This window comes from Desulfofundulus thermocisternus DSM 10259 (assembly GCF_000686645.1).
In the GTDB taxonomy this organism is placed as follows: Bacteria; Bacillota; Desulfotomaculia; order Desulfotomaculales; family Desulfovirgulaceae; genus Desulfofundulus; species Desulfofundulus australicus.
Map to the genome: position 1 here is coordinate 243549 of NZ_JMLG01000001.1, position 57671 is coordinate 301219.

General features: G+C 54.4%; 57 protein-coding genes, 1 pseudogene and 1 riboswitch (2 of these 59 cut by a window edge). Of the genes and pseudogenes, 15 read left to right on the forward strand and 43 right to left on the reverse strand.

Annotation, left to right across the window (positions count from 1 at the left end):
- The 7 genes from dnaK to BR83_RS17055 all read right to left on the reverse strand — a co-directional run.
- Positions 1-1744, reverse strand: partial view of a molecular chaperone DnaK gene (gene dnaK, locus BR83_RS0101310; RefSeq protein ID WP_027355565.1) — the 5' portion only. 86 nt of this gene lie to the left of the window's left edge; only the first 1744 of its 1830 coding nucleotides appear in the window; its start codon is at positions 1742-1744; its stop codon lies beyond the left edge, outside the window.
- Between the two features lie 51 nt (positions 1745-1795).
- Positions 1796-2461 (reverse strand): nucleotide exchange factor GrpE, encoded by a 666-nt coding sequence (gene grpE / locus BR83_RS14685; protein ID WP_034634190.1) that lies wholly within the window; start codon positions 2459-2461, stop codon positions 1796-1798.
- Between the two features lie 20 nt (positions 2462-2481).
- Complete coding sequence (locus BR83_RS0101320; RefSeq protein WP_027355566.1) at positions 2482-4050, reverse strand: TCP-1/cpn60 chaperonin family protein; 1569 nt, start codon at positions 4048-4050, stop codon at positions 2482-2484.
- A gap of 14 nt (positions 4051-4064) precedes the next feature.
- Positions 4065-5111, reverse strand: coding sequence for a heat-inducible transcriptional repressor HrcA (gene hrcA, locus BR83_RS0101325; RefSeq protein WP_027355567.1), 1047 nt, complete (start codon positions 5109-5111; stop codon positions 4065-4067).
- 83 nt (positions 5112-5194) lie between these two features.
- Positions 5195-6337 carry a radical SAM family heme chaperone HemW gene (gene hemW / locus BR83_RS0101330; RefSeq protein ID WP_027355568.1) on the reverse strand — a complete coding sequence of 381 codons (1143 nt, stop codon included), beginning with the start codon at positions 6335-6337 and terminating at the stop codon, positions 5195-5197.
- A gap of 21 nt (positions 6338-6358) precedes the next feature.
- Positions 6359-8161 (reverse strand): translation elongation factor 4, encoded by a 1803-nt coding sequence (lepA, locus tag BR83_RS0101335; protein WP_027355569.1) that lies wholly within the window; start codon positions 8159-8161, stop codon positions 6359-6361.
- 82 nt (positions 8162-8243) lie between these two features.
- Entirely contained in the window at positions 8244-8447 is a 204-nt protein-coding gene (locus BR83_RS17055; protein ID WP_157832938.1) for a hypothetical protein, read from the reverse strand.
- Positions 8448-8690: 243 nt separating this feature from the next.
- Here BR83_RS17055 and BR83_RS0101350 point away from each other — a divergent pair, with 243 nt between their 5' ends.
- Positions 8691-9470: a tRNA (adenine-N1)-methyltransferase gene (locus tag BR83_RS0101350; protein ID WP_027355570.1), complete on the forward strand. Its 780-nt coding sequence runs from the start codon at positions 8691-8693 to the stop codon at positions 9468-9470.
- A gap of 9 nt (positions 9471-9479) precedes the next feature.
- On the opposite strand, the gene spoIIP is transcribed toward BR83_RS0101350, so the two are convergent.
- Positions 9480-10520 (reverse strand): stage II sporulation protein P, encoded by a 1041-nt coding sequence (spoIIP, locus tag BR83_RS16250; RefSeq protein ID WP_157832939.1) that lies wholly within the window; start codon positions 10518-10520, stop codon positions 9480-9482.
- A 95-nt stretch (positions 10521-10615) separates the two neighbouring features.
- Positions 10616-10957 (reverse strand): phage holin family protein, encoded by a 342-nt coding sequence (locus tag BR83_RS0101360; protein WP_027355571.1) that lies wholly within the window; start codon positions 10955-10957, stop codon positions 10616-10618.
- A gap of 121 nt (positions 10958-11078) precedes the next feature.
- On the opposite strand from BR83_RS0101360, the gene rpsT reads away from it, so the two are divergent.
- On the forward strand, positions 11079-11348 hold the full coding sequence (rpsT, locus tag BR83_RS0101365; RefSeq protein WP_027355572.1) for a 30S ribosomal protein S20: 270 nt from the start codon (positions 11079-11081) through the stop codon (positions 11346-11348).
- A 70-nt stretch (positions 11349-11418) separates the two neighbouring features.
- Here rpsT and holA read toward each other — a convergent pair whose 3' ends face one another.
- The 6 genes from holA to moaA are packed head-to-tail and all read right to left on the reverse strand — an operon-like array spanning position 11419 to position 15246.
- Complete coding sequence (gene holA / locus BR83_RS0101370; RefSeq protein WP_027355573.1) at positions 11419-12459, reverse strand: DNA polymerase III subunit delta; 1041 nt, start codon at positions 12457-12459, stop codon at positions 11419-11421.
- Between the two features lie 23 nt (positions 12460-12482).
- The gene (locus BR83_RS0101375) at positions 12483-12785 is read right to left on the reverse strand and encodes an MTH1187 family thiamine-binding protein (RefSeq protein ID WP_027355574.1); all 303 of its coding nucleotides are present in this window, start codon (positions 12783-12785) and stop codon (positions 12483-12485) included.
- Positions 12786-12805: 20 nt separating this feature from the next.
- Positions 12806-13300 (reverse strand): molybdopterin-guanine dinucleotide biosynthesis protein B, encoded by a 495-nt coding sequence (gene mobB / locus BR83_RS0101380; protein ID WP_027355575.1) that lies wholly within the window; start codon positions 13298-13300, stop codon positions 12806-12808.
- A gap of 5 nt (positions 13301-13305) precedes the next feature.
- Entirely contained in the window at positions 13306-13761 is a 456-nt protein-coding gene (locus BR83_RS0101385; RefSeq protein WP_027355576.1) for an MOSC domain-containing protein, read from the reverse strand.
- A complete protein-coding gene (moaC, locus tag BR83_RS0101390; protein WP_034634271.1) occupies positions 13752-14240 on the reverse strand; it encodes a cyclic pyranopterin monophosphate synthase MoaC in 489 nt (162 codons plus the stop codon). Before moaC ends, BR83_RS0101385 begins: the two co-directional genes overlap by 10 nt.
- Positions 14241-14265: 25 nt before the next feature.
- Positions 14266-15246, reverse strand: coding sequence for a GTP 3',8-cyclase MoaA (gene moaA, locus BR83_RS0101395; protein WP_027355578.1), 981 nt, complete (start codon positions 15244-15246; stop codon positions 14266-14268).
- 358 nt (positions 15247-15604) lie between these two features.
- Here moaA and BR83_RS0101400 point away from each other — a divergent pair, with 358 nt between their 5' ends.
- The 7 genes from BR83_RS0101400 (at position 15605) to BR83_RS0101430 (ending at position 22460) form a co-directional block, all read left to right on the forward strand.
- Positions 15605-15922, forward strand: a complete 318-nt coding sequence (locus BR83_RS0101400) for a (2Fe-2S)-binding protein (protein WP_027355579.1) — start codon at positions 15605-15607, stop codon at positions 15920-15922.
- On the forward strand, positions 15906-16997 hold the full coding sequence (locus BR83_RS0101405; RefSeq protein ID WP_034634194.1) for an NAD(P)/FAD-dependent oxidoreductase: 1092 nt from the start codon (positions 15906-15908) through the stop codon (positions 16995-16997). Before BR83_RS0101400 ends, BR83_RS0101405 begins: the two co-directional genes overlap by 17 nt.
- 18 nt (positions 16998-17015) lie before the next feature.
- Complete coding sequence (locus tag BR83_RS0101410; protein ID WP_027355581.1) at positions 17016-17501, forward strand: 4Fe-4S binding protein; 486 nt, start codon at positions 17016-17018, stop codon at positions 17499-17501.
- A 71-nt stretch (positions 17502-17572) separates the two neighbouring features.
- Positions 17573-17857 carry a (2Fe-2S)-binding protein gene (locus BR83_RS0101415; RefSeq protein ID WP_027355582.1) on the forward strand — a complete coding sequence of 95 codons (285 nt, stop codon included), beginning with the start codon at positions 17573-17575 and terminating at the stop codon, positions 17855-17857.
- The gene (locus BR83_RS0101420; RefSeq protein WP_027355583.1) at positions 17844-18986 is read left to right on the forward strand and encodes an NAD(P)/FAD-dependent oxidoreductase; all 1143 of its coding nucleotides are present in this window, start codon (positions 17844-17846) and stop codon (positions 18984-18986) included. Before BR83_RS0101415 ends, BR83_RS0101420 begins: the two co-directional genes overlap by 14 nt.
- Positions 18987-19053: 67 nt before the next feature.
- On the forward strand, positions 19054-20601 hold the full coding sequence (pruA, locus tag BR83_RS0101425) for an L-glutamate gamma-semialdehyde dehydrogenase (RefSeq protein WP_027355584.1): 1548 nt from the start codon (positions 19054-19056) through the stop codon (positions 20599-20601).
- Between the two features lie 38 nt (positions 20602-20639).
- On the forward strand, positions 20640-22460 hold the full coding sequence (locus BR83_RS0101430; RefSeq protein ID WP_027355585.1) for a sigma-54-dependent Fis family transcriptional regulator: 1821 nt from the start codon (positions 20640-20642) through the stop codon (positions 22458-22460).
- On the opposite strand, the gene BR83_RS0101435 is transcribed toward BR83_RS0101430, so the two are convergent.
- The 21 genes and pseudogenes from BR83_RS0101435 to BR83_RS14720 all read right to left on the reverse strand — a co-directional run bounded on the left by BR83_RS0101435 (position 22457) and on the right by BR83_RS14720 (position 44677).
- Positions 22457-24073, reverse strand: coding sequence for a sigma-54 interaction domain-containing protein (locus tag BR83_RS0101435; RefSeq protein ID WP_027355586.1), 1617 nt, complete (start codon positions 24071-24073; stop codon positions 22457-22459). The two genes, BR83_RS0101430 and BR83_RS0101435, sit on opposite strands and share 4 nt — an antisense overlap.
- Before the next feature lie 14 nt (positions 24074-24087).
- Positions 24088-24792: an ABC transporter ATP-binding protein gene (locus tag BR83_RS0101440; RefSeq protein WP_027355587.1), complete on the reverse strand. Its 705-nt coding sequence runs from the start codon at positions 24790-24792 to the stop codon at positions 24088-24090.
- A 2-nt stretch (positions 24793-24794) separates the two neighbouring features.
- The gene (locus tag BR83_RS0101445) at positions 24795-25559 is read right to left on the reverse strand and encodes an ABC transporter ATP-binding protein (protein ID WP_027355588.1); all 765 of its coding nucleotides are present in this window, start codon (positions 25557-25559) and stop codon (positions 24795-24797) included.
- Between the two features lie 46 nt (positions 25560-25605).
- A complete protein-coding gene (locus BR83_RS0101450) occupies positions 25606-26490 on the reverse strand; it encodes a branched-chain amino acid ABC transporter permease (RefSeq protein WP_027355589.1) in 885 nt (294 codons plus the stop codon).
- Between the two features lie 3 nt (positions 26491-26493).
- Positions 26494-27366 (reverse strand): branched-chain amino acid ABC transporter permease, encoded by an 873-nt coding sequence (locus BR83_RS0101455; RefSeq protein ID WP_027355590.1) that lies wholly within the window; start codon positions 27364-27366, stop codon positions 26494-26496.
- A gap of 74 nt (positions 27367-27440) precedes the next feature.
- Positions 27441-28643, reverse strand: a complete 1203-nt coding sequence (locus BR83_RS0101460; RefSeq protein ID WP_027355591.1) for an ABC transporter substrate-binding protein — start codon at positions 28641-28643, stop codon at positions 27441-27443.
- Between the two features lie 433 nt (positions 28644-29076).
- Positions 29077-29991 (reverse strand): NAD(P)/FAD-dependent oxidoreductase, encoded by a 915-nt coding sequence (locus tag BR83_RS0101470; RefSeq protein WP_027355592.1) that lies wholly within the window; start codon positions 29989-29991, stop codon positions 29077-29079.
- Positions 29992-30043: 52 nt separating this feature from the next.
- Positions 30044-30229 (reverse strand): hypothetical protein, encoded by a 186-nt coding sequence (locus tag BR83_RS0101475; RefSeq protein ID WP_027355593.1) that lies wholly within the window; start codon positions 30227-30229, stop codon positions 30044-30046.
- Positions 30230-30375: 146 nt separating this feature from the next.
- Positions 30376-31230, reverse strand: a complete 855-nt coding sequence (locus BR83_RS16255) for a carbon-nitrogen hydrolase family protein (RefSeq protein ID WP_051617718.1) — start codon at positions 31228-31230, stop codon at positions 30376-30378.
- A 95-nt stretch (positions 31231-31325) separates the two neighbouring features.
- Positions 31326-32303, reverse strand: a complete 978-nt coding sequence (locus BR83_RS0101485; RefSeq protein WP_027355594.1) for a GTPase — start codon at positions 32301-32303, stop codon at positions 31326-31328.
- Positions 32304-32428: 125 nt separating this feature from the next.
- Positions 32429-33076, reverse strand: coding sequence for a lactate utilization protein (locus BR83_RS0101490; protein ID WP_027355595.1), 648 nt, complete (start codon positions 33074-33076; stop codon positions 32429-32431).
- A gap of 96 nt (positions 33077-33172) precedes the next feature.
- A complete protein-coding gene (locus BR83_RS0101495; protein ID WP_027355596.1) occupies positions 33173-33568 on the reverse strand; it encodes a DUF1284 domain-containing protein in 396 nt (131 codons plus the stop codon).
- Between the two features lie 180 nt (positions 33569-33748).
- Positions 33749-34072: a hypothetical protein gene (locus tag BR83_RS0101500; protein WP_242655785.1), complete on the reverse strand. Its 324-nt coding sequence runs from the start codon at positions 34070-34072 to the stop codon at positions 33749-33751.
- 126 nt (positions 34073-34198) lie between these two features.
- A riboswitch (cyclic di-GMP riboswitch) is annotated at positions 34199-34297 on the reverse strand.
- A 174-nt stretch (positions 34298-34471) separates the two neighbouring features.
- Positions 34472-35440 carry an NAD(P)H-dependent flavin oxidoreductase gene (locus BR83_RS0101505; protein WP_027355598.1) on the reverse strand — a complete coding sequence of 323 codons (969 nt, stop codon included), beginning with the start codon at positions 35438-35440 and terminating at the stop codon, positions 34472-34474.
- Positions 35441-35445: 5 nt separating this feature from the next.
- Positions 35446-36180: an enoyl-CoA hydratase/isomerase family protein gene (locus BR83_RS14700; RefSeq protein WP_051617719.1), complete on the reverse strand. Its 735-nt coding sequence runs from the start codon at positions 36178-36180 to the stop codon at positions 35446-35448.
- Positions 36181-36430: 250 nt separating this feature from the next.
- Positions 36431-37873 (reverse strand): amino acid permease, encoded by a 1443-nt coding sequence (locus tag BR83_RS0101515; protein WP_027355599.1) that lies wholly within the window; start codon positions 37871-37873, stop codon positions 36431-36433.
- Between the two features lie 190 nt (positions 37874-38063).
- The gene (locus BR83_RS16260; protein WP_051617720.1) at positions 38064-39635 is read right to left on the reverse strand and encodes a methyl-accepting chemotaxis protein; all 1572 of its coding nucleotides are present in this window, start codon (positions 39633-39635) and stop codon (positions 38064-38066) included.
- A pseudogene (locus tag BR83_RS17480) lies at positions 39623-40753 on the reverse strand (diguanylate cyclase). Before BR83_RS17480 ends, BR83_RS16260 begins: the two are co-directional and overlap by 13 nt.
- Positions 40754-40767: 14 nt before the next feature.
- A complete protein-coding gene (locus BR83_RS14715; protein WP_034634198.1) occupies positions 40768-41706 on the reverse strand; it encodes a PAS domain-containing protein in 939 nt (312 codons plus the stop codon).
- Between the two features lie 315 nt (positions 41707-42021).
- On the reverse strand, positions 42022-42165 hold the full coding sequence (locus BR83_RS16555) for an MBL fold metallo-hydrolase (protein ID WP_242839599.1): 144 nt from the start codon (positions 42163-42165) through the stop codon (positions 42022-42024).
- Positions 42166-42235: 70 nt separating this feature from the next.
- Positions 42236-44677, reverse strand: coding sequence for a DNA internalization-related competence protein ComEC/Rec2 (locus BR83_RS14720; protein ID WP_034634201.1), 2442 nt, complete (start codon positions 44675-44677; stop codon positions 42236-42238).
- Positions 44678-44891: 214 nt separating this feature from the next.
- Between BR83_RS14720 and BR83_RS0101540 the strand changes: the two genes are divergently transcribed.
- Positions 44892-45134: an alpha/beta-type small acid-soluble spore protein gene (locus BR83_RS0101540; protein ID WP_027355600.1), complete on the forward strand. Its 243-nt coding sequence runs from the start codon at positions 44892-44894 to the stop codon at positions 45132-45134.
- 92 nt (positions 45135-45226) lie between these two features.
- Here the strand turns inward: BR83_RS0101540 and BR83_RS16270 are convergent, their stop codons facing one another.
- Both BR83_RS16270 and BR83_RS0101550 read right to left on the reverse strand, forming a co-directional pair.
- Positions 45227-45940: a lytic transglycosylase domain-containing protein gene (locus BR83_RS16270; RefSeq protein WP_051617722.1), complete on the reverse strand. Its 714-nt coding sequence runs from the start codon at positions 45938-45940 to the stop codon at positions 45227-45229.
- Between the two features lie 239 nt (positions 45941-46179).
- Positions 46180-46842, reverse strand: coding sequence for a helix-hairpin-helix domain-containing protein (locus tag BR83_RS0101550; RefSeq protein ID WP_027355601.1), 663 nt, complete (start codon positions 46840-46842; stop codon positions 46180-46182).
- A 259-nt stretch (positions 46843-47101) separates the two neighbouring features.
- On the opposite strand from BR83_RS0101550, the gene BR83_RS0101555 reads away from it, so the two are divergent.
- The 3 genes from BR83_RS0101555 to BR83_RS0101565 are packed head-to-tail and all read left to right on the forward strand — an operon-like array spanning position 47102 to position 49919.
- Complete coding sequence (locus tag BR83_RS0101555) at positions 47102-48154, forward strand: ABC transporter substrate-binding protein (protein WP_027355602.1); 1053 nt, start codon at positions 47102-47104, stop codon at positions 48152-48154.
- A 1-nt stretch (position 48155) separates the two neighbouring features.
- Positions 48156-49049, forward strand: coding sequence for a quaternary amine ABC transporter ATP-binding protein (locus BR83_RS14730; RefSeq protein ID WP_084327027.1), 894 nt, complete (start codon positions 48156-48158; stop codon positions 49047-49049).
- A gap of 15 nt (positions 49050-49064) precedes the next feature.
- Positions 49065-49919, forward strand: a complete 855-nt coding sequence (locus BR83_RS0101565) for an ABC transporter permease (protein ID WP_027355603.1) — start codon at positions 49065-49067, stop codon at positions 49917-49919.
- 30 nt (positions 49920-49949) lie between these two features.
- Here the strand turns inward: BR83_RS0101565 and BR83_RS0101570 are convergent, their stop codons facing one another.
- The gene (locus BR83_RS0101570; protein ID WP_027355604.1) at positions 49950-50615 is read right to left on the reverse strand and encodes a DUF421 domain-containing protein; all 666 of its coding nucleotides are present in this window, start codon (positions 50613-50615) and stop codon (positions 49950-49952) included.
- A gap of 63 nt (positions 50616-50678) precedes the next feature.
- Positions 50679-51179, reverse strand: coding sequence for a hypothetical protein (locus BR83_RS0101575; RefSeq protein ID WP_157832940.1), 501 nt, complete (start codon positions 51177-51179; stop codon positions 50679-50681).
- A 359-nt stretch (positions 51180-51538) separates the two neighbouring features.
- On the opposite strand from BR83_RS0101575, the gene BR83_RS0101580 reads away from it, so the two are divergent.
- The gene (locus BR83_RS0101580) at positions 51539-52411 is read left to right on the forward strand and encodes an HpcH/HpaI aldolase/citrate lyase family protein (protein ID WP_027355606.1); all 873 of its coding nucleotides are present in this window, start codon (positions 51539-51541) and stop codon (positions 52409-52411) included.
- Between the two features lie 39 nt (positions 52412-52450).
- On the forward strand, positions 52451-52615 hold the full coding sequence (locus BR83_RS17060; RefSeq protein WP_157832941.1) for a hypothetical protein: 165 nt from the start codon (positions 52451-52453) through the stop codon (positions 52613-52615).
- Here the strand turns inward: BR83_RS17060 and BR83_RS0101590 are convergent.
- The 3 genes from BR83_RS0101590 to BR83_RS0101600 form a co-directional block, all read right to left on the reverse strand.
- Positions 52612-54492, reverse strand: a complete 1881-nt coding sequence (locus BR83_RS0101590; RefSeq protein WP_027355607.1) for a methyl-accepting chemotaxis protein — start codon at positions 54490-54492, stop codon at positions 52612-52614. The genes BR83_RS17060 and BR83_RS0101590 overlap by 4 nt on opposite strands.
- An 82-nt stretch (positions 54493-54574) precedes the next feature.
- On the reverse strand, positions 54575-57373 hold the full coding sequence (locus BR83_RS0101595) for an NAD(P)-binding protein (RefSeq protein WP_027355608.1): 2799 nt from the start codon (positions 57371-57373) through the stop codon (positions 54575-54577).
- Positions 57374-57396: 23 nt separating this feature from the next.
- Positions 57397-57671, reverse strand: partial view of a 4Fe-4S dicluster domain-containing protein gene (locus BR83_RS0101600; RefSeq protein WP_027355609.1) — the 3' portion only. Its footprint extends 229 nt past the window's final position; the window shows 275 of its 504 coding nt (coding positions 230-504); the start codon falls outside the window, past its right edge; it ends in the stop codon at positions 57397-57399.

A 57671-nucleotide genomic window follows, 5' to 3' on the forward strand; every position in this document is an offset into this window, starting at 1 on the left:
GCGCCTGCTGGGCCTGCTGCTGGTAAAGCTGGGCCGAAAGTTCATACAGGGGTTTGGTCAATTCCTCGATGCGGGACTTGATCAGCTGCGTATCCTTGCCGCCCAGGGCTTCTCTAAGCCTTTCCACGGCTTTTTTGACTTCTTCCACCTTGGCTTTATCGGCTTTATCGCCCAGGTCTCTGATGGTTTTTTCAGCCTGGTAGATCATGCTATCGGCCTGGTTGCGCAGTTCGGCTTCTTCTTTCCGCTTGCGGTCTTCCTCGGCATATTTTTCTGCCTCTTTAACCATGCGCTGGATTTCTTCCTCCGAAAGCCGTGAAGTACCGCTGATGGTAATGCTCTGGGCTTTGCCAGTTGCCAGATCCTTGGCGGAAACATTTACAATACCGTTTACGTCTATATCAAATTTTACTTCAATCTGCGGTACTCCCCGGGGTGCCGGAGGTATTCCGGTAAGGGTAAACCGACCCAGGGTCTTGTTGTCAGCGGCCATGGGGCGTTCACCCTGGAGCACATGGATTTCCACCGTAGTCTGCCCGTCAGCAGCGGTGGTAAAAATCTGGCTTTTGGAAGTGGGAATAGTGGTATTCCGTTCAATGATCTTGGTAAACACACCCCCCAGGGTCTCAATACCCAGGGAAAGTGGTGTCACGTCCAGGAGCAAAACGTCTTTAACCTCGCCGGCCAGCACTGCTGCCTGGATGGCTGCCCCGATGGCCACGCACTCATCCGGGTTAATTCCTTTATATGGCTCTTTGCCCAGGAACTTGCGTATGGCCTCCTGAACAGCCGGAATACGGGTGGAACCCCCTACCAGAATTACCTTGTGGATATCCTTAGGTTCCAGCCCCGCATCGGCCAGGGCCTGCCGCGTTGGGCCCATGGTCATTTCCACCAGGTCGGCGGTTAACTCCTCAAATTTGGCCCGGGTGAGGGTTACATCCAGATGCTTGGGGCCGCTGGCATCGGCAGAAATAAAGGGGAGGTTGATGTTGGTCGTGGTAACACTGCTCAGCTCTATCTTGGCCTTTTCTGCAGCTTCCTTCAACCGCTGCATGGCCATGCGGTCATTGCGCAGGTCAATGCCTGTCTCTTTCTTAAACTGCTCTATGAGCCAGTCCATTATCCTCTGGTCGAAGTCATCACCGCCCAAGCGGTTGTTACCGCTGGTGGCCTTGACCTCAAAAACGCCGTCCCCCAGCTCCAGTATGGATACGTCGAAGGTACCTCCACCCAGGTCGAATACCAGGATGGTCTGATCCTCTTCCTTATCCAAACCGTAGGCCAGGGAAGCGGCGGTAGGTTCGTTGATTATGCGCAGGACTTCCAGGCCGGCAATTCTACCGGCATCCTTGGTAGCCTGCCGCTGGGAATCGGTAAAATAAGCAGGTACGGTGATAACTGCCTTTTCCACCTTTTCCCCCAGATAGGCCTCGGCATCGGCTTTTAATTTCTGTAAAATCATGGCCGAGATTTCCTCGGGAGTGTATTCCTTATCGTCAATTTTTACCCGGTAGTTGGTACCCATATGCCGCTTAATAGACCTGATAGTACGTTCCGGGTTGCTCACCGCCTGGCGCTTGGCCAGCTGGCCGACCAGGCGTTCACCCGTTTTGGTAAAGCCCACCACAGAGGGAGTTATGCGCTCCCCCTCCGCATTGGGAATAACTATTACCTCGCCACCTTCCATAACGGCCATACAGGAGTTGGTTGTTCCAAGGTCAATACCTATAACTTTCCCCATTTATCACGACCTCCTTAACAGATACTGCTGGTCTGTTTGTTCCCGTTATCCTCATTGGTTGTTTTCCTGTTTTGATACCGCGCGGGCTACCTTGACCAGGGCCGGCCGCAACAGCCGGTCCTTAAAATAATAGCCCCGGCGCAATTCCTCGATTACCGTATTGTCCGGGTAAGAATCGGTCTCTTCCTGCATGATTGCTTCATGCCTGGCAGGATCAAAGGGTTCATTTACAGCCGGAACCGGAGAAAGCCCCTCCCTAGTGAGTACATCCATGAGCTGGCGGTAAATCATCTCCACCCCCGCCACCACCTGGGCCGGATCATCCTCTTTAGCTGCCAGTGCCCGCTCAAAGTTATCCACGACGGGCAAAAGCTCGGCTACCAGGGACTGCGAGGCATACTTAAACCATTCCTCCCGCTCCCTGTTCATGCGGCGCCGGTAGTTTTCAAAGTCGGCCTGCATCCTTGCCAGCCTCTGAAAGTAATCCTGGGCCAGGGCTGTCTGCTCGGCCAGGCGCCGCTCCAGTTCCTGTACATCCACCTCTTCCTGCCCCTGTTCTCCCGCTGTCTCCTCCCCTTCTGTTTCCGGCAAATCAACCTGGCCAGGAGAAGAACCCTGAACCGCACTGCCGGGCTCATCGGCAGCACCGGGAGAACCGGCTTCATTATTATGTTCTGTATTTTCAGCCTCTCCCTGAGGGATTTTTTTCTCTTCCATCTCCGCACACCTCACAAGCCTTATATATCCGTCGCCTGCCTGAGACCTGCCTCTTTGTCCTCCCGCTTCTTGATAATGGTATCTATCCGCAAAATAGCTTCGGCAATTTCCCCCGCTGCTTTAAAGGCATAAGTCTTCACCAGGACGGGATCCACCACACCCAGTTCATACATATCCGCCACCTGGCCCGTATCGCAATCCACGGCCAGGGCCTCATTTCCCGTCTCTACCTGGGCAGCCATGACATCGCCAACCTTTTCCAGCGGGTTAAAGCCGGCATTGGCCACAATCTGGGCCAGCGGGCGTTTCAGAGCTTCTATGACGCAGTCCACTCCGTAGGCCGTCATGCCGCGCATGGAGGCCCGGGTTTTCTCCACCTCCCTGGCTACGGCCAGCTCAATGGCCCCACCGCCGGGAACAACTCCTCCCCTCACGGCAGCCTGGACGGCGGAGGCCGCATCCCTGGCAATGCGCTCCCTTTCCCCCACCACTTCCGCAGTGGCGGCACCTACCAGAACCGTAGCCATGGGCCTGCCGCCACCTTCCTGGATCCAGACCTGCTCCAGCTTTTCATCATGAAAAACCCGGCGGCAACGGCCGAGATAGTGTTTAATCTGCTCCAGATCCTTTTTCAGGCCGGTACGTTTGATCATCCGGGCCCCGGTGTGTTCAGCCACCCGGCGAAGTTCCTTGTTGGCCACCCTCTGCACAACCATAATCCCGGCATCGGTAAGCATTTCTTCAGCCAGATCATGAACGCCCCGGTCAACCAGCACCAGGCCCACCTTAAGGTCAATAATCTTTTGTATGTTATCCCGAAACTGGTTCTGCAATTCCATATACCTGGCAAAACCGGCTTCGGTAGCCAGAGCTTCCTCCTCGATCTCCTCCGGCTCCAGGGCATCATCGATAACCAGCACCTGCGCATCTGCGAGTTCGCGGGGCATCTGGCGGTTCATGGGTTCCTTATCCACAATTACGCCCATAAAAACCTGGTTATCTGCCCCTTCCTGAGCCATCACCGTATCCGCAAAGCGAAAAGAACGGTCCAGAAGCTTTTCCCGCCCGATCATCCTGGCCGCCTGTACCACCAGATCGGCAATATCCTCATGCCCTCTCCCGGCCACCAGGGCAACTTGATAAATTAAAGGATCGTTCAAATCTTCCACCGGCCGGGCCTTTTGCTTCATGATTTCCAGGCCGCGTTTAACTCCTGCCCGGATACCTTCAATAACCCGGGCCACAGGCACCCCCCGGGCCACCTGCTCCACCCCGGTGCCGACCATGGCCCCGGCCATGACGGTAGCGGTAGTGGTGCCATCACCAATTTCCTCCTGCTGGGCCCTGGCAACGTTGATCACCATCCGGGCCGCCGGATGGTTGGCCTCCATCATGGTAAGGATGGTAACACCGTCATTGGTGATGACTACTTCCCCAAATTTATCCACCAGCATGGTATCCAGGCCCTTTGGACCCAGGGTGCCCTCTACGGCGGAAGCAATGGCCCGAACGGCATTGGCATTGGTGACCAGGGCCGCCATTCGCTCATCCACTTCCGCACCCGTGCTGGCCTGCTGTTTGAGACTCAAAACCCTGTTCCTCCTTATTTATCCCAACCACCCAGGAGATTTTCCAGGGCGCGGGACAGGTTTTTGGTTAAATGCTCCACCACGGTGACCACCCTGGCATAATCCATGCGGGTTGGCCCGAGAACACCTATGGTCCCAACCGGCTTCCCTTTCAGGCGGTAGGTGGCCACCACCATACTGCAATTGCTCATCTGCCGGCAGCGAATTTCCCGCCCGATGCGCACGGTAACGCCTTCCCTGCCCACATCATCTGCCAGCAAATTGCACAGGAGGCTTTCCTGTTCCAGCAGGCTGAGCAGGGTTTTTACTTTCTCCACATTACGGAACTCGGGCTGGTTTAAGATATTGAGAATCCCACCGAGATATATTCTTTCCTCCGGCAGCCTGGTCAGACTATCCTGTAAAAGCTCCATGACCATTTCTATAATCTTCCTGTGCTTAATCAGCTCCAGGTAAATTTCTTTGACCAGAGTAAGCTTTATGCTATCCATGGTACGGCCCTGGAGTTTGGCATTGAGTACCGTGGAGATGGTCTCAAGGTCCTCGGCGGTTATCCCGCGGGGAATTTCCATAATCCGGTGGTGTACGATACCGCTATCCATGATCGCCACCAGCATGGCCTGTTCGGAACCCAGTTGAACCAGGCGGATATATTTAAATCTGCTGGTACCGATTTTGGGCGGCATTACCATGGCAGCATACTGGGTTAACTGGGATAGCAACTGACCTGTCCGCTGGATTACCTCTCCCACATCACGGACTTTTTGATGGTAGCTTTCCCGGATCAGTCCTTCTTCCTCGGGGGTTAGCTCCTGCCGTTTCATTAAATAATCCACGTAATACCTGTAGCCCAGCTCTGAAGGGATCCGGCCGGCAGAGGTATGGGGTTGTTCGATATAACCCATATCCTCAAGATCAGCCATCTCATTACGAATGGTAGCCGGGCTGATCCCCAAACGGTACTTCCGGGCAATTGTGCGTGAACCCACCGGTTCAGCGGTAGCAATGTAATCGGTGATAATGGCCAGAAGGATATCCTGCTTGCGGGCATCCATTCTCACCCTTAACACCCCCTTTGTTAGCACTCGATCGCATTGAGTGCTAAACCCTGTTAAGTTTAACATAGCACCCGGCTGAACATTTGTCAAGGCAGCACAAATTCCTGGAAAACCAGGTTGGCCAGGGGTAAGCCCCGCGGAGTTAACCTCAAATGCCCGGAACAAACTTCCAGGAGTCCCGCTTCCTTTAACTTCTGGATTTGATCCCCAAATACCTCTTCAATATTTTTCCCAAAACGGGCTCTAAATTTTTCCAGGTCCAGCCCCTCCCTGAGGCGAAGAGCTAAAAACACTGTTTCCGACATCATTAGGGGAAGGGATAATTTCTCGCGGCCGGCCACCGGCAATTTTCCTGAGGAAAGAGTCGCCCGGTATTCCTCCAGGGAAGAGGTATTGTAAAAGCGCTCCCCCCGCAGGCAGGAATGGGCTGCCGGGCCCAGGCCGAGATATGGTTCATACTGCCAGTAGGATAGATTATGCCGGCAACGGTAACCGGGACGGGCAAAATTGGAGATCTCATAATGCTCGTAACCCCGGGCCGTAAGAAAATTTATCACCTCCCGGTACATGGCCAGTTCCGTTTCCTCGTCACAGCAGGGGATACTGCCACTGGCCACCGCCCGGGCCAGGGGTGTTCCTTCTTCAAGCTGCAGCGCATAGGCCGAAATGTGCTCGGGCTCCAGGATAAGTATTTCTTCCAGGCACTTTCTCCAATCCGCCAGGCTCTGACCGGGAAGGGCAAAAATGAGATCCAGGTTGAGATTGCCAAAACCGGCCCGGCGGGCCAGCCTTACCGCCTCCACAGCCTGGGAAAAACTATGGACCCGCCCCAGCAACTTCAAAAGGTGTTCCGAACACGCCTGCACCCCGAGGGAAAGGCGGTTGACCCCGGCCGCATACAGGGCTTTTAATCCGGACAGGTCCACTGTTCCGGGGTTGGCTTCCACAGTTACCTCCACCCCGGAAGACCAGTGGAAATAACGGCGGCAGCCTTCCAGTATGGCCACCAGCTCCCCCTGCGGCAGGCAGGTGGGTGTACCGCCACCGATGAAAATGGTTTTGAGAACCCTCTCCTGCGGCGACAGGTGTTCATGATAAAGGGCCATTTCCCGTAAAAGAGCGACCCGGTACCGGCGGGCGGCTTCCGGGTCATAAACATAGGAAACAAAATCACAGTAATGGCATTTACGCAGGCAAAAGGGAACATGAATATACAGGCTGATGGCCACAGGCTCACTCCCCGGGTTACTTCATTTATCTTCTATGCTCAACACAGCCATAAAGGCCTCTTGAGGAATTTCCACGCTGCCTACCTGTTTCATTCGTTTTTTGCCTTCCTTTTGTTTTTCCAGGAGCTTGCGCTTACGGGTAACGTCACCGCCGTAACATTTAGCCAGCACATCCTTGCGCCTGGCCTTGATGGTCTCACGGGCAATTACACGGCTACCGATGGCTGCCTGAACGGGTACATCAAACAACTGCCGGGGAATCAAGCTGCGCAGCTTTTCAACCAGCTGCCGTCCACGGTGATAGGCCTTGTCCCGGTGAACAATACAGGTCAGCGCATCCACCGGCTCACCATTGATCAAGATATCCAGCTTTACCAGATCGCTTTCCCTGTAACCCGCCAGTTCATAATCCAGGGAAGCATAACCCCGGGTACGGGATTTCAGCTGGTCAAAAAAATCAAATATAATCTCGGCCAGGGGCAGGTCGTAGACGAGCATGACCCGGTTTTCCCCCAGGTACTCCATGGTTTTAAAAGTACCCCGGCGTTCCTGGGCCAGGTCCATTACCGGTCCCACATACTCTTTAGGCACCATGATGGTGGCAGTAACAAATGGTTCCTCCATCCGGGCCAACTTCCCCGCTGGCGGAATTCTGGTCGGGTTGTCGATGTAAAGCTCTTCCCCCGAAGTGGTAACAACTCTGTAGACCACGTTGGGTGCGGTGGTAATTAAATTCAGGCCGTATTCCCGCTCCAGCCGCTCCTGGATAATTTCCATGTGCAGCAATCCCAGGAAACCGCAGCGAAAACCAAAACCCAGGGCCTCGGAGGTTTCCGGCTCATAAACCAGGGAGGCATCGTTCAACTTCAACTTTTCCAGGGCGTCCCGCAGAGCACCGTAGTCCACCGCATCCACGGGATAAAGGCCGCAATAAACCATGGGCGTTACCTTACGGTAACCGGGCAAGGGCTTTTCCGCCGGACGGGCAGCATCGGTGATGGTGTCGCCCACCCGGGTATCCCTTACATTTTTTATGCCCGCGGCCACATATCCCACCTGACCTGCGTCCAGCCGTCCCGTGGGAGTCATGGCTGGCCTGAAGATGCCTACCTCGCTGACCTCAAATTCCTTTCCGGTGGACATCATCTTTATGTGCATACCCTCTTCCAGGCGACCATCTACCACACGCACATAGGCAATAACCCCCTTGTAGGGGTCATAATGGGAATCAAAAATAAGAGCTTTTAAAGGAGCAGCGGGATTACCCCTGGGAGGTGGGATACGCTGCACAATGGCCTCCAAAAGCTCCTTTACTCCGGTTCCAAACTTGGCTGAAACCAAAATGGCCCCGGAAGCATCCAGCCCGATCACATCTTCGATTTCCTGTTTCACTCGCTCGGGATCAGCCGCAGGCAGGTCAATTTTATTAATCACCGGGATAATTTCCAGATCGTTTTCGATGGCCAGGTACACGTTGGCCAGGGTTTGGGCCTCGATTCCCTGGGCCGCATCCACCACCAGCAGCGCTCCCTCGCAGGCCGCCAGGCTGCGGGAAACTTCATAACTAAAGTCCACATGCCCGGGAGTATCGATTAAGTTCAACTGGTATTCAATCCCGTCTTCGGCCCGGTAAGACAGCCGCACTGCCTGCAGCTTAATGGTAATGCCCCTCTCCCGCTCCAGATCCATCTGGTCCAGAACCTGGTCGGTCATCTCCCGCGGGCTGAGAGCTCCCGTGTATTCTAAAAGCCTGTCGGCCAGGGTGGACTTACCGTGATCAATGTGGGCAATGATGCAAAAATTACGGATGCGTTCTCTCCCCATGCCCGCAATCACCATCCTCAAATCTCTCAGAGACTTATTATAACATCAATCACCGGAGGTGAAAAGAATTCTTATTCCGGACTTACCACTTGAAGTCCGAAGAATACCGGGCAACCAGTTCTACCAGCTCCTGCAGGTGATCACCAAATGCCCTGGCCAGTTGCTCCAGCCGGAGGGGATCCGGGGGTAGAAGAAACTGGTTATACCCTGCCAGCACCACCTCCAGGCCGGAAACCACCAGACCCAGGAAAATTCCCAAAACAATAACCGTCCTCCACCAGCTCATACTCCTGATCTCACTCCCTGTGTTCCATTATTGAGCATTTAATTTACTTTTTATACAGGGAAGGTTGCCGGCCAACCAGGTTTGTGGGGAAAGCTGGCAGGGTTTTCTAAATCCGGCAGAACGGTCGGTAAGGAAGAAGACCTTTTCTGCAGGTATTATAATGGTAAAATATAATGTAAATGCTTAAAGAGGAAATACGGGCCTTTAAGCTAGAAAGAGATATCTGCTGGAAGGAGTGTTACCATGCCGCTTGCAGAAGGAGAACTGGTTGTCTTTGCCGACGAACGTTTTCAATTATTACAGCGCCTTACCCCGGGGAAACGCCTGAATACCTACTGGGGTTACATTGATCATGATGAAGTTCTGGGCCTGGAACCGGGCAGTATGGTCAGGACTTCCGGAGGGAAAAAACTCTACGTATTTTACCCAACTGTTTCCAATTACATACTAAAAATGCCGCGCAAGAGCGGCATCATATACCCCAAAGACCTGGGTATCATCATGGTCTGGACGGATATAGGGCCTGGAGATCGGGTGCTTCTGGGAGGGGTCGGAAGCGGAGCGCTGCTGATAGCAGTGTTAAGGCAGGTGGGAGCGACCGGCAAAGTGGTAGCTTATGATCTCCGCCAGGACATGCTTGACTGTGCCACGGAAAACATAAAAACATATTTCGGCACCGTACCCTCCCATCTCGAACTCAAGCTGGGGGATATTTACGAAGCTACCGGGGAAACGGGCTATGACCGGCTACTCCTGGACGTGCCGGAACCGTGGAAGGCAGTCAGGATTGCGGACAGCGCCCTGATTCCCGGCGGCATTTTGTGTTCCTACCTGCCTTCCATTGTTCAGGCCCGTACCCTTACCACCGTCCTGCAAAAATCAGGTTCTTTTGGTTTAATTGAGACCCTGGAAGTAATGCTCCGGCAATGGCACGTGGAAGGCCGTGCGGTCAGGCCCCAGCATCGCATGGTAGGCCACACCGGATTTCTCACCTTCGCACGCAAGCTGAGCGGCGGGGAGTAAGTAGCCCTATTACTGCTCACCCGGTTGAGCAGCCCCGTTTCTCGCCAGCTTTTGTACCTCTTCTCCCAAAACTTCGGCAAACAACCGGGCCGAGGCCACTGCCTCCGCAGTGGTGTTGTTGGTACTCCCAATTTCCACCAGCAGCGCCCGGGGATGAAGAAACTGGTTATATCGCCCCTCTTTAACCCGTACCCCCTGGCACAAGCCGGGGTATTTTTTATTCAGGGCTGCAGCCAGTTGCCTGGCAAACTGTTCATTCTGCCGCCAGCCGGGGAAGGGCGCCCTGGCGTCGGAACCGACGACAAACAGGATGGGCGCCACTTCCTTTCCCTGAACCCTTACCAGGCAGTCCCGGCGGGGCTTTCCGGCATCCCGGTGTATATCCAGGAGCACTTCCAGCTGGGGCTCTTCCTGCAGCACTTCCCGCACCGTTTTTTCGGATTCCATATATGATAAGTTATACTTCTGGTCGTGAATTTTTTTTATGTGCAGGGTCGGCAGGCCGTATCTTTCTTCCAGTTCCTGGCGTATAATTTCTCCTACCTGCACTACACTCCCCTCTTTCCCATCAAGCCTGGCCACGCCATCCGTCAGGCTGTAACATTCTCCGGTATGGGTGTGGTAAATGGCCACCAGGTATTTTCCGGAAGAGTTCAAAGGTGCACCGGCAGCCTGTTTTGAAGCAGGTTCCGGCGGATTAACCTTTCCTTCCTGCTTTACCGGCAGATAAGCCAGCAGGGAAAGCTGGGAACGAAGCATAGCCCGGGAATCTTTCCAGGGAAGGAGGGCACCTCCGCCCAGCTCCGGCCACCAGCCGGATAGCGGACCCGAAAAATCCTTCCCATCTTCCACACCGGCAGTGTACAGAGGGAGAGCGGCCTGCAGGATTAACCGCGGATCCCGGGGAAATAATACCTGCCCCCCTGAGCGGAAAAACAATACTCCCATCCCTGTAATCAGAGCAAAGAATATAAAAATAATACCAGCCAAAAACAGAAAGCTATAGAGCCTGCCCCATAACCAGCGGTGCCGGTAGCTGTAGAGATACACAAAAATCCCCTCCCGGATAAGCCTGTACCATTTTATGTCCGGAAGGGGGTCTTTATGAAAAAACACCTTCACAGCAATCGAAGTGCCCGGCTGCTTTAACGTAAAACCGTGGGCACCACCGCATCGATAAGTCCGATAATGAAGGCAGCAATCAACGCGCCCAGCAAATTAACGCTAAGCAGGTTGGGAATGATAAACTGGGCCACGTAGATTACCACTGCTGCCGTTATAAATCCCACAATTCCGCGGCTTTGGGGTGAAACCCGGTCACCCAGCAGGGCCTCTACAATGTAGCCCAGCACGGCAATAACCACCGCAGCAATCAGTGCCCCCACAAATCCTCCGCGCACCACAAAACCCGGGGACAGCCAGCTCACAACTATGAGCACCAGCGCGGAGACGATAAATCTTACAATTACACCCAACCACTGCGTCATGGTAATCACCTCCTTTTTCTGCTTCATAGCTTTAACAAAAAAACGACAGGCTATACCAGTTACCCTTGCAATTTTTATGAGCCCGTGGTAAAATGGGGGCTGTTGGGAGGTGACTGAAGAGGTGCCCAATACAAAGTCGGCTTTAAAGAGAATGAAGGTTATCCGCAAGCGCACCCTCCGGAACAGGCAGCTGAAATCGGCCCTGCGCACCACCATTAAAAAATTTGAGCGCGCTCTCGCGGCCGGTGCCAGTGTGGAGGAAACCAGGGAACTTTTACGCCGTGCGCTGAGGGCAATTGACAAGGCGGTAACAAAGGGTATCCTACATAAAAACACTGCTGCCCGTAAAAAATCCCGCCTGGCCAAGCGTTTCAACCGGCTGGTAAGCTAGGTGTGTTTATTTTTTAAATAAGCATAAAAAAAACCACCCCGGCATGGAGCGGTGGTTTTTTAATTTTTTATTATTCCCCTGCCCCCATCTCCAGCAGGAACATTTCTATGGCCGGGTAAAAATCCACCCTGCCTTTTTTTACCGCCCGGTCCAGATCTAAAAGCTTCTCCAGCACTTGTACAACCTGTTTCCTGGAAAAGTTTTCGGATTGAGCCAGAAGCTTTTGGGCGACAAAAAGAGGTAACTCCAGTTTTGCCGCCAGTTCCCGGGAAGACCGGCTAATGTCTTTTAATTCCAGAACCTGCAGGATGAGCCGGAACTGACGCGCTATCATGGCCAGGATCACCGGACCCGGCTGGCCCTGCTGCATCAGTTTCCGGATGCCCTCCAGCGCCGCTCCAACCCGCCTTCCCCCAATGGCATCGACAACGTTAAAGATATTCTCCTCCAGGAGAGGAACGGTGAGCTCATAGATGTCCTCCTCCAGAATAGTTTCCCTGGAACCGGTATAGGAAATCAACTTGGCCATTTCCTGGCTTAAAACCGAAAGACCAGGTCCCATCCTCTCTACCAGTAAACTGGCAGCAGCCGGGGTAATAGTCTTATGGGCCAGGCGCGCCTGCTTTTCCAGCCAGCGGACCAGATCCCTTTTTTTTAAATAGGTAAATTCCACTGCCCGGCCGGTACTTTTAAGGGACCTGAAAAAAGGCCCCTTTTTATCTACTGGATGGGTAGTGGTGAATATCAGGCAGGTAGTGGGAGTGGGTTTCTGCAGGTATGCCAGCAAAGGGTTTCCCGCAGCCCGGGAAGATCCTCCTGCTTTCTTACTGCTGGAAGAAGAACCGGTAAAAAATGGGGCATGGCGGACCACAACCAGGCGCCATCCGGCCATAAAAGGCGGTGTTTGCGCCCGCATTACAATATCCTCCCCGGAAACCTCTTCGCCATCCATAATATCAAGGTTAAATTCCCCCGCTGGAGGTTTTAATAACTTTTCCCGGAATCTCTGCACAGCTTTCTCATGTAAAAATGACTCCTGACCGTAAAATAAATAAACCGGTGCAATATCCTCCCTCTCCAGGTCACCGATTAAATCCAGGAAATATTTCAACCCCACCCCTCCGGCAACTCAACTTATTTAATTTTTTCTTCCACCGCCGCCACTTTACCTGCCATGGTCAGTTCTTTATCCCGCCGGTCGTCAATGCGAATCGTAGTTACCACCCGGGTAACTCCCCGGCCGAATGGCACTTCATGCATCCGGCGAATCACCGCCAGGAGGACATCCAGGTCTCCTTCGATAATAGTCCCCATGGGGGTGAGCTGATAACGGATACTCTTTTCATCTTTCAAAACCTCCAGGCACCGGGCGACATAAGCACTCAAGCTGGTATCGCCGGTACCGACGGGTACAATGCTTACTTCCGCCACGGCCATAATTATCACCCTTCCCAAGGCTAATTCAGACCCAGGAAATCAATAATAAAATCCGCTACCATCCCCACATCTTCTCTGCCAAAACAGGGAAGTTCATCCTGAGCGGTACCATCACCAACCAGGGCAATTAACCGGTCTTTTCTCCCCACCCGGGCAGCAGTTTCACCGGGTGGACACACCTCGATCTGGGGCCAGTCGCCCTTCTTGTATCCTTCAGCGAGAACAATATCTACCGGACCAAGCAGCGGAACTATCTCCTGCAGAGATAGTTCCGCCTCCACCTGGCGGATGAGGGCAAATTTCCGGGGAGAGGAAATACATACCGACCGGGCACCGGCCCGGGCATGGCGCCAGGTATCCTTGCCCGGCTTATCCATTTCAAAATCACCGTGGTGGTGCTTGATGGTTCCCACCCGGAAACCGCGCCGCTCAAGCTCCCCAATCAGCTTTTCCAGAAAGGTAGTTTTACCCGTACCGGAACTCCCAACAATGCATATTCCAGGGGGAACGGACATGCCCTTCACCTTCCGCAGTTGCTCCCCGGTTTGAGAACCTCTATCCGGTCCCCCACCTTTACCGGGCCACCGGAGAGGATGCGTACAAAAATACCCTCCCGGGGCATTATACAATCACCGGTCAGCCGGCGAATCTCGCAGGCCGAATGACACTCCTTACCGATCTGGGTTACTTCTCCAACGGCCTGGGGACCGATGGCCAGGAGGGTACCTACGGGCAGGCTGGCCAGGTCTATCCCCTCAGTGGTAATATTTTCGGCAAAATCCCCGGGCTTGACATCCAGGCCCCGCCGGCGCATTTTCTCTATGCTTTCCATCGCCAGGAGGCTCACCTGGCGATGCCAGGGGCCGGCATGGGCATCCCCTTCCAGGCCGTGGCCGGCCACCAGCATTCCTGAACCAACATTCTTCTTACGCGTTCCTTTTTCCGAACTGGTGCATACTGCCACAATTACTCCCATTTTTCTTCCCCTTCCCGCCAGAATTCACCGCTTTTACCGCCACTTTTACTGATCAGGCGGATGTTCTGAATAACCATGGACCGGTCCACGGCTTTGCACATGTCATAGATGGTTAAAGCAGCTACACTTACGGCTGTAAGCGCCTCCATTTCCGCCCCGGTCTTACCCACAGTCCGCACCCGGGCCTGGATTTCCACCCGGGCGGGAGGCTGGAGGCGAAAATCAACAGCTACGCTGGTCAAAGAAATAAGATGGGTTAGCGGTATGAGTTCCTGCGTCTTTTTCGCAGCCATGATCCCGGCCAGCCGGGCCACCCCCAGGACATCTCCTTTAGCCGCAGTGCCTCCGGCAATGATATTTAAAGTTTTCGGGCTCATGATCACTTCTCCCCGGGCTACAGCCTCCCGGATGGAATCTTCCTTCTTGCTTATATCCACCATACGGGCCCGGCCCCGGGAGTCAAAGTGGCTCAAACACATGTCCCCCATGACTTACAACCAGCTCCTATCCACCAATTTGAGACATGTTTTTCCTGGTGCGAAAATTTTCCTGACCCAGCCTGTGCCAGCCGGGCTTGTCCTGAATGGCCCGGGCTATCAGCCCGGCCAGTTCATCCCGGGTAGCACCCCGGCGCAGGGGGCCTTTGAGATCAATTTCATGTTCAGAAAACAGACAGGGCCTCAACGCACCGGTGGCAGTCAGGCGCAGGCGGTTACAGCGCCCGCAAAAGTGATCGCTCACCGCACTGATAAACCCAATGGTCCCCGGCGCACCCGGCAGGCGGTAATAACGCGCCGGCCCGCTACCTGCCAGCTTGCGTACTTCCTGCAACTGGCCCAGTTCCTTCTCAATCAGGCTTCTGATTTCTGCAGCAGGAACATAGCCCTCCCTGGAAAAGCCGGCTGCTGTTCCAAAGGGCATCAATTCTATAAAGCGTACGTGCAGGGGGTGTTTTATAGAAAGCCGGGCCAGGTCACAAATTTCATCGTCATTAAAGCCGCGCACGACCACGGCGTTCAGCTTTACCGGATGAAGCCCGATTTCCAGGGACTTCTCAATTCCCCGCCACACTGCCTCCAGTGAGCCTCCCCGGGTAATAAAACTGAAACGTTCGGGTTTCAACGTATCCAGGCTGATATTAACCCGGCAAAGACCTGCAGCTTTTAACTGTTCGGCTTTTCCAGCAAGCAGGATACCATTGGTGGTAAGGGCCACATCATCAATTTCCGGTATACCGGCCAGTTTCCGTACAAGTTCCGTTATCCCGCGGCGCACCAGAGGCTCCCCTCCGGTAAGGCGCACCTTTTTAACTCCTACTTCAGTTGCCGCCTCAACCACCCGGGTAATTTCCTCCAGGCTTAGAATTTCCCTCCGGGGTACAACAGATACACCCTGGGGGGGCATACAGTAACGGCAGCGAAGGTTACAGCGGTCGGTAACGGAAACCCGCAGGTAGTTTATCTCCCTTTGATAGCGATCTTCCATCAACAGTGCACCTTCTTCCGGTAATGGGCAGCTAAGATAATATTCTCGACAAAACTCTACTTTCCTGCCCCTGGTTCTTCAATGTTACTGATTTCTGTTATTGATTTCACCTTTCCCGTGACGCAACCCGGCCAGCCATGCTTTGCCTGCCATCCATGTGTCCAGCTGTAGATGTCCAGTTGTCTAATCATGATGTCTAATTAATTAAACATAATAAACATTAGCATAAACCTTCTCCAGCTATCAAGGGGGCATTGTAGCCGGCCACACCTGGTATTTATTTTGCGTTACAAACCTATAACTGCAAAATTACCGTCAATGTTCAGGGAACCTTCGCAAATTGAAATGGGGGTCTGGTATGCGTATAGAACAGCATCCGATTCTGGAATTTAAACGGGGCAAGAAAGTAAAGTTTACCTTTGATGGTCAAGAGTATGAAGGTTACGAAGGAGAAACCATCGCTGCAGCCCTGCACGCAGCCGGCATCAGGATCATGCGGGAAAGCCCTGTACTCCACCGCCCCCGGGGACTTTTCTGTGCCATAGGGAATTGTTCCTCCTGTCTCATGACGGTAAATGGGGAGCCCAACGTGCGCATATGCGTGGAAAAGCTGCGCCCGGGCATGGTTGTGGAAAGCCAGAAAGGAAAGGGAGTAATCTATGCGCCAGGAAATTAGTTTTGTTGAGATTGCGGTTATTGGCGGCGGACCTGCCGGGCTTTGCGCCGCCCTGGAGGCAGCAAATGCCGGTGCCCGGGTAACCCTCCTGGACCGCCAGGACCGGCTCGGAGGCCAGCTGATCAAGCAAACCCACCGCTTCTTCGGTTCACAAAGCCACAGGGCCTCGGAGCGAGGGATCAACATCGCCGCTGAACTTACCGGCCAGGTAATGTCCCATCCCCACATTGAAGCTCTGACCGGTGCCACCGTTTTTGGTTTTTATGAAGATGGAGTTCTGGGAGTGGAACGGGAAGGGAAGATCTTTTTTATAAAACCCGCCCGGATAATAGTAGCCACGGGAGCAGCAGAAAAAACCCTGGCCTTTCCCAACAATGACCTGCCGGGTATTTACGGTGCCGGTGCGGTCCAGACGCTGGTCAACGTTTACGGCGTCCTGCCCGGCAAGAGGGTCCTTATGGTGGGTGCCGGTAACATCGGAGTTATTGTCACCTACCAGCTGCTGCAGGCCGGCATGGAGGTAGCCGCCATAGTGGAGGCTGCACCGAAAATCGGCGCCTACTGGGTTCATGCGGCCAAAGTACGGCGGGCGGGAGTACCCATCTATACCAGCCATACCATCGGGAGAGCCTACGGGACGCGGCAGGTGGAAGGTGCTGTCATCTGGCAGATTGATGAACAGGGGCAGCCTGTACCTGGAACGGAAAAAGACCTTGTTGTGGATACCATTTGCCTTTCCGTAGGCCTGTCCCCTCTGGTGGAACTGCTGGCCCAGGCCGGGTGCAGGCTGGTTTACGTCCCCCAGCTGGGAGGACACGTGCCGCTCCGCGATGCCAGCCTGCAAACCACTGTACCGGGAGTATATGTGGCCGGCGATGCAGCAGGTGTTGAGGAGGCCTCGGCAGCAATGATGGAAGGTGCCCTGGCCGGACTGCACGCCGCATACAGCCTGGGCTACAACCAGACAGGATATGAGGCCCGGCGCGCAGAGTTACAGCAGCAACTGGACAGCCTGCGTTCAGGTCCCGTAGGCGAAAAGATCCGCAGCGGGCTGAGCAGAGCAATGATAGGTTAGGTACTGGAGGTGAAGACCGTGCTGGCCGTCGATGGCGTCCCCACACCGGAGGACCTGGCCCAAAAGATACCCCCGCCGGAACGGCTGGCCAGGAGACCGGTGGTTATAGCGGAATGTTTCCAACCCATTCCCTGCGATCCCTGCAGCCATGCCTGTCCCCGGCAGGCCATTGGCCCCTTTAAGGATATTAACGAAATACCGCAGGTAGATTATGAGAAATGTAACGGCTGTGGTCAATGTATCACCCGCTGCCCCGGACTGGCCCTGTTTGTCGTAGATCTGACCTACGGCGAAAATGAAGCTCTGATCAAATTGCCTTACGAATTCCTCCCTCTCCCCGAAGAAGGCCAGGAAGTGGCCGGAGTGAACCGGGCGGGAGAAAAAGTATGCCGGGCACGGGTGGTTAAAGTAGTAAAGACGGAAAAGATGGATAAAACCGCAGTTATCTGGCTGGCCGTACCCAAAGATCTGGCCATGGAAGTACGGCACTTCGCCATCAAATAAACCTTTTTCAGGACTCGTTATATTTCTGCTTGGCGACAGGCCTCGATTTTTACATTCCAGGAGTGAAAATTATGGAAGATAAGACGATTATCTGCCGCTGCGAAGATGTAACTCTGGAAGAGATCCGCAAAGCCATTGCCGAAGGGGCCCGCACCCTGGATGAAATAAAACGGCTCAAGCGCTGTGGTATGGGGCCATGTCAGGGGCGTACCTGCCGGCCTCTGATTGCCGGTGAAATAGCCCGGATGACCGGGCAGAATCCGGCTGAACTGGCCCTGCCCACATTCCGTCCCCCGGTTGTACCCTTAAAACTGGGCACCCTGGCCCGGGGAGGTGTCCCGGATGAACAGGCATGAAGTAATTATCATTGGCGGTGGAGTTACCGGCTGTTCCATTGCCTATCATCTGGCAGAACGGGGGATGCGGGACGTGGCAGTACTTGAGCGGGCCTACCTCACCTCCGGCGCCACGGGACGCTGCGGTGCCGGTTTTCGCCATCAGTGGGGTACCAAAACCAACTGCCTTTTAGCCAAGTACGCCATCGCCAGGCTGGAGCACCTGGCTGAAGAGCTGGACTACCCCGAAGGGATTGAAATCAAACAGGAGGGTTATCTGCTCCTGGCCTATACCCCCAAAATGGAAGAACAGTTTAAGAAAAACCTGGCCCTGCAGAAAAGCCTGGGCATCGATGCCCGCTGGGTAACGCCCCGGGAAGCCCGGGAAATAGTACCCTTTTTAAATACCGAGGGTCTCCTGGGAGCCACCTTCTGCCCCAAAGATGGTCATGCCAACCCCTTCAAGGTAACCGATGCTTACGCCCGGGCGGCCAGACGCCTGGGAGTGAAAATACACACTTATACGGAAGTCCGGGATATTAAAATTGAAGGTTCTTTGAAAACGGTTATCACCAACCGGGGAACCTTCCAGGCTCCGGTGGTAGTAAATGCCGCGGGCGGTCATGCGGCTGAAATTGGCCGCATGGTGGGGGTGGATCTGCCCATAGTGCCGGAAAGACACCAGATCCTGGTAACTGAACCGGTGGAACAAGTCCTGGGGCCCATGGTCATGAGTTTTTACCACAACCTTTACTGCCAGCAGACGCCCCACGGCAGCTTTATTATGGGCCTGGGAGACCCCAACGAACCCAAGGAATACAACGTCCGTTCCAGCTGGCAGTTTCTTACCCAAATGGCCCGGAAAGCGGTCTGGCTGCTACCCGTACTGAAAAACGTACGGGTGGTCAGACAATGGGCCGGCGTCTACGATATGAGCCCCGACCGGCAGCCGGTGCTGGGCGAGGTACCCGGAGTACCGGGATTTTACGTTGCCGCAGGCTTTTCCGGCCATGGTTTCATGATTGCTCCCATGACCGGCCAGTTGATGGCGGAAGTTATCCTGGGTCTGCCCACCACTTTACCCGTAGACATGTTCAGCCTGTCCCGTTTTACCACCGGTGAGCTTTTCGTGGAACCGTCAGTGGTTTGATTGACCAGGTAACCGGAAAATCCCATCCCGTCAAACTTACTTTAAAGAATTTTAAGGAGTGAAAAAAATGCTCAAACCTTTTTCCAACGAGCCTTTAACCGATTTTACCCGGGAAGAGAACCGTAGCAAAATGAAGGAAGCCCTGCAGAAAGTCAGAAACAGCCTGGGCAGGGAATATCCTCTAATTATTGGAGGGGAGCAAATTTATACGGAAGAAAAAATAATATCATATAACCCCCCCCGCCACAGCGAGGTCGTGGGAAAGGTATCGCGGGCTGACAGGGCACTGGCTCAGCGGGCAGTAGAAACAGCCGCAGAAACTTTCCTGAGCTGGCGGCAGGTCCCTCCCGAAGCCAGGGCACGTTACCTCTTCAAAGCCGCAGCTATTATGCGTAAAAGAAAACATGAGCTTTCAGCCTGGATGGTGCTGGAAGCAGGCAAAAACTGGGTGGAGGCTGATGCCGATACCGCCGAGGCCATTGATTTCCTGGAGTTTTACGGCCGGGAAATGATCCGCCTGGCCCAACCCCAGCCGGTTACCCCCTACCCCGGTGAAGAAAATACCCTGGAATATTTGCCTTTAGGCGTGGGAGTCATCATCCCGCCCTGGAATTTCCCCCTGGCTATTCTTACCGGCACCACGGTAGGGCCGGTGGTGGCGGGGAACACGGTGGTTTTAAAGCCGGCCAGCAATACTCCGGTAATTGCCTATAAGTTTATGGAGATCATGCAGGAAGCCGGACTGCCCCCCGGAGTAATTAATTTCCTGCCCGGCAGCGGCAGTGAAATCGGTGACTTCCTGGTAGGACATCCCCTGATTCATTTCATCAATTTCACCGGTTCAAAAGATGTGGGCCTGCACATTAACAGCCTGGCCGCTCAAATTGCCCCCGGTCAGAAATGGATTAAGAGAGTAGCGGCCGAAATGGGCGGCAAGGATGCTATTATTATAGATGAGGACTGCGACCTGGATGATGCTGTGGCCGGCGTAATTACCTCGGCCTACGGTTTTTCCGGCCAGAAATGTTCCGCCTGTTCCCGGCTCATTGTGGTGGGCGATGCCTACCGGCCTGTGCTGGATAAACTGGCCGAAAAGGTAGCTCAACTAAAAACAGGGCCTGCCGAAGATTACGGTACAGATGTGGGCCCGGTTATTGACGAAGCCTCATTTAACAAAATCATGAGTTACATCCGGATTGGTCGTGAAGAAGGCCACCTGCTCACCGGCGGGCAGGGAGACAGCAGCGTGGGTTACTTTATTCAGCCGACGGTATTTGCCGGCGTAGCACCACACGCCCGCATCGCCCAGGAAGAAATATTCGGGCCGGTGCTGGCGGTTATCCAGGCCAGAACCTTTGATGAAGCCATCGCCATTGCCAATGACACTGAATACGGCCTGACCGGAGGAGTGTATTCCCGCAACCGGGCTCACCTGGAAAAAGCCCGCCGGGAGTTTCATGTGGGCAACCTGTACTTCAACCGCAAGTGCACGGGCGCACTGGTGGGAGTACAGCCCTTCGGCGGATTCAAAATGTCCGGTACCAATTCCAAGGCCGGCGGGAGGGACTACCTGAAATTATTCATGCAGGCCAGGTCCATTTCCGAGCGTTTTTAATCCGGCTACCATATTATAGCAAATGGATGTGAGAACCCGTGTCCAGGCTGGATCAGGTAAAAGAAGACTGCCAGCGGGTTGCCGAAGCCATTGCCGCCGCCCTGGGGGTCGAGGTCGAGGTAATCGACCTCGACCTGGTGCGGGTGGCCGGCACGGGCAAGGTGCGCAACGACGTGGGCTCCCGCCTCCTGCGGGGGCTGGTCAACAAGCACGTGCTCAGGACCAGCCAGCCCATTTTTATCAAAGAAGCGGGCTATCATCCCATCTGCATGTCCTGCCCGCTCACGGGAAGCTGTTTTTATAAAGCATCCATCGTTTACCCCATCATTGCCGGGCAAACTGTCATCGGCACCATCAGCCTCATTGCCTTCAGCGAGGAACAGAAAATCACCCTCTGCTCCCGTACCGAATCGCTGATGGAATTCATTGGTCGCATGGCCGACCTGGTGGCGGCCAAAGTGCTGGAAATCGAAGCCATAAACGAAAAAATGATCATGGCCAGCCAGGTGAACGCGGTCATGGACGCGGTGGATGAAGGGGTCATCGCCATCAACGGCGACGGGATAGTGACCCACTTCAACCTCTCGGCAGAGCGGATGTTTAATATTCCCAGAAAGGAGATTCTCCACCAGCCCCTGGAGAAATACCTGACAGGCCTGCCTCTCCTTTCGGCCCTGCGCCAGCCCGGAGGGTTTACCTCCCGGGAATGCTTCGTCCAGGCCAGGGGGCGGCGGCTGCACCTCCTGGTCACGGCCCGGCCCATCATGGGCAGCGACGGACGGCCCGTGGGAGTGGTGGCCTCGGCCCGGGACTTCAAGGAGACGCAAAAACTGGCCTACGAAATCATGAGCGCCCAGAAGGTCTTCACCTTTGACGACATCATCGGGGAAAGCCGGGCCATAAAAGAGCTGAAAGCCAGGGCGGCCAAGATTGCCGGCAGCCACTCCACCGTCCTGATCACCGGGGAGAGCGGCACGGGCAAGGAGATTTTTGCCCGGGCCATCCATGCCGCCAGCCCGCGGAGAAACAAGCCCTTTGTGGCCATCAACTGCGGAGCCATACCCGAAACCCTGCTGGAAAGCGAACTATTTGGCTATGAAGAAGGAGCCTTTACCGGCGCCCGTAAAGGGGGTAAACCGGGCAAGTTTGAACTGGCCAATCACGGAACCATTTTCCTGGACGAAATCGGGAACATGTCCCTCTACCTGCAGGCCAAGCTGCTGCGGGTGTTGCAGGAGCGCCAGGTGGAACGCGTTGGCGGCAGCCGGCTGATCCCGGTGGATATTCGTATCATTGCTGCCACCAACAGCAACCTGGAAGAAATGATTGCCCGGGGGCGTTTCCGGGAAGATCTTTATTACCGGCTGAGCGTCATCCCCCTCTACATCCCCCCGCTGCGGGAAAGGCCGGAAGATATCAAGCTGCTCCTGGAATACTACCGGGAGCATTATAACAACCTCCTGGGCAAGAAAATCCGGGGCTACACTCCCCGGGCGGAAAAGGCCTGCCTGGCCTACAGCTGGCCGGGAAACGTGCGGGAACTGATCAACGCTGTGGAATATGCCGTGAACCTGGAGGAAGGCGAGCTGATTGATCTGGGCAGCCTGCCCCGCTCCGTGCAGGAAGGCAGCAGCCGCATGACCGCGGTTCCCAGCCGGGAAGGCCGCTGGCTCACCCTGGAACAGCTGGAAAGGGAGGCCATTATCAGCGCCCTGGATCATTTCGGCTGGAACGAGAAAGGCAAAATTAAAGCCGCCCGGGCTCTGGGTATCAGCCGGGCAACCATTTACCGCAAAATTGCCAAATACAACCTTTTTTCCTCCTCATCCCGGAAAGAAACTTTCACCCGGGATCACTAATGCTTGGGCAGGGATTTCTTGGTGCCTAAAATCCCCAGCCGGTTCATTTTATAATACAGGGTACTCCTGGGTAGTCCCAGCAGGCGGGCGGTGACGGTCCTGTTCCCCCCCGCCTCTTTCAGTGCTTTGAGAATAATTTCCTTCTCGGTTTCCCTGGCGGCTACGTTCAGATCGGGAGGGAATTCCCGGGCAGCAGCACCGAAGCTCAGTGCATGCTCCCGCAGGTACCTGGGAAGATCCTTTTCTGTAATTACCTCACCCTCAGCCAGCACTACCATCCGCTCCACTGTATTTTTCAGTTCCCGGACATTGCCGGGCCACGAATAGGAAAGTAATGCTGCCACCACTCCCGGCTCCACTTTGCTTATTTCCTTGCCATAGAGCTGGCAGTATTCCTGCAAAAAGCGGTAAAGCAACTCGGGAATATCGGAACGCCTCTCCCTTAAAGGGGGCATCTCAATGCTGATTACATTCAGCCGGTAATAAAGATCCTCCCTGAATTCGCCGCTGGAAACCATGTCCTCCAGGTGGCGGTTGGTGGCTGCTATAATGCGGATGTTTACACTAACGGGCCGGGAACCCCCTACACGGTAGAATACCCTTTCCTGCAGTACGCGCAAAAGCTTGACCTGCAGATTGAGGGGCAGTTCCCCGATTTCATCCAGAAAAACTGTTCCCTCATTGGCCATTTCCAGCAATCCTGGTTTTCCGCGGGGCCCCGCCCCGGTAAAGGCACCCTGTTCGTACCCGAAAATTTCGCTTTCAAAGAGTTCTGCCGGTATGGCACCGCAATTAACCACTACAAAGGGCTTACCTGCCCTGTCGCTGGCTTCGTGAATGGCCCGGGCCAGGATCTCTTTTCCCGTACCGCTTTCCCCTCGGATCAGCACGGTGGCGTCAGTAGGGGCAGCCCGCCGGGCCACATCCACCATAGCCTTCAAGCGGGGATGATGACCATAGAGCTTGGTAAAGGGATCTACCCGTTTAATCTCGTTTTTCTGGATGGCTTCTTTCAGGCACTTCACCTGGTAGCTGGCCCGGGACAGGGCGCGGTTGAGCTGGATTACTTCTGTGACATCCTTTTCTGCTGAAACGCCGCCGATCACCCTTCCATCACGCCTGATGGGTACCGAGTTAATCAAAACATGGGTATCCTGCCGGGGCTGGTGATATTCCGCATATACTTCCCGGTCTTCACGGCACACTCTGGTAACCACCAGATTGGTAAAAAAATTGTGTATGGAACGCCCCAGAATATCCTGGCCCTTGATGCCGTACAGTAACTCAGCCTTACGGTTCCAACCGGTAACGTTTTCCTGGTTGTCGATCATACAGATAACATCATCGGTAACTCCCAGCACCGCAGTAAGGGCCGCCTCGGTTTCCCGCACGAAATCCACCAGCCGTTCAACAACCCTTTCCATAATCAGCAGCCCTGTGACCGCCCCGCTGGAATCCATTACAGCTATATTTTTCTCCCGCAGGATAGGAATGACACTTAATATATGCTGGTCCAGGATCTCTTCCCCCTGGGGGATAAAATCGGTCAGGTCATTCTCCGCACCCGGCTCGACCAGAAAATCCCGCACCAGCAGCCTCTTCTCCAGGTACATAGTTCTTCTCCCCATCATTCCCCCAGATAGGCTCTCCTGACTTCTGGCTTTTGTGCAAGCTCCGAAGCCGGGCCTTCCAGGGTTATTTCCCCTGTTTGCAGGACGTAGGCCCTGTGGGCAATGGAGAGGGCCATGTGGGCATTTTGCTCCACCAGCAAAATGGTTGTACCCGCTTTATTAATCTCCTGGATAATGGAAAACACTTCCCGCACCAAAAGAGGTGCCAGTCCCATGGAAGGCTCATCCAGCAGCAAAAGCTCCGGCCGTGACATCAGGGCACGGCCCATGGCCAGCATCTGCTGTTCCCCACCGCTCAATGTCCCGGCCAGCTGGTATTTGCGCTCGGCCAGGCGGGGGAATCGCTCAAAAACCCGCTCCAGCCCCGCCTTCAGCTCGGAACGACTGCGCAGTACATAGCCCCCCATCTCCAGGTTTTCCAGCACCGTCATGCGGCTGAATACCCGCCTGCCCTCGGGAACCTGGGTAAGCCCCAGTTCCACAATCTTATATGGAGGCAACCTGGTAATATCCTGGCCTTTATAAAAAATCTGGCCCTTTTTAGCCCGCAGGAGGCCTGAAATGGTACGCAGGGTGGTGGTCTTTCCTGCCCCGTTGGCACCAATTAGCGCCACGATCTCCCCTTTTCCCACAGTAAAAGATATGTTCCTTAAGGCCTCAATTACGCCGTAAGCAACGCTGACCTCCTTGACTTCCAGCACCTTTACACATCCTTCCCCAGGTAAGCCTCGATTACCGCCGGATCCTGCTGCACTTCGGCGGGAGTACCATCGGCTATCTTTTTACCGTAATCCAGTACGGCCACCCTGTCGGCCAGGCTCATGACGAACTTCATATCATGCTCTACCAGGAAAATGGTAATTCCCATTTCCCGAATGCGCCGGACCATCTCAGCCAGGGTCTGTTTTTCCTGCGGGTTCATCCCGGCTGCCGGCTCATCCAGAAGAATTATCCTGGGATCGGTAGCCAGGGCGCGGGCAATTTCCAGCCGCCTTTGCTCACCGTAGGAAAGATTCCTGGCCAGCTCTTCTTCCTTGCCGCCCAAACCCATAAATTCAAGCAACTCCCGCGCCCGTGCGGTAATACCCGCTTCTTCCGCTCGCACACGGCCAAAAGGTAACAGGGCTCCCCATATACCTGCCCTACCCCGGCAATGCCTGCCAATTTGCACATTTTCCAAAACTGTCAGATTGCCAAAAAGACGAATGTTCTGGAAGGTACGGGCAATACCCCGGGCGGTTATGATATGAGGGGGCAGGCCGTTAATTTTTTTTCCGTAAAAGAATATTTCTCCTCCGGTGGGACGGTAAATGCCGGTGACCAGGTTGAATATGGTACTTTTCCCTGCCCCGTTGGGTCCGATCAGGGCCCGGATTTCCCCCTCCTCTATGGTCATGTTCACGTCGTCAACGGCACAAAGGCCCCCAAACCGGATACTCAAACCTTTTAACTCCAGTATTGCTGCCATATATCCTCCCGCCATAGGTCGAACGCACTGTTCGACTTTACTTTTCTTAACCACTTATAGCTGCCGCTTTTTGCTTCCTGCGCCGTAACAGGCGGCGGAAATTAACACCACCCAGCAGGCCATTGGGCCGGAAGATCATCATCAATACCAGAAGCAAGCCATAAATCATCATCCGGTACTCCTGGACGAAACGGAGGAACTCGGGAGCCAGGGTCAGTACGGTTGTACCAACTATGGTACCGGGAATACTTCCCAGCCCGCCCAGGACCACAAAGTTCAAAATTTCAAAGGACTTCAAAAAACCAAAGTCGTTGGGGTTTAAATATTGCAGCAGGTGGGCGTAAAAACCCCCGCTGATCCCGGCCAGAAAACAGCCGATACCAAAAGCCTGAATCTTATACCACATGGTATTTATACCCATCGCCCCAGCAGCAATTTCATCCTCCCGGATGGCTCTCAATGCCCGGCCAAAACGGGAATTCTCCAGCAGAACCATGGCCACCACGGCCAGGATAACAAAAACGGTCACATTTATTAAGTTGGAGGCACGGGGAATGGCTGCCAATCCAATGGCTCCCCCGGTTATTTTCATGTTCGTAAAAGCTACCCGCACAATCTCCCCAAAGCCCAGGGTGGCAATACCCAGGTAGTCACCCGTAAGCTTGAGGACAGGAATCCCCAGCAATACGCCAAACAAAGCCGCCATCAAGCCGCCCAGGATCAGGCTGGCCAGGAAAGGCATATGGAAATCTCTGGTCAGGATTGCCGCCGTATAAGCACCAATACTCAGAAAAGCGGCATGCCCGAAGGTAAGCTGTCCGCATACACCGGTAATCAGGTTCAGACCTAAAGCCGCAATGATATATATCCCCACCAGCATAAGCACCTGCTGGTAATAAGGGTCAATCACACTGGCTAACCACTGGGCCATACACTACACCTTCCTCTGGATGGGCCGCCCCAGTAAACCGGTGGGTCTGACCAGCAAAATGATAATCAGCAGGGTAAAAGCAATGGCATCCTTATAGGTGGAAAAACCTGCGGCCACACCAAAAACCTCGGCCAGGCCCAGGAGCAGGCCGCCCAGCATGGCCCCGGGAATATTACCGATTCCTCCAAGAACTGCCGCAACGAAGGCTTTTAAACCGGCAGTCACACCCATATAAGGTGATACGGAGTTGAAATAAATCCCAACCAGCACCCCCCCTGCCGCCGCCAGGGCGGAGCCAATGGCAAAGGTAAAGGAAATAACCCGGTTGATGTTGATGCCCATCAGGCTGGCCGTATCATAATCCTCAGATGCCGCCCGCATGGCTTTTCCGATTTTGGTATATTTAATAATAATTTGCAGCCCTACCATGAGAACCAGGGATACCAGCAAAATAACCAGTTGAATGCTGGAAAACTCCAGTTCTCCCACCCGCAGGGTTACATTTTTTAAGACAGTGGGAAAACCGGTAGGCTGTGGGCCCTTGAGAACAGTCATAAAGGTCTCCAGGAAAATGGACACCCCGATAGTGGTAATTAGGAGATTCAGGCGGGGGGCACGGCGCAACGGACGGTAGGCTACCCGCTCAATGGTCACCCCCAGAATCACACAGGCGAGCATAGCCGTGGCCAGGGTGAGGAAAAAATTCTGGTGGAAAATGGCTACCGCCGCCACCCCGATAAAGGCACCGATCATATAAATGTCACCATGGGCAAAGTTAATTAACTGGATAATCCCGTATACCATGGTGTAACCCAGGGCAATCAAGGCATAGGTGGCCCCCAGGGTCAGGCCGTTAATAATCTGTTGCAGTAACATGGCTACCTCCAAAGATAAATTCCTGGTGGAACCGGAAAGGTTCATCCGGTTCCACCGGAAACTACAAGCAAAAATCAGGCTTTCGGCGCCTCGGTGGGCAGAGCCGCCTTGATGCTGAACTGCTGGTTCTTAACCTCCAGCAGGTATACCGGGCTCTTCACGGGCTCCCGGTTGGGCAGGAAGGTTAGCGTTCCGGAAACACCCGGGTAGTCTTTAGTTTTAGCCAGGGCATCCTTAAACTTGGACGGGTCGGTGCTGTTGGCTTCCTTCATGGCCTTGGCCAGCAGCATCACCGCATCATAACCCTGGGCGGAGAACATATCGGGCAGCTTGTTATCATTGGCCGCCTGGTATTTCTTGATAAACTCCTTGGTCTGGGGAGCAGCATTTTCAGGATCGGCGGCAAAACCGGTATATACCATGCTGCCCTCAACCGCATCGCCGCCCAGCTTCCAGAGCACCGGCGAAAGCAGGCCGTCGCCACCGGCCATCTTCAGATCCAGTCCCTGCTTGCGCACTTCCTTCATAAACAGGCCACCCTCGGTATAGTAGCCGGTAAAAATAATGCCGTCGGGTTTGGCCTGCTTGATCCGGGTCACCTGCGCGCTGAAATCCTGGTCCCCATCCTGAATGCTTTCCCGGTCAACTATCTGGGCATTATTTGCGGCCAGGGCCTCTTCAAAAATTTTGGTCAGGCCCACACTATAGTCATTGTTGGTAGAAGTAACGATGGCCACTTTCTTCCAACCCAGTTCATTAACCAGATATTTGGTTACCGCCGGAGCAGCCACCGCATCCAGAAGGGTATCCCGGAAAATATAATCTCCAAATTCAACCACACCCGGTCCTACCGCACCGGCAGAGAGAAGGACCACTTTATTCTGCTGGCAAATGGGAGCCGCCAGTTTGGTCTTGCCGGTGGTGGGATCGCCTACAATGGCCACCACCCGGTCCTTGCTGATCATCTTCTGTACCACGGAAGCTGCCTCGGTTTGCTTGCTGCCGTGGTCTGACTCCACAATTTCAATCTTTTTACCCAGCACGCCGCCCGCTTTGTTCAAGTCTTCAGCGGCCATTTTCATGCCTTTTAAGGTCTCTATGCCGTAACTGGCCTCATTCCCCGTTAAAGCGCCCATGAACCCAATTTTAATGGTATCACCCTGCGCCCCTCCACTGCTGCTCCCACCAGGGGCACCGGCATTGCCACCACAGCCAGCTACCAGCATAACCACCAGCAATACACTGAGCAGTACCAGAGATAACCTGTATTTTCTCACTGTCCTCCTCCTTTTCCATACATCACCTTAAACCCTGCCCGCCTGTCGATTTTTCAACCAGTTCACCTTCTTTAACTTAAAGCTTTCACCTCCTTGTTTTCTGAAAAGTAATTTGTATGAAATTATTTCGACTTTTACCATCTAAAATCCTTTCAAAAAATCGACAAAAAGAAAAATTTTTTTGTTGCTATTTTTGGACACCGGGTTGTTACCAAAAAAAAAGACCCCCCTGGTCATCAGGCTTTCCGGATCCCCTTTGATTCTGGCTGAACGGTATCAGCCAGCCTGTGCCAACAATTTTCACCTTTTTTCCCCATTTTACACTTGTCAAAAGCCGGGTGTCAATATTTTTATGATCCGGTTAGATTTGATCAGTTATTTAAACAATCAGAACAAAAAATCAAGACCTTCAATTTACCACAGGTTGCAGGTTTTACTGCTTTTGCTCCAGCAAATAGCGGTAAGCTCCCAGGGCAGCCTTGGCCCCTTCCCCGGCTGCAACAATAATTTGCTTTTCGGGGATGCTGGTTACATCCCCGGCTGCATAGACGCCGGGTACGGAAGTGCTGCAATCGCAGTCAACCCTGATCTCCCCCTTTTCGTTCAGCTCCAGCAACTCCCCAACAAAGTTCGTGTTGGGTACGGTACCAATTTCAATAAACACCCCCTGCACATCGAGCTTCATCTCTTTTTTCCGGCCATCCAGGGAGCGCAGTATGATACCCGTTACCCTCTCACTTCCTTCAATGCGTACCGTTTCGTACCCCACCAGCCTGGTTAAATTGGTGGCATTTTTTACTTTGTCGATGATAACGGGATCAGCCGTCCATTCTTCCAGGGAGATTATATAAACCCGGCGGGCAATCTTGATTAAATCGTAAGCTGCCGTCAGGGCCGAATTACCTCCACCCACAACCGCCACATCCATGTCGGCAAAAAGGGGAGCATCACAAACCGCACAATAACTTACCCCGCGGCCCGTTAACTCTTTTTCCCCGGGCGCATTTAATCTCCGGGGAGACTTTCCGGAACCCACAATTACGGTACGGGACTGAAAAACATCCCCGCCGGCAGTACGGATGGAAAAGTGCCCGTTTTCACGGGATAATTTAATAACCTCAGCTTCCAACCTCTCCACAGGGTACCGGGCCACATGCTCTTCAAACCTGGAAAGCAGCTCGGCACCGGTAATGTACTGGAACCCGATATAGTTTTCCACTCCCGACGCCCAGGCCATCTGACCCCCGTAATGCTTTCCCACCAGGAGAGTGGACAGTTTTTTACGGGCAGCATAGACCGCTGCAGTCAACCCTGCCGGTCCCATTCCGATAATGATCAGGTCGTACACCCAAAACCCCCCTTCACTATTATCATGTCCCGGCAGGCCAAAACCATACAAACTAAACTTTATAACTGGTGGCAATCTCTTTTAATTCGGCAGAAATACGGGCCAGTTCCCGGGCAGCTGTAGCCAGTTCCTGAATCGTACCGGTAACCTGCTGGCTGGATGCCACCAGGCCACTTTCACTGGTGTGACCCGACTCCACGGCGACTGGTTCTAATTCCTGGAGCAGGTTGCGTGCCAAACCGGCATATTTCTGGTACTCCTCAAAATAGCGTGCACCCCGGTCTGCACATAGTCTTTAACCGCTGTTATCTGCCGGGTTAAATAAAGCTGCAACTGCCGTGTGGAAATTACCTGCTGAACAATGCGGAGGGAAACTTGTTGAATTTATTGCTCCCCACCGTAATATTTGGGGCAAATTTTTGACCTTATATCCTCAAGATAGGGCCATCTCCGGCGCACCCTTTCCACCCGGGACAGATCCAGCTCAAAAGAATATATCCCCGGTTCATGGCCACAGGACAGCAGGTCATACCCGTCGGGATAAGCCACAAAACTCTCCCCCAGCACCTCACGTCCGTCGGGATAGCTGGTGGCGGTATTATTGGCCATGGCTACAAAAACGGTATTCTCGCAGGCCCGGGTCAGGCCCACGCTCTTCCACAGGGACATCCGGGCGGCCGGAATATTGGCCGGGTTCAAGATTAACAGCGCTCCCCTCAAGGCCAGGTTACGTACTATTTCCGGGTACATGATATCCACACATACCACGGCACCGAGAGGTATGTCCCGGTGCCGAATCAGGGGCAGGGCGCTGCCCGGCCGCACATAGTTCCTTTCGCCAATAGCCCGGGAAGGAAAGTGTTTTTCATAAAAAACAGGGTCGGGCAATTCACCGCCCACGATCATGCCCCGGGAAAAAATACCTCCTTCCGCCTTTACATACTGGGCCCCGGATACAAGCAAAGGACCGGGGGGTGAACCGCCCACAACCTGCCCTCCCTTCGGGGCTCCCTGCCCGGCCCTGTTCCGGGAAAGGAAAGCCTTCCGGTACAATTCAAAAACTATTTCCCGGTATTCATCCCAGTCGACCACCACCGCCCCCAGCCAGTCTTCCGGTAAGAGAACCACATCTGCGTCCCCGTCAATTTTGCCCAGAAACCCGTGCATTTGAGAAATATTCTGCTCGAGGTTTGCCCTGTCCCTGGGAAATTGAACCATAACCAGCTTTAAACAGGACATCATCTTCCCCCCTGCCGGAATTCCCTATGTAATGCCTGACCCTTATAAGCGTCCTTTTTCCCGGGCGATCCGGGCAAACTGCTCCCTCATTACTTTTAAACCAGCAACTCCACAATGTCCCTGTCGTGCAGGATATATTCCTTGGGCACATTCTGCCCGGGAAAACGAGCCGACCCCCAGATACGGGCCCCGCGCAGGGTCTTTAAGAAATCTTTATGAATACTTTCTGCTAAATTTAAAACGGTGCTGCCGCGGGGCAAAATGAAGGGACGGGTCAGATCCGGAGCTTTACCCGGAGCCCTGGTAAAAACACGAATGACCTCCAGCACTGCAAACAACCTGGTTTTAAGCTGCTCCAGGTTGAGACCTGTTGCGGCAGAAACCGGCATAACCTCCAGATCGGCGGGTAGTAATTCACGCAAAAGCATAAGATTTTCCTTCCCCTGGGGCAGTTCGGCTTTATTAGCCGCGATGATCAGGCGGTGCGGCGGTATGGCCCTGACCCCCGGGGGAATTTCGTTGCGGATAATCTTGCGTTCGTTTAACAGCCGCAGGGAATTTTCCAGCTGTTCCAGGCAGTCACCGGCACAACTATCAATCACCAGCAGCAGGGCATCGGCGTTACGCAGCAAACCGGCCAGCCCCGGGGGGAATCCCTCGGCGGTAAGGGGCGGGGTGTCCACCAGCTGGATATAAATTTCCTCGTATGGCATCATACCGCTAAAGGGCAGGGTGGTGGTAAACGGGTAGTCCGCCACCTTTACTTTGGCCCTGGTTAAAGCCCCCACCAGAGCTGATTTGCCGCTGTTGGGATAACCTACCAGGGCCACCTGTCCGGCTCCCTGTTTTTCAACATGAAAGGGATCGTGCCTCCCGGCACTGGTTTTCTTCTGCCCCTCCTCCCGCAGGCGGGCGAGCCGGCGTTTGAGGTCGGCATGAAGTTTTTCTGTACCCTTGTGCTTGGGAATTACAGCCAGCATTTCCTCCAGGGCGGCAATTTTTTCCTCTATGGTAGTGGCGTTACGGAAAGCTTCTTCGGCAGCATGATACTGGGGAGTCAGGTTGGCAGGCACTGACCATCCCCCCTTTGCAACATTAAGCTTTGCCTTTAGTTTAGCATGAAATATACCCTGCTAAAAAGACCCGTAATGGTGGAGTTCCCAAAGCAAAAGGGCAGGTGCAACATCCCTCACCTGCCTTAAAGCCCCAGATCCTCGTTAACCACCAGCACATGCAGATCTGTTAACCTGGGCTTTTTCTCAATTACAGTCATTACGCGGCAAATGCGGTCGGGTGAATTGCAGTCCTGACAAAAACCTGTTTTCGCACAGGGAGTGTTCTTTTTCAAGCGCATGGCATTGGGGGGAGCAGCAAATCTCTTTATTCGTTTTACTGCTTCCTCCAAATCTTCAACGATTTTATTTCGCCCGGCCACCACAATAACTTTTTTAGGCCCAAAAAACATTGCTCCCACCCTGTTACCCGTCATGTCAATATTCACCAGCCAGCCGGACAGGGTAAGGGCGTTGGTACCCGAAAGAAACAGGTCGCTGGTTAACTGGCGGCGCATAATTTGCAGGCTTTCCTCGGCACTAAGGCCGGGCTTCCCGTGAATGAGCAATTCTTTCCCCATCCCTGCCAGCTTGTCCAAAACCCCCAGCTCGGTTATGGTCATGGAACCACCCAGGCCGATGGTCCGGGCGTCCCGGGCTTCCTGTAAAATATAGCTGGCCGCCTCCTCCCTGGTGGGGCAGAAAACAGCCGTAAAACCGTTCTTATTTAAAGCCTGTACCGCCTTCTGACACCTTCGTTCGTAATTCCAGTTAACCATCTCTGTTACTTTCATAGCCACAACCCCTTTCCGATAATTAAAAAGTCTATAAATAAAATATATCATTAACTTTAGGCCCGGAGTTGACCAATAACCCCGTACCTTTTGAGCTCAAACCAATCCCCAGTTCTTCTTTTTTTCAATGCAAACTTCTTCCCACCCGCAACCCTTACAGAAGGAGGCCAGCCACTCCCGGGAGACAGCCATTACCCTGGCTTTTATATCCTGCCAGCGTACCTTCGACCCGGTTTCAACACCGAGGTACCCCATTGCCTGAGCGTCCATCTGCCTTATTTCCGCATCTGCTCCGGGCCAGGAAACGCACTCTTTATCCCGGAGCGTCGGGCAGGAACGACAAATATCGTCCGGGCCACTTACCACCAGTATTTCTTCGCCCCCTTCAGCCCTCATTAAAACCCCTTCCAGATTTTCCACAAATCTCTTATCATATCCTTCTCCACGATAAAATTGGAGGCAAATCAGGTGGTGTCCCCTTAAGGAAATCACGGCAAACGCTTCCCTTCTAACTGGCTTTTTTATCCACTAAAGCTTGATGGTATTACCTTAAAAACCCTTTAAGGGATTTCCGGAAAGAAGCCGTTCCCTACGATGTGTTTTCTCCGGACCCTGGCAAATATCCTGCATCACCGGGTAATTAAACGGCCAGTGCTAACTGTAAACCTCCGGCTATTTTCTCTCCGCAACCCTGTATTTCCTGTTCCACTCCGACACGCATAATACACTGCAAAATTTCCGGTTTTCTTTTTCGGTGAAAAAATCCGCGCCACAGTAGAGGCATTTACATTGTCTTAAAGGCTTTTTCTTTTCCGGTGGCACAAAACTTCCATACAGGTATTCCCGGAAGGAATGAATGAAAGCGCCCACGTCCACCGGCCCGTATTCATTGGCCCGGACGAGACAGCGCAGAAATAGACCGGCCAGCTGCCGCTCACGCTCGCTCAAATTAAACCCCACCGCAGGCCACCCCACCTTTAAAACCAAACGCTTCACCTGTCCTCTCTGCGAACAGTTTTTGTAAACTGTTTTTGCCCTGCGACAGTGTCCCCCACCCTTTCATGCTTTAAAGTAAAAAAGCCGCAGGGAGACAGGCACATGCTTTCCTGCGGCACTTTTCTCCCTTGCAACCCAGCCGTCATAGTCCCCGGGAGATACCACGGAAACCTTAGACCTGTGGCTTTGCGTCCCCGGCTTTCACCAGGTTTGCCCGCTGGGAGTGGCTAAATTTCTACTTATGTTGTGCTTATTTTTATTAAATCAACAAAACTTTTCCCTGTCAAGAAAATTTAGTCGAATTATACAGCTTTTGTATCCCGGGTCTTCTAATAACAAGAGATATAAATAAAAGAGAGCATGTTAAACAATTTAACAAATTTGATTAGATTATGAACATTACTTCAGCATCCCCTGGAGCCGGGCCAGTATTTCTTCGGCCCCGCTGACCAGTTCTTCAATTACTTCTTTAACCGGTTTGATTTCATAAACCAGCCCCACACACTGGCCCATGGCAAATGTCCCTCCCTCGAGATCACCCTCAAACAATGCGCGGCGGCCCACCTGACCGCTGATTATGGTGAGCAATTCCTCCAGGGTTGCTCCACGGGCCTCCATCTCCAGAACCTTTTCCGCAGCAGAATTCTTTATTACCCGGGCAGCATTCCGGATGGAACGCTGGATGATGACCGTATCCGTTTCCCGGGCTTTCACCATCCACTCTTTTAAATTGGTATGGGCCAGGGATTCTGTGGTGGCCACAAACCTGGTACCCATAACCACCCCCTCGGCACCCAGCGCCAGGGCAGCCACAAAACCGCGGGCGTCGGCTATACCGCCGCCGGCAACAACCGGTATGGATACGCTATCAACCGTCCTGGGCGTTAAAACCATGGTGGTTACGTCATCCATGCCGGGATGACCGCCGCATTCAAATCCCACGATGGTAACCGCATCTGCCCCCACCCGCTCGGCCTTTTGAGCATAGCGGACAGCCGGCACCTTGTGGATCAACTTAATTCCCGCCTGTTTCAAGTAGGGAACATATTCCTCCGGACTGCGCCCGGAGGTTTCCACCACGGGCACCTTTTCCTCAATCACAGCCTCAAAATAAGCGGCCGTCTTATCCCGGGGCCCAACTTCGGGCAGCATGGAAATATTAACTCCAAACGGCTTGTCGGTTAAAGCCCTTACCTTGCGGATTTCTTCCACCAGGGCTTCCTTGGTAGGGTGCGTGGCTGCTGTAATAATTCCCAGCCCGCCGGCATTGGAAACGGCAGCTGCAAATTCGGCCCTGGAAAGCCACTGCATACCCCCCTGAATAATCGGATACTTGATTCCCAGCAGCTCTGTAATTCTGGTCCGCATTATCTCTACCTCCCACCAAAGGTCAATCTGACGGCTTCCATAAAATCCACCGCATCATGTTGCACCGCAGTGCAAAAGTCGGTATCCAGGTGACGGTACAGCATTTCCCTGGTCATGCGTATGGCATGTTCCTTTTTAGAAGCCAGATCCCTGGCCAGCTCCATGGCCGCCGGCATCAGCTGATCATCAGGGACCACCCGGGACACCAGGCCCATTTCCAGCGCTTCCCGGGCAGTAATGGTGCGGGCGGTCAGGCAGAGGTCCATGGCCCTGCCCAGGCCCACGATCCTGGGCAGCATGTAGGGGCTGGCAAACTCCGGAACAACTCCCAGCTGGGTAAAACGGAAACATATGGTGGCGCTTTCAGCAGCCATCCTTATGTCGCACATCAGGGTAATGGTTGCCCCCAGGCCTACTGCCGCACCATTGATGGCGGCAATGATTGGTTTTTTGAATTCACGCATCAGAGTAATTTCCTGGCCGGCTCCTCCCCGGGAGAGGGAAGCCTCAAAACTGGCAACCCCCTCGCTAAAAGACTTTAAGTCCGTCCCTGAACTGAAGGCGGGGGGAGCACCGGTGAGGATAACCACGCGGATGGAATCGTCTTCGTTAACAGCTCGCATAACCTTCAGATACTCATCATGCATTTGCCGGTTCCAGGCGTTGCGCACTTCCGGCCGGTTCATGGTCAGTACCAGAATCGAGTCCCTGACATCATAAAGGAAACATTCCAGGTTCAATATCCGCACCCCTTTCCACGAGCTTATTGCCGCCAGGTTCTTGTTGCAAGAACCATACCGATTCATCGGGCGTACGGAACCATATTCCCCGGTCTACTCCATACATCTATAAATTATCCCGGCCTAAAAAATCGGGAGGTGGACCGTAAACCCACCTCCCGTTACTCAGCTGCATCATGCCTCCCTGCATCACCCAAACATCAGAAGCATCCCATACCTGCCCGGGCTAAAATTAGGCCGATGCATGATGTTATACCTGCGGGGTCACCCTGCGCCGCCTGATGAAAAGGAAAAATATCATGGTATACACAAGTGACAGAACAACCCCGCTTACCATCCCGGGAATCTGGCTGCGGGAAAGAGGAATCGAGGCCAGCACAACCAGTAAAAGCAAAAGGGACATCAGGGGCAAATAAGGATAACCGGGCAGGACAAAAGGCCCCCCCGGGCGCGGCAGCTTCCGGCGAAAGCTGAGATATGTTACTGTTATTACCACCCAGTTGAAGAGGGAAATAAAACTGCTGGCACTGGCCACATAAAGAAATACCTTCTGCGGAAGCAGATAAGCCAGGATGACAGCAATGCTTAAAAATATGCCGCTGGCCGCCAGCGCCCTGGTGGGAACACCCCGGCGGTTTGTCTTTAATAAAAACCGGGGAGCCTCATCCCGCTCAGCCAGAGATTTTAGCATCCGGGTAACCCCAAACATGGTGGTGTTCATGCTGGAAAGTACAGCCGTTATAATAACAGCGTTTAATAGATGACTGCCAAAAGGAATGTGCAACTTTTCAAGAACCACGACAAAGGGACTGGAATTGACCGGAACAGTAAACCAGGGCAATAGTCCAACCAGCAGGAAAACAGCACCGGTATTTAAAAAGGTTACGGCCAGCCCGGTACCCACAACGGCCCTGGGTATGGTACGCCTGGGATTGGTAGCCTGTGCCGCCGTCATACAAACCACCTGAATACCCGAATAGGCAAAAACAACCAGCAAAAGGGAAGCCAGAACCCCTTTTAAGCCATGGGGGAAGAACCCTCCATGGGCAAAATAATTTGTAGCTCCAGCAGGCTCCAAACCCGGCCACAGCCCGGTTAATACGGCCAGCCCGGCCAGGATAAACACCAGCAGGGCCAGTATTTTTACGCCCGAAAACAACCCTTCAATGCTGGTGAACCTGCCAATGTCCAGCAGGTTAGTGGTAATGATCAACAGGGAAAATAACAGGCTGAAAAGCCAGAGCGGCCAGCCGGGCAGCCACCAGTGCATCAACAGTGCGGAAGCCGTGACCTCTGTTGCCATACCCAGCACGCCCGCAGACCAGTACATCCACCCGGTGACAAATCCCATTAAAGGACCCAGAAAGCGGTTGGCGTAATCACTAAAAGCCCCTGTGGATGGGCAGGCAGACTCCATCTCGGCCAGGTAAAGCATAACCGGTATAACTATAATAGCGCCGGCCAGGTAGGATATGATAGCCGCCGGTCCGGCAATGCGTATGGGAATCCCGCTGGCCACAAAGATACCTGCTCCAATAACACCGGACAGGCCAATCATGATGATGCCCGCAGTACCTATTTCCCTTGCGGGCATTACCAGCCGAACGGCCCCCGAACGCGGAGCCAGTTCCAGAGATGCCTCTTCATTTACCCGAATCCTGGAATCTTGTTGCCGCGATTTTTGAACAGCCACAAAAATTTTCACCTGCTTCTTTTTATCTTTATTTTAACCGCACAGCATCGTGGCTATCAGTGGCCATCATTTAACCCTAAAAAGCAAAAACCCGTGGGATTCTGAACATTTCCCGCGGGCTGTCGGCAAAAGGTGAACGGAAGTCTGGAAGATGAAAATTAAACCAGATGATAGCCACCATCTACTCTCCTCAGGCCAGGCGGAAAACACTCACCCCGGCGTTCAGGTTCTCCGCCCGCCTGGCCAGTTCCTGCGCCAGCTGTGACGATTGCTGGACGGCATGTTCAATGTCCTGGGTGGCACCGCTTAACTGCTGGCTGCTCTTGCTGAACTGTTCGACAACCTGGGCCACCTCACGAATAGACTGCAGAACCTCGGCGACCCGGGTCAGGATCTCGTGCAACTTCTTTCCAGTGTCCTCTACCGATTCCACACCCCGCTCCATGGCTGCGGAGGATTCCTCCACTGCCTTCACCGCCTGACGGGTATCCTGCTGGATGGACTTGACCAGCTGTTCTATTTCCCCGGCCGCCCTGGCACTGCTCTCGGCCAGTTTTCTCACTTCTTCGGCCACCACAGCAAAACCGCGCCCGTGCTCGCCGGCCCTGGCTGCCTCGATGGCGGCGTTCAGCGCCAGCAGATTGGTCTGGTCGGCAATGCCGGCAATGGTCTCGGTGATGCTGCCGATTTGTGCCGAACGTTCGCTGAGCACCTGCATCAGCCTGCCGTTTTGCTGGACGATACGGGCAATTTCCCCCATTCGTACCGTGGCCGCTTCCACAGCTTTGATACCCTCTTTAGCCGCATCCTCTACCTGGCCCGAAGTCCTGGCCACCTGTTCGCTGCTGGCAGCAGCCTCCTGGGCACCCGCGGAAATCTGGGCAGCCGTAGCGGCCGTGTTCTGGGTGACCGCTTGCAACTGTTCGGTACTGGCAGCCAGTTGCTGGCTTTGAGCGGCCAGTTCGGTGGCCGTTTCGGTTACCTTACCCACCAGGGTACGGAGTTGCTCGATCATCCGGTTAAAGGCAGCAGCCAGTTCACCTATCTCATCGCTGCGCCGGATTTCTACCCTGCCGGTCAGTTCTCCCGCAGCGGCAGCCGCAGCGGCGGAGGCCAGCGTGGCGGCCGCCCGCGCCACCCGGCTGGCCAGCCAGAGACAAAGGCCTGCCCCCACCACCAGACCGGCCAGAGTAAAACCTATGGCCGCAGCCCGGGCGGGTTTAACCCTGGCCATAACCCGTTCCTGCAGGGAGGCAATTTCATTGCCCCGCTTGCTCTGGTAATTCTCGATTGTTTGGAACATTTCGTCGGCCAGGTCCTTTCCCCGGCCCGCGGCTGCTTTCAGTGCCGCTTCACGGTTCCCCGAGCGGGCCGGGACCATCACCTGGTCACGCACAAAATCGTCGTAACGCCTGCTGGCTTCGATCATCTGCCGCACCAGGACTCTGTTTTCCTCGCGGCGGGTAATGCTTAAAAGGTACTCCAGGGTTTTGGCCTGCTCGGCCGTAGCAGCCTCCCACTGGCTGTAATAGTCGGGAATGCCATAGAGGAGATATCCGCGGGCATAGTTGCTTTTCTGATAGCCCAGCTCGGAAGCCTTAAAAGCCAGCTGAATCCTTTCGTTGACCGTCTTCACCTCATCCAGGTCGGCCAGGCTCCGGTCTACCAGATATATGACCAGACTACAGACCAGTAAAGCAAAAAGAGCAGCCACGGCAAAGCCGCTTAAAAACTGTGCCCGGAGTCCTTTCAGCTTGAACAAATGTCATCCCTCCGTTCCTGCTTATTTTCCGGCGATGAAGCCCCGGACCGGCTCTCCTCCAGTGCTCCTTCTTCTACTGCGCGGACAAATCTTTGAACCACTTCCGGGTCGAACTGGGATCCTTCATTGCAGCGCAGTTCCCGAAGAGCAGCGGGGATGGAAAGTGCCCGGCGGTAGGGCCGGTCCACCGTCATGGCGTCAAAGGCGTCGGCCACGCTAACAATGCGGGCAAAAAGAGGTATTTTCTCACCTTTTAAGCCTGCGGGGTAACCTCCGCCGTCATAACGTTCGTGATGATGCAGCACGATCTCGATCACCGGCCGGGGAAGAGAAAAAGGTGACAGCACTCCCTCCCCGTACTGCGGGTGCTTTTTCACCTCCTCCCACTCCTCCGGATCCAGGGGCCCTTATTTGGTGAGTATTTGCGGGGGAACGCATACCTTGCCGATGTCGTGAAGCACGGCTCCCATGCACAACATCCGCATTTCATCGGGAGAAAGACCCATTTCCCGGGCAATTAACCGCGTATATCTGTTAACCCTCTCGGAGTGGTTGTAAGTATACTGATCCCGCATGTGCAAAAACAGAAGGTTTGTGCGCACAGCGACCAGAAGGGCCTCCCTCTGTTCCGCCCGCACGGTTTCTTTCAATTCGGAGAGCGCACTGTGGTAGAGCTCCACCCGGTTGCGTGTACCCAGCTTTGCCACATAGAGGGCCTCGTCCGCGCCCTTAACCAGCAGGCTTGCCGAGCTCACCCCTGCACAGGTGGTGTCGGCTACCCCGATGGATACGGTCAGGCAGTGCCCGGGCAGTACCTCCCTCCCCGGGAAGGGGTGGGCTTCAATTTGCTTCCGCAGCCTTTCGGCAATTTGAAAGGCACTTACCCCGTCGGTATTGGGGAGTACCACGGCAAACTCGTCACCGCCGTACCTGGCCACCAGGTCCTCTGAGCGCACGTTCTTCTCCAGCAGCCGGGCAAATTCACGCAGGAGCCCGTCACCGGCAAGGTGGCCCAGGGTGTCGTTGTATATCTTGAAGTAATCCAGGTCGAGCATGATGAGGGCAAGGGGCTGTTGTTCACGCAGCGCTTTTGCCACCAGAACTTCCAGATGTTCCATCAGCGCCCTGTGGTTTAAAAGCCCGGGAGCCCATCACGCCTGGCCAGCTCCTTCAAGGCGGCTTTTTCCTCCTCCGCCCTCTGCTGTGCGAGCCACTGGGCCGTGATGTCCCTCAACACGGCCACGCCGCCCCGCACCCGGTCATCCCGCTCTTTCAAGAGAATCACGTCCACGGAGAAACATTTCGTACACCCGTCGGGGGTCTGCCACAAGACTTCCCGCCCGGTCACTTCTTCACCTCTTTCGATGCGGCGGGCCAGGAGCGCTCCCGTCGGTCCTGCAGCTTCCAGGGGACGCCCCGCCAGCTCTCCGGGGGTCTTACCCGCCAGACCGGCAAAAACCGGGTTGGCCAGAGCTATCCTGCCGCGGCGGTCACCAACCAGCACGCCGTTGCGGGTACATCTGACCACCAGGCGGTTCACCTCGCTCTGGCGTAAAAGCCAGACCCAGAACAAAACCATTATAATTACACTCACTAAAAACGCACTTCCACTGGTAGCTGCCACAACCCTGAAGAGGCGCTGGAAATCCCTATTGGACAGCAAAATTTCTTCCTTCAACCTGCTGCGCTGATAATTGTCATTTTCCAGGGCTAAATCCTCGAGCTCGGCACGGAACGCGGCACGCTCTTCTGGAGGCCGGGAAAGAAAAAGATCAACGGCTGCAGCAAGATCCCGGGAGAGTTGCTGGCCCTGGCGTGTGCGGGTCAGCCCGGCCAGGCGCCGGGCATAAGACCGCATCAGCTCCTGATCCGACTGTGACAGTGTTCTGCGGGAAGTGAGTTCCACCAGCCGGGACGACAGGATCAGCTTCTCCATCCTCTCGCTAAAAGCCCGCTCCGTCTGCCGGAAAGCCAGGTGGAGGTAGACCAGCTGAAAAAAGCAAATGGCAAACAACACCATGACGACCCCGGCGAGCACGCTCAGTCTTTGAAGCCTTTCTTTTGAAGTCATCGGCCTTTCCCTCCCCGCAGCCGTTTCCTTATAAAGCAGTGCTTATTACAGAGACCAGAAGATGATCGACTACAGGCTGAACAGTAGGAACGATATAATTTTTACTTGTGAATGTTTACACCTTCACATATATGTTTAACGTTACTCATTAGAATATATAAAAAATTATAGCGATTAATTACAACTCATCAGCAGGCAGCATCCACCTCCAGGCTCTTTTACCTTATTGGACATCGACAACACTTTTCCTGCCGTGGATAAAAATATAAAATAAAAAATAATAACTTGCTGCGGTCAGCACAATATTTTTCCCTTCTACTCCGGGAGCTCAAGCTCATGGGCCACCACTTCGGCCCGTAATTTCTCTTTAAGATAAGCCAGCCCTCCCGTATGGTCGATGTGACCGTGCGTCGCTATAAGATATTTCACTGTAAAGGGGTCGAAGGCAAGCTTCTTCAAATTGCCGATCAGGTCGGGGGCACTGGGCCCCAGCCCGGCATCAATTATGGCCAGCTTACAAAATTATTAATTAAGCCGCCTGGCGCAGGCGGCCCGTCCGGACAAGGATACGTTTGCCGTCCGTGCGGAGAATAACCGCCCCGTCCAGGTCGGTGCGGTAAACCTTAACCGGCAGCCGGGCCAGGTGTTCCAGGGTTTCCGGGGCGGGATGCCCGAAATTGTTGTGCCGCCCCACGGATATCACCGCCACCTCCGGGTATGTTTTTTCCAGGAAAGAGGGGAGCAGGTAACGGCTGCCGTGGTGGGGTATTTTGAGCACGCTGCACCCCGGGTCAACCCCTCTGTTTACCAACGCTTGCTGGGCTTCCACCTCCATATCCCCGGTAAGCAGCAGCACTTTTTCTCCGTACTGGACCCGCAGTACCACCGAAGCATTGTTGAGATCGGATCGGGTGCCGGTGAGCAGCGGGCGGGGAGGCCCCAGCACCCGTATCTCCAGGGCCGGGTCCAGGTGCAGGCGGTCTCCGGCCGCCACCGCTTTTACCGGCACGCCCCGGGCGGCCAACCCGGCAATGGTTGCCTTGTAGGCTAAAGGAACTCCGTCATTATTCTGCTGGCGGGAAGTTGCAGGATGATTCCCCGTCCCGCCCACCGGTGACACCAGGACCAGATCCACCGGAAAGGCTTCAACCACCGCCTTCATTCCCCCGGCATGATCTTCGTGGGGATGGGTGAGCACCAGCACGTCCAGGTGCCTGACGCCCAGGCGGCGCAGGTAGGGTACCACCACCTTTTCCCCCGCCCCTTCCCCCGTTTCCAGTTCCCCCGGCCAGCCCCCGGTATCCACCAGCATGTTCTTGCCGCCGGGAGTCTGGACGAGAATACTGTCCCCCTGGCCCACATCGATGAAATGGACCACCAGTTGTTTTTCCCCGGGACTTTTAAAGAGAAAAATAGATATCAAAAGTCCTCCGCCCATGAAAACCACCGGCAATAAGCGGTGATGGCGGCTGAAAAATTGGCGCAAAGCGGCCCGGCCCTCGTTTGAGACAAGCAAAACTCCCAAAAACAAAAGGGGATACCAGGCCACCACCAGGAAAAAAGGCGGCGTGGGAACGTAGATTACCGAACCGGGCAGGGCCCGGCAGAGGGATACCAGCTTTATAAACAGGTCCAGGAGCAAAGAGGTGCTGATGTTTATGAAGCCGGCCAGGGCGGGAACAACCAGGCCAAGAAGGGAAGAGGCCGTGCCCAGGGCGAGAATCATTCCGGTGAGGGGCACTGCCGCCAGGTTGGCCAGTAAGGATACCGGGGAAACCAGGTTATAGTACCGGGCAGTCAGGGACAGGGTGGCCAGCTGGGCGGCCAGGGAAACCCAGAGGGCCGCCCTTAACCACGTATGCCGGATGACATTTTTTAATAGCCCGTCCAGCACCGGTCCCAGGTAGAGGATGCCCCAGGTGGCAGCAAAGGAAAGCTGGAACCCGATGTCATAGAGGGAGAGGGGCCTGACGATCAGGCTGACCAGGGCTGCCGCAGCCAGGGTGGTGGGCCAGTCCCGGGAACGGTCCAGGTGGTGGGCCCATAGAAACATAAGGGCCATGATTGTAGAGCGGGTTACCGCCGGGCCCAGGCCGCATAAGATGGCGTACAGGAGCAGGGCAACGCTAACAAGGGGGGCGGTGAGGTTAAAGGGCAGGCGTACCAGCCTGACCAGGGCCAGCGCCCCGGCCAGAACAAGACCCACATGCAGCCCGCTGACGCTCAGAATATGCACCACACCGGACTCGCTGAAAAGCTGCCACGTCTTGCGATCTATCTGCCCCTGGCTGCCAAAAACGATGCCGTTTATAAGGGCGGCCTTTTCTGGAGGCAGGGTTGCCTGGCTCACCGCCAGGAGTTTTTCCTTCAACCGCAGGATTCCCCGCACAACCGGGTTCCCGCCGGTACCCTTTTTCTGTATGGAAGCCGGCTCGCGTACAATGAGAATTGCCCCCACACCCCGGCGTGCCAGGTAGGCACGGTAATCAAATTCTCCCGGGTTACCTGCATCCGGCGGACGAACCAGCAGGCCATGCAGGCTAAGGTAATCCCCGTAGGAATAAACAGGACCGGGAGCGTCAGCCCGCACCAGAACCGGCGTCTGCAGTTCCAGGGTTTCCCGCCCCATAGATATTCTACGGGCTTCCAGCCAGTAGTAAACCCGGTCCGGGCGGATATCAGCCTCCCGGCTGACCACGCCCTCCAGAGTTACCCAGTGCCCGGTATATTCATCAAGGACAGGGCTGACCCTGCCTTTTTCCACCGTGGCCAGAGTGAAACCAAGGGCCAGAAACAGGGCCAGCATGATCCACCGGTTAAAAGACCAGTGAAAAAAATACCCCACCACGGCCGCCAGCAAAAGGATAAGACAAAGCGAAAAGGCCACACCCGGGTGGCACTCCCGGGCTTCCGCCAGAGAAATACCGGCTGCAAAAGCGAGGGTCAAAAAAACCAGGGGCCTGGAAACCAATGATCACACCTCTAAAAAAAGGGCATTACTTTTTATAAACTGTTCTCGGCCTCTACCTCATTTCCTGTCGTCATATGCATCATCTTTCAGTTGGGAAATCTATTTTTTACAGGGTAAAAACGTTGAAAAATTTTATGGCTTTACCAGCAGATAAAAATTTTTTCTTGTATATAACCGGACCGCTGAAGCATTCTAATCCTGAGGTGATTATTATATGGGACACAAGAAGGATAACGATAAACTGCGTACAGAAAGGCAACTGGACAGGCTTAAGTGGGAAACGGCCAAGGAACTGGGGCTGGAAGATGATCTGGCCAATGCCGGGGATGAATTAACCGTACGGGAAGCGGGCAAAATAGGCGGCAATATGGTTCGCAAGCTGGTAAAAGCAGGGGAGGAAGCGCTGGCTGAAGAGGGTGACCGCAAGGCTCTCTTAAATTTAAAGGATGACTTTTAGTTGATAAGGGTAGGGCTTCATACCAAAGCCCTACCCTGCTTTTTTACCCTTCAATCCGGGGTAACCGTTTCCTCCTGAAAATATTGATAACCTCAAACCAGGAACTCGTATCTTGCAGCAGCAACCCGCTGGAGGTACTGTTGCGTTTCGCGGTATGGAGGTATGCCGCCATAACGCTGCACTGCTCCCGGACCGGCATTATAAGCGGCCAGGGCCAGCTCAACATTCCCGTTAAACTTCTCCAGCAAGGATTTCAAATAGCGCGCCCCACCCTCTAAATTCTCCCCGGGGTCCAGGGGATTGCGCACCCCCATGGCTGCTGCCGTGGCCGGCATAAGCTGCATCAACCCTACCGCACCGGCCGGGGAAACGGCATGGGGATTGAAGCTCGATTCCACCCTGGCCACCGCCTTGAGCAGGGCCGGTTCAAGGCCATATTTTGCCGCCACCCGGTCGAACAGGGCATCATACCTACCGGCCCCGGACGGTCGCTCGTTGCTGCCGGCAGCAGCCGGTTTTTGCTCCCTGTTTCCCTCCCCGGACAGCAATAAGCTCAAAGCTGTCCATAGAGGTAAGATTTCCCCGTTCCCTGCCCCAAGCAGTAAAAAGAAAAGCGTTATTGATAGGGGGGAAATATCACCAGCAACCTGTTTTCCCTCACCGGTCTTTTCATTTTTCAAAGACGATTCCAGAGCAGAGGCCAGCATGAAGGCAAAGGCTTGATCCGGGGCAGCGGAAATCCCGCCAGGCATATTGTTCTGCAGGCTAGCATGATCAGGAATAAGACTTGCCACGGGAACGAACACAAAAATTCCCTCCTGAAAAACCAGATCAACGAAAACAGTTAATATGGTTAATTGGGATACCGTCGAAAAACCGGAACTGGATGGATGGCGGCCTTCCCCAAGGAGCGACGTTACTGAAGGCCGGCAACGAAACACGACACCGCCGGGGCTAACAAAAGGCAGTGCAAATTACGCTCCGTTTAGCCCGCAGCAAGGAGCGACGGGGGAGGACCGCTGACCTGAATATTTTGCAACAATATCTAATAAACCGTTATGTAATCCTTCAGCTGTTCATACCTTTTTTCTCCAATGCCCGATACATTTTTAATGTCTTCGGGCACTTTAAAGGGGCCGCTGGTTTCCCGGTACTGGATGATGCGCTGGGCCAGGGAGGGCCCGATCCCGGGCAGGGTTTCCAGCTCCTCCTGGCTGGCCGTATTGATATTTACCAGTGAGCCGCCGCTCCCGGAAACCCGCGGGTCAACTACCGGCCGGGCAAAGGGGTTTCCGGACGAAGTAGCACTTACAGGAGCGGGGCGGGACAGGCCCTGCCCGGGCATAACAACGGCATCGTTACCCGCTTGTTTTAACGGCACAACAATTTTTTGACCATCCGTTAAAGGAGCAGCCAGGTTTAAAATATCCAGGTCCGCCTCGGGAAGAGCAACGGCCATTTTAATGGCGTCCTGCACCCTGGCGCCGGGTGACAGGCGGTATACTCCCGGCTTTTCCACGGCACCGGCAACATGGACAAGCATCTCCCCTTCCCCCGCCGGATTTTCCCGGGACTCCGGCTGCTCCAGCACCGGTTTCTCAAGGCTCGACCCCTGCTGCCACAAGGCGTAGCGGTATCCCCCACCAAAAATCAGTACGGCGGCAATGATCAAAATAATCAGCTGATGTCGCCTTGAAATTTCAAACACCGCCCTTGCCCCCGCTTTTTCATTTTTATCCGGTAATTTCTACTTCTCCAGACAGATTCCTTTTAAAATGGGTTAATTTTTTGAATGATTAATTGACATGTAATAAATTTTTTAGTAAGATTTTAACAGACAACTTGTCCACAGAATGTATTTTGTCAGTGATGAAAAGTTTCCTGATCCTTAAACCACCTCTCCCTTACCATCCCTGCTGCTATCACTACACCAGTATTTCAATCAAATAAAGATTGGAGGGTCGCTCATGTGGAAAAAGAAAAACCCCCGCTATTTCCGGCACCGTTTTATTACTTTAACTTCACTCCTCTTAATTGTTATTCTGCTTGCGGCGGGGTGCAGCGCTTCCGGCAACCAGAGCACAACTGGGGAAAACAAGCCTGAAATCGTTTTTGGAGACTTCAGCTGGGACAGCGTGCAGATTCATAACCGCATCGCCGCTTTTATCATTGAGCACGGTTACGGTTACCCGGTCAACTATATGTTCGGGGAAACCATACCCATTCTTCAGGGGCTGGAAAAAGGAAGTGTAGATGTAACCATGGAGATATGGGTCGACAATGTTCGCGAAGCGTATCAGAAAGCGCTGGATTCCGGCGCCGTTAAAGAACTGGGGACAAATTTCCCCGATGCCCCCCAGGGATGGTACGTACCGACATATGTGATTAAAGGAGATCCGGCACGCGGAATTAAGCCGCTGGCTCCGGAGCTCAAGTCGGTAGAAGACCTGCCCAGGTACTGGGAGTTATTTAAGGACCCGGAACAGCCGGAAAAAGGCCGGTTTTACAACAGCCCACCGGGATGGGTGGTCACGGACATAAACACGCAAAAGCTGAAGACCTACGGGCTTGACAGGTATTTCAACAACTTTATTACCGGCTCCGATACGGCACTGGCCACTTCCATTGTCACGGCCTATGAACAGGGAAAACCCTGGCTTGGTTATTACTGGGAACCCACATGGATCATGGGCAAGCTGGACATGACCATGCTGGAAGAGCCGCCCTACAGTAATGAAAGGTGGAATTCCGATCGCGGTTGTGCCTTCCCTTCGTGCAGGGTCACGGTGGCCATAAACAGCAGCCTGGAAAAAACCGCACCTGAAGTGGTTGAATTTCTTAAAAACTACCGCACCACTCTTGAACAAACCAACGAAGCCCTGGCTTACATGCATGATCATGGCGATGATGCGAAGGCAGCCGCTATCTGGTTCCTCAAACAATACCCGGAGCACTGGAAACAATGGGTCCCCCAAGACGTTGCCGACCGCGTCTCCAGAGCCTTGAATGAGGTGAAATAGCATGAGTTCCGGTACAGATATCCTTCTTGAAGTGGAACACTTGTGGAAAATATACGGTCCCCATGAAAGGAACATAGACCTGACCAAACCCTTTTCCCTGGAAGAAGCAATAGCAAAAGGAGCGGTGGCGGCAGTCTGTGATATTTCGTTTAAGGTCGCCCGGGGTGAAGTTTTTGTGATTATGGGGCTATCCGGAAGCGGCAAATCCACCTTAATTCGCTGCCTGTTGAGACTGATCGAACCAACCGCGGGGAAGATCAAAGTTGGGGGCGAAGAAGTGACATCCATGGATGAACACCAGCTGAACCGGTTCCGGCGGACACGCGTGGCCATGGTTTTTCAGCATTACGGATTACTGCCCCACCGCACAGTGCTGGAAAACGTCGCCTTCGGGTTGAAGCTGCGCGGCGTCGACCGTGAAGAACGGGAATCGGCAGCCAGAGAGGCCATCAGGCAGGTGGGGCTGGAAGGCTGGGAAACACGTTACCCCGCCGCCCTCTCCGGCGGCATGCAGCAGCGGGTGGGTATTGCCCGGGCACTGGTTCAAAACCCCGAGTTGCTGTTAATGGACGAACCCTTCAGCGGCCTTGATCCTCTCATCCGCAGGGAGATGCAGGATGAACTGCTCCGCCTCCAGAAAGAACTTCGCAAAACAATTGTATTTGTAACCCATGATCTTAATGAGGCCCTCCGGATGGGAGACCGGATGGCGGTGATGCAGCAGGGCACCTTTGTCCAGATCGGCAGGCCGCAGGAGATAATCATGCACCCGGCAAACGATTACGTGCGCCGCTTTGTCCAGGACGAACGACGGTTCATGCTTATGTCCGGCACTGCTGACAAGCGTGTTGAAAAGCTTGCCCACACGGCAGGACGGAAATTCATCGCCGGCTAAGGGAGGTGATAGGGCTTGTTCCCCGCCAGTTTACAATTTCATATCGCTCCTTACATCGACGCCTTTGTAAAATGGATCACCGTCCAGTGGGGAACCTTCTTTTCCTCGCTGAGCAACATCATCCTGAAAACTTTACTCCAGATCCAGGCCATTTTACTATTCATCCCCTGGTGGTTCTGGATTGCCCTGGTTGCAGGTATCTGCTGGTATCAGGGACGCAAGCTGCTGAACACCGCCGGCCTGCTTATCCTGCTGCTCAGCATCGGGGTATTTGGCCTCTGGGAAGCTGCCATGGAAACGCTTGCCATTGTAATTACTTCCGTCATAATCTCGTTAGTCCTGGGTATCCCGCTGGGCATTATCATGGCTGAATCCAGGCGGGTGAACTCCATTACAACCCCTCTTCTGGACGCCATGCAGACCATGCCCAGCTTTGTCTACCTGATCCCGGCCATGATGCTTTTCAGCCTGGGCAAGGTACCAGCAGTGATCGCTACCGTTATTTACGCTGCCCCGCCGGTAGTACGGCTCACCAGTTTGGGTATCCGCCAGGTCTCGGAAACCATACTGGAAGCGGCAAGGGCGTTTGGCGCCACCTCCTGGCAGTTGATGTACGAAGTGAAACTGCCCCTGGCGATGCCCGCAATCCTCGCCGGGGTCAACCAGACAACGATGATGGCGCTGGCCATGGTAGTCATTGCCAGCATGATCGGGGCCGGAGGGGTCGGCGAACACGTGCTGCTGGCAATCAACCGGGTTGCCGTGGGTAAGGGATTTGAGGCCGGCCTGGCAATAGTGGCCATGGCAATTGTTATCGACCGGCTGACCCAGGGTTTTGCCCGCCGCTGGCAGCCGCCGCATGCCGGATAAGTGCACCCCGCCCGGAACCCGCCGCCGGCATCAACCTTCATTAATAAACAGCCGGCCATCGGTGCCCAGGGTAACCAGAAACACCTGTTCCGGCTTCAAACCGTACGCGGCCAGGCGCTCCTTCAGCCAGGTTTCATCGAGGCCGACCACGCGCAGGTTTTCCCTCAATACCTGCCCGTCCATAACCAGGATGGTGGGCAAACCTTCGTAACCGGTAGACAGGCCCAGGTCTTCGGGAGTAACGGGACGCTTCTGGGATTTGGGGAGCACGCTCAACCTGCCCGACGTCTCCAGAACGCCGAATTCCACGTCTTCGACATTAAAGATACCCTTCTCCCTGAGCTGGGCCAGAAGGTCGTTCAAATTGTAACGCGCCCGGCGCAACTCTTCCTTGACTATGCGCCCGTTCCTGATTACCACCTGGGGTTCACCGTCCAGCAACCGGCGCAAGAAAGGACTGTGCAGGGCCAGGTAGCTTAAAACAACCTCCAGAACACCCAGGGTAACCAGGGGAATAATCCCCTTCCACAGGGGAAAAGCGGTGGACTCCATGGGAATAGCCGCCAGCTCAGCGACGATGATGGCCACCACGAAATCAAAGGGTGAAAGCTGCCCTATTTCCCGCTTTCCCATCAGGCGCACTACCAGCAGAACAACAAAATAAATCAGTACCGTACGGTAAACGGAAACAAGCATAAACCCGGCCTCCCTGCTCCAGTAGTTTGACCCCGGGAAAGGCCGGGTTATTCTTTTCGCAATTTAATGGAGCTGTCCGGGATCCACGCACCCGGCCAGAATTTCCTGGAGTTTTTCCAGCTTCTCGCCGGGATGGGACCCCTGCAGGGGAGGTAATATCTGGGCTACCTGCCTGATTAGCTCGTCAAAACCGCGATAGGCCTGGCGGATAACCAGGGATTTAGCCGGAGAAATCTCCGTTTGTTGACCCACCAGTTCCCAATCGGTAATTACGGTCAGGTCTTTATGCCGCACGGCAGGCAGGATGCCCCACATTTCCGGGGTAAAACCAATGGCCACTTCGTTTCCCCCATCCCAGTTCAAATCCAGGGTCACCAGGTAGTTCTGGGCATCAAGGGGTACCAGCTGCCATCCAAACCGGTAAGGAACATTTTCCCCCCGGTGGAAGCGCTGGAACAGCGGCTCAAGCTCATCTTCCAGCGCCGATACCATCACAATCATCCCGTGTTCCGACTCGCCTATAAAATCCGGCAGGGCAATCTCCCGCAAAACCCACACCTCCATCCACCCGCCACTGCAAATCATGCGGCAGGTTATCAGCTATTCCGAAAGGAAATAACCTTCCCCCGACGAACTTAATTCCATAATACCCCGGTCATAAACGGGGAAGCAACCTCTTCCGGGACATCGCTTAACAACCCGGGCTGGTAGTTATCCCGTAATTATAAAAGAAATTCTCTGAAAAGTACATATACTGCCGGTGCTCCGCAGAAGCAGATGCAGCAGCTTGCTTTGATATCCAATCCATGCCACTGATATTCCCTCAAACAAGTCCGAGATAATTTTACTTACCCGAACCGTACCGTGTCAAAAGATTGTGTCCAATGCTCCGGTAATAATTTATAAAGGATGGTGTATTTTCAATGTTTCCGCTGCGCACTCTTCTTTTTACTCCCGGCGACGACCCCAGGAAGGGAGAAAAGGCTTTTGCAGCCGGTGCCGACGCAGTTATTATCGACCTGGAGGACGCTGTGGCAGAAACCCGTAAGGAACAGGCACGCCAGCTGGCAGTTCAACTCTTAAGCGTTCCCCGTCCCATTCCCGCTTTTGTCCGCATTAACGGCGTGACCTCACCCCATATCCTGCGCGATCTGCAGGCCGTGGTTGGCTTACCCGTAGCAGGGCTGATGCTGGCCAAGGCTGAATCCGGGGAAGATGTAGGCCGGGTAGACTGGTTGCTGTCTTTGCTGGAACAGCAAAATGGTCTGCCTCCCGGCCAGATCAAACTAATTCCCTTTATTGAAAGCGCCCGGGGCATTGCCCGGGCCGGGGAAATTGCCGCCGCCCCCCGGGTAATCTGCCTGGCCTTTGGAGGCAATGACTATACCATGGATATCGGGGTACCTTATTCCCGGGAAGGGGAGGAGTTATTTTTCGCCCGCAACCAGCTGGTGGTAGCTTCCCGGACAGCGGGTATCGCCCCACCCCTGGACACCGTAAATCCCGACTTCAAAGATATCTCCTTCCTGATGGAAGACGCCCGCCGCGCCCGCAGGCTGGGTTTTCAGGGCAAGCTGGTTATCCACCCCGCCCAGGTATCACCGGTAAACGAAATCTTTACTCCCAGCGACGAGGAAATCGCCTGGGCCCAAAAAGTAGTTGCTGCCTTTACCCGTGCCCGGGCTGCGGGCAGCGGTGTCATTCAGGTTGAAGGGAAAATGGTGGAGCTGCCCATTGTGCGCCGGGCAGAACAGCTGCTGGCTGCAGCCCGGCGCCTGAATAAAATTAATGAATAAAGGGCGGAACCGGAAGGAGAATATATTTTGGGATGCCCAATGAAAGCCAGGAAGAAAACACCTCCCGTTCCTATGAAAAAAGAACCCCGGTTTGCTCCGGGAAATGAAGATCTTTTAGAACAACCGGCTACTGAAGAAGAAAAGAAACGGGGCGAATTTACCAGGGTGACAACCCTATCTTACGATGAAGTCGACCCGGGTTAATGTAACTTGAAGCGGCGAACGCGGGAGTCCAGTTCCGCGGCCAGGGAAGATAGTTCCCCAGCTGCCCGGGCTATCCGCTCCACTGCGCCCGACTGCTCGCTGGCTGCGGCCGCCACTTCCTGGCTGGCCGCGCTAACTTCCCCGGAAGCACCGGCCACCCGCTCCACCTGCCGGACAATGTTTTCAACCTGCTGAACAATGGACATGAAGTGCTTCCCTGTTTCAGCGGCCAGCCGGGCGCCCTCGCCCATGCTCTGCACGCTCTTCTCCACATTGCTGACCCCGCGGGCCGTTTCCCGCTGTACCTCTTCAATAAAAACTCCTATCTCGGTAACCGCGCGGGCTGATTGTTCGGCCAGCCTGCGTATTTCATCGGCCACCACGGAAAAGCCTTTTCCATGCTCCCCGGCCCGGGCTGCCTCAATGGAAGCGTTTAAAGCCAGCAGGTTGGTCTGGTCGGCAATATCGGCGATCAATTCCACTATCCGTCCTATTTCCCGGGAACGACGGCCCAGATCATGAATAACGGTAGATAGTTCGCTGATCTGGTTCTGGTTGACTTCCATCTGGGAGCGCAACCGTTCCATGGCCTCTTCACCTGCCCGGGCCGACCGGGAAGCGTGGTGGACGTTCTTCTCCAAATCCTCCACTCCTTCATTTAACTGGCCGGCCACCCGGGCCAGGTTATCGGCAATACCCGCCGTCTCCTGGGCACCCGCAGAGACCTGCTGCATGGAAAGGGAAAGCTCCTGCCCGGATGCCGAAAGCCGGCTGGCAGTGTCAAGGGCCTGGCCAACCAGGGAGCGGATATTTTCAATCATGCTACAAAAGCTTTGTGTCAGCCGCCCCACCTCATCCCGGGAAGAGCAGTCCGGGGAAACTGTAAGATCACCCTCACCCGCACGGACCATTTCACCTGCCAGTACGGTAATGGGATTTAACGAGCGCTGAAGGAGCAGATATATAACGGCAAGTATCAGGACACCGATAATCGAGAATATGAGAAGCTGGTTATACAGGGTGGCGTTCAGCCTGGCAAGCACGTCGGCCCTGTTTATTATTATCTTGGCATAGGCAACGGTAGCTCCGGAATAATCCTTTAAAGGAAGCAACTGCACCGCCTGGCGGCCGCCGTTTATGTATGTCACCTGCATTTTCCCCTGTTCCAGGCAGGTTTTAATTAAACTTTCCTCAACGGGATATGTATCTTTCTCCTCCGTGGCGGCCAGGAGGTTGCTTTTATCCACCAGTGATATACCCCTGTCCCCGCGCCGGTAAACAAAAAATTCCGTACCCAGCTTTGCCTTCCATTTGTCCAGCAGGGCCTGGTTAAAGCCCTGGCCGTACTCGGCGCTGCCCACATGCTGTCCCCGGTAAAATACCGGCACCACCACCCGGAAACCATAACCTCCCCGCCCTTCTTCCAGACCGGCCACCACCTCTTTACTCCGGTTGGCTTCTACTACCGTGGCCCGGAAGGATGAAAGATCATCGCCAAATTTTTCGGGCATATGCAGGCGCAGAAAAGCTGTGGCCGGCGGGAGGTGAAACTGGAACTGATCGATTCCTTCCGCCTTAACTTTTTCCCAGATGGGAGAGGTGAGGGCGGCCAGCCTGTCCCTGTCCCTGGCCGCAAACGCCTCCTGTACCTGGGGGTTATTGACCACACTTTCAATCCCCAGTCGAATACGCCGGGTGGTTTCGGCCAGATCATTTTCCACAAAAGCCTGAATGGACTGAATATGTTGCTTTTCCTGCTGGACAATCATATTTTTTGCATGGGTATAACTATAAAAAGCCAGCAACCCGAAACCCAGGGCCGGCAACACCAGCATGGGTATTAAAATGCGGGTCTTGATGCTGTTAAATAATACCATACCATCGCCTCACTCAATCAATACAATTCAAGGAAAATAGGGATCACCCGGAGCACATGCAAGCGCTCCGGGTGAAGTCTTATCAGGCCGTTTTCTCTTCTGCGGAAACAGTCTCCTCATGTCCGGTGCCTATTTCAACGGCCAAACTGGCTACCCGTCCCACCTGCCGGACAACATTTTCCACATGCTGCACAATAATATTAAATTGCTGCCTGGTTTCCAGGGTAAAAACCAGATTTTCCCCGGCGGCGGAATTGCCGTTTCCGGCCACAGGAGATGTCTCCTGCTTTACTTTTTGAATGAAAATACCTATTTCCGTCGCCACGCGGGCAGACCGGGAAGCCAGTTCCTGGATCTCACCCATCAAAGCGGCAACTTCCCTTCCCTGGCCGCCAATTCTGACCGCCTCAAGGGAAGCGTTGAGGGCCAGCAGGTTCATCTGTTCAGCTATACCGGTAATCATATTGAGAACCCGGCCCGCTTCCAGGGTGGAACGCTCCGGCGCATGGATGACAGTCGATAATTCGCCCACAAGCTCGTGAATTTTCTGCACCTGGGGCCGTATACTCTCCATGACCTCCCGCTCTTCCCGGAAAACCCGGAAACGCCCGGAAATATCTTTTTCCAGTTCCGGGATTACCGGTACCGGAGCTTCCCGCTCCACCGCCCTGGAAAGCAATTCTGTCCAATCGGCAGGCGGGAAGCCCATGCCGTGGATTTGATCGACCCATTCCCGTCGCAGACAGGCAGGACATATTTCGGCAGCCTCATGAAGGTGCCCGGGATAACCTTTTAAGCGCTCCCGTATGAAGTCCAGGTGCCTGGATGAAGCGAAGGATTGCCCGCATATACGGCAGGTTATCAATTCCACACGGTTCATCAAACTACCGCACATGCGAATTTCCCTGAACCCGCCCTCGTCTTTCAGGGTAATGGCCCCGGTCGGGCAATTTACGGAACAGCTGCCGCACCCGATGCATCTGGCAGCCGGGCGCTCAAAATCCGTTAACTGTCCTTCACCGCCTTCAACATAACCCAGTTGAATGGCCTCCGCCCCCACCTTACGGCAGGTATCGGCACATTTACCGCAGGCAATGCAGAGGTCGCACCGCAGACACCTGGCCGCTTCCAGAGCCGCGGTCTCAGGCTCAAGGCCTTTCATCACTTCTTCAAACGTCTCCTGTTTTTCAGGTAAATACTGGTTATCAAAGGTGTGCGCCCGTGAGCAACTCTTTTCCCGGGCGGTCGTCTGCATGAGGACGGCCACTTTTCTTTTTACCGGGTACTTGATGGCCGCGGAAGGCTTTTCGCCGCGCAAATAAGCGTCTATAGCTGCTGCCGCCCGCTTGCCGGCAGCAATGGCCTTGATAGCGCTGGCAGGGCCCGTAACCGCGTCACCGCCGGCAAAAACTCCCGGAAGGGAAGTTTCCATGGTATCCGGGTTAACAACTATGCGGTCGCGGGATACCTGCACCTGCACCGGGTCCGCTCCTCCGGAAAGAAAAGAGAGATCCGGCTTCTGGCCCACAGCAAAAATTACCATGTCAGCTTCCAGTTTGAACTCCGAATTTTTCACCGGCACCGGCCAGCGCCGGCCCGTAGCGTCGGGCTCGCTGAGCATATTCCGGATACATTCAATATACTGGAGGCGGCGACCACTGCCTCCCAGGCCGGTGGGGGAAATGAGATAATCCAGGATAATCCCTTCCCTTTCAGCGGCCTCAATTTCCTCATCCAGGGCCGGCATTTCCTGGCGGGAGCGACGATAAATAATCCTTACCTCATGGGCACCCAAACGGCGGGCCACGCGGGCCGCGTCAATGGCCACATTGCCGCCGCCAACCACAACCACTTTTTTGCCGCCGACTTCCACTGCGGGACGGCCGCTTCCCTCAAGCAGGCTCTGATTTACCAGCCTGAGAAAGGTTACCCCATCCATAACCCCGTCATACAAGTTATGGTTTGGCATGGGGATGGAACCTTTCCAGGCCCCGGTACCCAGGAATACCGCCGCATATTCTTCCAGCAACCGGGCAATGCCGTTTTCACCATTAACCGGACTGTTTAACCTTATCTCCACCCCCAGGGCCTGGATGCGGGCTATTTCATCGCGGAGAACATCCCGGGGGAGCCGGTACGGGGGAATGCCGTAAGCCAGCATTCCCCCCGGCTCGGGCATGGCCTCGAAAATGGTTACGGAATAACCTCTCCTGGCCAGGAAGTAAGCGCAGGAAAGCCCGGCGGGACCGGATCCCACCACCGCTACTTTTTTGCCGGACTTCCTGACAGGCCTTGGTGAGAAAAGGTTTATCTTATTCCTTAATTCCCTTACCCGGTCGTAGGCCAGCCTTTTCAAAGCACAAATTGATACGGGAGCGTCAACCTCACCCCTGCGGCAGGCGCGTTCACAGGGATGCTCGCAGATGCGTCCCAGAACACCGGGCAGGGGAACATCCTCAAGTATAAGCTGCAATGCCTCGGCATACCTGCCCTCGCCAACCAGGGCAACATAATTGGGGATATCAATGCCCGCCGGGCAGGTAGCCTGGCAGGGTGCAAGCACCAGCTGGGAACATTCGGAAGCGGGACAGACCCGGTTTTCAATGTGTACAACAAAATCGTCCCTGTTTTCCCGCAAGATGGCCATTACTTCCGGTGCCACGCGTTTCCCCTGGCCACAGTGGCAGGAAAGGTGCAGCCTGTTGATCAGGGTCAGCAAGCCCTCCAGATCGCCCAGGCGGGCCCTGCCGCTCCTGATGGCGGACAGCAGCTTTAATGCTCTGTTCAGATTGGAGCGGCACTGGCCGCAAAGTCTTTCCATGTCCAGATAAGATTTTACAATTTCCTCCGCTTTCCTGACACTACAGGAAACCTTGACCATATATATCTGCTCCTTTATCTACTCTACCCCACAGCAGTAATCTGATGGACATGGCGGACCCTTTTTACATCCGGCATCCGCTCGGCAGGACCGAAAAGAAGGCACCCGGTGGGACAGGCGGTAACACAAGCCGGTTTGAGGCCGGCATCAATGCGGTCCATACAGTAATCGCACTTCACGGCCTTCCCCTTCCTGGCATCCCACTGGGGAGCACCCCAGGGGCAGGCCATGATGCAGCTCTTGCAGCCCACACAGAGTTCCTGAACGATAAAAACAATCCCATCTTTGGGCCTCTTCT

Bases quoted from the DNA above. Each gene is read 5' to 3' on its own strand.
- BR83_RS17060 (WP_157832941.1), top strand. From the start codon at position 52,451: ATGAAAGCCAGGAAGAAAACACCTCCCGTTCCTATGAAAAAAGAACCC.
- BR83_RS16255 (WP_051617718.1), bottom strand. From the start codon at position 31,230: ATGTCCTGTTTAAAGCTGGTTATGGTTCAATTTCCCAGGGACAGGGCA.
- pruA (WP_027355584.1), top strand. From the start codon at position 19,054: ATGCTCAAACCTTTTTCCAACGAGCCTTTAACCGATTTTACCCGGGAA.
- BR83_RS0101450 (WP_027355589.1), bottom strand. From the start codon at position 26,490: ATGGCCCAGTGGTTAGCCAGTGTGATTGACCCTTATTACCAGCAGGTG.
- BR83_RS14715 (WP_034634198.1), bottom strand. From the start codon at position 41,706: ATGACTTCAAAAGAAAGGCTTCAAAGACTGAGCGTGCTCGCCGGGGTC.
- BR83_RS0101570 (WP_027355604.1), bottom strand. From the start codon at position 50,615: ATGCTTGTTTCCGTTTACCGTACGGTACTGATTTATTTTGTTGTTCTG.
- BR83_RS0101420 (WP_027355583.1), top strand. From the start codon at position 17,844: ATGAACAGGCATGAAGTAATTATCATTGGCGGTGGAGTTACCGGCTGT.
- BR83_RS0101360 (WP_027355571.1), bottom strand. From the start codon at position 10,957: ATGACGCAGTGGTTGGGTGTAATTGTAAGATTTATCGTCTCCGCGCTG.
- BR83_RS0101350 (WP_027355570.1), top strand. From the start codon at position 8,691: ATGCCGCTTGCAGAAGGAGAACTGGTTGTCTTTGCCGACGAACGTTTT.
- BR83_RS0101435 (WP_027355586.1), bottom strand. From the start codon at position 24,073: ATGTACCTGGAGAAGAGGCTGCTGGTGCGGGATTTTCTGGTCGAGCCG.
- moaC (WP_034634271.1), bottom strand. From the start codon at position 14,240: ATGTGTTTGAGCCACTTTGACTCCCGGGGCCGGGCCCGTATGGTGGAT.
- BR83_RS0101505 (WP_027355598.1), bottom strand. From the start codon at position 35,440: ATGCGGACCAGAATTACAGAGCTGCTGGGAATCAAGTATCCGATTATT.
- moaA (WP_027355578.1), bottom strand. From the start codon at position 15,246: ATGGAAGATCGCTATCAAAGGGAGATAAACTACCTGCGGGTTTCCGTT.
- BR83_RS0101490 (WP_027355595.1), bottom strand. From the start codon at position 33,076: ATGAAAGTAACAGAGATGGTTAACTGGAATTACGAACGAAGGTGTCAG.
- BR83_RS0101590 (WP_027355607.1), bottom strand. From the start codon at position 54,492: ATGGTATTATTTAACAGCATCAAGACCCGCATTTTAATACCCATGCTG.
- grpE (WP_034634190.1), bottom strand. From the start codon at position 2,461: ATGGAAGAGAAAAAAATCCCTCAGGGAGAGGCTGAAAATACAGAACAT.
- mobB (WP_027355575.1), bottom strand. From the start codon at position 13,300: ATGTCCGTTCCCCCTGGAATATGCATTGTTGGGAGTTCCGGTACGGGT.
- BR83_RS0101445 (WP_027355588.1), bottom strand. From the start codon at position 25,559: ATGGCAGCAATACTGGAGTTAAAAGGTTTGAGTATCCGGTTTGGGGGC.
- BR83_RS0101405 (WP_034634194.1), top strand. From the start codon at position 15,906: ATGCGCCAGGAAATTAGTTTTGTTGAGATTGCGGTTATTGGCGGCGGA.
- BR83_RS0101385 (WP_027355576.1), bottom strand. From the start codon at position 13,761: ATGGGAGTAATTGTGGCAGTATGCACCAGTTCGGAAAAAGGAACGCGT.
- BR83_RS0101580 (WP_027355606.1), top strand. From the start codon at position 51,539: ATGTTTCCGCTGCGCACTCTTCTTTTTACTCCCGGCGACGACCCCAGG.
- BR83_RS0101595 (WP_027355608.1), bottom strand. From the start codon at position 57,373: ATGGTCAAGGTTTCCTGTAGTGTCAGGAAAGCGGAGGAAATTGTAAAA.
- BR83_RS17055 (WP_157832938.1), bottom strand. From the start codon at position 8,447: ATGAGCTGGTGGAGGACGGTTATTGTTTTGGGAATTTTCCTGGGTCTG.
- lepA (WP_027355569.1), bottom strand. From the start codon at position 8,161: ATGGGGAGAGAACGCATCCGTAATTTTTGCATCATTGCCCACATTGAT.
- BR83_RS0101400 (WP_027355579.1), top strand. From the start codon at position 15,605: ATGCGTATAGAACAGCATCCGATTCTGGAATTTAAACGGGGCAAGAAA.
- BR83_RS14730 (WP_084327027.1), top strand. From the start codon at position 48,156: ATGAGTTCCGGTACAGATATCCTTCTTGAAGTGGAACACTTGTGGAAA.
- BR83_RS0101575 (WP_157832940.1), bottom strand. From the start codon at position 51,179: ATGGAGGTGTGGGTTTTGCGGGAGATTGCCCTGCCGGATTTTATAGGC.
- BR83_RS0101540 (WP_027355600.1), top strand. From the start codon at position 44,892: ATGGGACACAAGAAGGATAACGATAAACTGCGTACAGAAAGGCAACTG.
- BR83_RS0101455 (WP_027355590.1), bottom strand. From the start codon at position 27,366: ATGTTACTGCAACAGATTATTAACGGCCTGACCCTGGGGGCCACCTAT.
- BR83_RS0101415 (WP_027355582.1), top strand. From the start codon at position 17,573: ATGGAAGATAAGACGATTATCTGCCGCTGCGAAGATGTAACTCTGGAA.
- BR83_RS0101375 (WP_027355574.1), bottom strand. From the start codon at position 12,785: ATGGCCGTGGCGGAAGTAAGCATTGTACCCGTCGGTACCGGCGATACC.
- BR83_RS0101555 (WP_027355602.1), top strand. From the start codon at position 47,102: ATGTGGAAAAAGAAAAACCCCCGCTATTTCCGGCACCGTTTTATTACT.